Consider the following 57,671-nt stretch of genomic DNA (forward strand, 5'->3'; position numbering starts at 1 on the left):
CTACTCGCGCATGGCGGCAGCGGCGGGCAGGCGACCACACTGTCGCTGGGTGCCAACGAAACGCTGTCCTCGGCCACCTTCACCGTGGGAAAGTACAACGACCGCACCCGCCTGTTCTCACTGAGCCTGCGTACCAACAAAGGCCGCAGCGTGCAGGTGGGCAGCCCGACCAGCGAGAGCTACACGCTGAGCGCTCCCAGCGGCTGGCACATCGCCGGTTTCACTGGCCGCGCGGGTGAGGAGATCGACAAGCTGGGGGTGGTGTATGCGAAGGACTAGGCGCTGACGCTGTTTTTCAGTGACAGCGGCAGGGCAGCGATGCGCGCCATGGATGGCTGCTGCACTGTAGGCTTGCCGGGCTACCAGTCACTCATATGACGGCGCCGATTCGTGCACGCGATCTGGATGCCGCAAGCGCAGGCGTGAGCGCAACCACGCGGCGCAGGCCGCTTCATCGAGTGAGCCATCGGCCAGGCCGATGTAGAAACCGTAGAGTTCCAGATCATCGGCGGCCAAGGTCGCTCCGTTGAGCACGATGAAGGTTTCGCAAGCGACGGCGGCAGTGCGCTTGTTGCCGTCGACAAACGGATGGTTGCGGCCCAATCCGTAGGCAAGACTGGCGGCAAGCGCAGCCAGGTCCGGTGGCGGCTCGCCGTAGGACAGCAGTTGCTTTGGTCTGGCAAGTGCCGAGTCGAGCAGGGCGTCGTCGCGCACGCCGCTGCCGCCGCCGTGTTCGGCCAGCTGGCGATCGTGGATGGCCAGGACAAGTGGCCGCTCGATCCAGACGATCATGGTCGAGCCTTATTGCGCCAGCTTGTGCAGCAACGCGCGGCGGTTGCGCATCACCTGCTCGGCCACATCCATCTGCGCGGCCAGGGTCGGGTCGAACGCGGTCAGCTTGATGCCGTCGGGCGTTTCCAGTGCATAGAGTTCGTCGCCCTTGCCCAGGCGCAGGCGGGCGAGCAGTTCCTTGGGCAGGATGACGCCAGCGGAATTGCCGATGGAGGTGATCTTGAGCTTCATGGTCGACGCCCTCGTTAGTACGTAAGTTATAACTCCGTCTCCAGCCGATCACAAGCCCGTCCTGGCTGAAGCGGCTCAGCAACCTGCATGGGCCGATCTCGCCTGCTGCGACCGACAGGTGTACAAATGTACACCTTGTCCCGGCCGGCCGTTGCACTCCCATGGAATCTCTCTCCCCCAAGCGTCAGGCGGTGCTGGCTTTCCTGCAGGAGCAGGCCCGTGCAGGGGTATCCCCCAGCCTGGCCGAGATTGCGCAGGCGTTCGGGTTCGCCTCGCGCAATGCCGCGCAAAAGCACGTGCAGGCGCTGGCCGAGGCCGGGTTGATCGAGCTGTTGCCCAATCAGAAGCGTGGCATCCGCATGCCGGGCGGGGCCGCGCGCGATGCCTTGCTGGCCTTGCCGGTGCTGGGCCGGGTGGCGGCCGGTGTGCCGATCGGGGCGGATATCGGCCTGGACCGGCAGTTGTGGCTGGACCGCACGCTGTTCTCCTTGCGCCCGGACTATCTGCTGCAGGTGCAAGGCGATTCGATGATCGACGACGGCATCCTGGACGGCGATCTGGTCGGCGTGCATCGCAGCAGCGAGGCGCGCGATGGGCAGATCGTGGTGGCGCGGGTGGATGGCGAAATCACCATCAAGCGGCTGGAGCGCGGTGCCGAACGCATCCGCCTGTTGCCGCGCAACCGCGCGCATGCGCCGATCGTGGTGGCGGCCGATGCCGACTTCGCGATCGAAGGACTGTACTGCGGTCTGATCCGGCAGGGTTGAGATGAGCCAGGAGCCCGCGCGCATCAGGCAGGACGGCAACGCGGCAGTCGCGCTGCCGCTGGACGCCCTGCTGGCCGCGCGCACGGTGTGGCGAGCGGGTCGTGGCACCGCCATCGCCCATGGCGGTGAATCCACCGGGCATGCGGCGCTGGATGCGCTGCTACCCGATGGCGGCTGGCCGCGGCGGGCACTGACCGAGTTGCTGCTGCCCGCGCACGGCGTGGGCGAAATCGCCTTGTTGCTGCCCACGCTGGCGCGCATGACTGGCGCCAGCAGCCGGGTGGTGCTGGTGGCGCCGCCGTTCATTCCCTATGCGCCGGCCTGGCAGGCGGGCGGGGTGGTGCTGGAACATCTGGAAGTGGTGCAGGCCGAGTCGCGCGATGCCTTGTGGGCGTTCGAGCAATGCCTGCGCAGTGGCGCATGCGCGGCAGTGCTGGGCTGGCCGCAGACCGGCGATGCACGCGCATTGCGGCGGCTGCAGGTCGCCGCCGACAGCGGCAACTGCTGCGCGTTCGCGTTGCGCGATCGCAAGCATGCGGTCAATGCATCGCCGGCGGCGTTACGGCTGGAATTCCTGCCCGAGCGCGATGCCTGGCAGGTACGCAAGTGCCGCGGCGGGCAGGTCCCGTCGCAGCCGTTGCGGCTGGCGCATTGAGGCGCGCGCATGTTGTGGGCCTGCATCTTGCTGCCGCAGCTGGCGCTGGACGCCGTCCTCCGGCGTCTGGAAGATCCGGACGCACCGCTGGCGTTGGTGGAAGGGCCGGCGCAGTTGCGCAGCCTGCACTCGGTCAATGCAGCGGCGTCCGCCGCCGGCCTGAAAGCCGGCATGCGGCTGTCGGCGGCGCATGCGCTGATGTCCCATGTACGCACCATCGATTACGAGGCCCAGGCTGAGGCGCGCACGCAGCGGTTTCTTGCGGCGTGGGCGTACCGGCACAGTTCGTTGGTGAGCCAGCAATGGTCGCGTGCCATCGTGCTGGAGGCCGGTGCCAGTTTTCGGTTGTTCGGTCCATGGCCGCGTTTCGAGCGCCGCCTGCGCGATGAACTGCAGGCCTTGGGCTTCCGGCACCGGCTTGCACTGGCACCTACGCCGCGCGCCGCGCGCGTGCTGGCCGGTTTGCGCGATGGCATGGTGGTGACCCAGTTGCCGGCCTTGCACGCCACGCTGGACAAGGTGCCGGTACGCCGCGCCGCGTTGCCGGGCGATGCCGGCGAGCGCCTGCAACACATGGGCGTGCGCACGCTGGCGGCGGTGCGCGCGTTGCCGCGCGATGGGCTGCGCCGGCGGTTCGGTGCGGGCCTGCTCGAGCATCTGGACCGCCTCTACGGCCAGGTCGACGACCCCCTGGAGTGCTACGCGCCACCGGACCACTTCGACCAGCGTGTGGAACTCGGCTACGAGGTGGAAATGCATCCGGCGCTGCTGTTCCCGCTGCGGCGCCTGATCGGCGACCTGTGCACCTACCTGTCCATCCGCGACGGCGGCGTGCAACGGTTCCTGCTGCGGCTGGAACACGAGGAAGGCGCCACCGATGTCGAGATCGGCCTGCTGACCCCGGAGCGTGCGCCGACGCTGTTGTTCGAGCTTGCGCGTAACCGGCTGGAGCGGGTGGAGATCCCACGCCCGGTGGTGGCGATGCGCCTGCTGGCGCGGCAGCTGCCACCGTTCGTGCCGGCCATGCGCGATCTGTTCGATCAACGTGCGCAGCAATCGGTGGAGTGGCCGCAGCTGCGCGAGCGCCTGCGCGCGCGTCTGGGCGATGAGGCGGTGTATCGCGTGCTGCCGGCCGACGACCCGCGCCCGGAACGTGCCTGGCGGCGCGCCATTGGCGATGCAGTGCGCGAAGCCCATGCACCGCCGCGTCCGCCGCGCCCGACCTGGCTGTTGCCGCAGCCAGTGCCCCTGCACGAAACGCAGCTGCGCATCATCTCCGGCCCGGAGCGGCTGGAAAGCGGCTGGTGGGACGACGACGAGGCGCGCCGCGATTACTACGTGGTGGAAACCGCGCGCGGCCGGCGTGGCTGGGCGTTCGCCGCTCCTGGCCGTGTCGATGGCTGGATGCTGCACGGGTGGTTCGCATGATCGGTTGCGTGCCCTTGCAGCATCAGAGCGTTGCCTGCGGGGCTGGTCATCGCAGCGGTGCCGCACGCGTCCGATGCACGGGACCGAAGAGGCAAACGCAGAGCGTCGATCTGCAGCGCATGTGTGGCGGCAGCGCGATGTCGAAGAGGTGCGCGCATGAGCTGGGATGACGCCGTCGACGGCGTGGACCGCGATACGCCCGGTGGGCGCATGCCGCGCGCCTGGACGGTCGCCGCGCGGTTGCGCGCGGCAAACGACGACATCGCCCATGCCATGGTCGCCGATGGGCTGCCTGCCTATGCCGAGCTGCACTGCCTGTCGGATTTTTCGTTCCTGCGCGGTGCCTCCAGCGCCGAACAATTGTTCATGCGCGCGCACCACTGCGGCTACAGCGCCCTGGCGATCACCGACGAGTGCTCGCTGGCCGGCATCGTGCGCGGCCTGGAAGCCTCGCGCGCCACCGGCGTGCGCCTGATCGTCGGCAGCGAATTCACCCTGGTCGATGGCACCCGCTTCGTGCTGCTGGTGGAAAACGCGCATGGCTATCCGCAGTTGTGCGCGCTGATCACCACCGCGCGGCGTGCGGCGGGCAAGGGTGCGTACCGGCTCGGGCGTGCCGAGGTGGAGGCGCAGTTTCGCGCGGTGGAACCGGGCGTGTTCGCGCTGTGGTTACCCGGGGCGCAGCCGCAGGCCGAGCAGGGCGCCTGGCTGCAGCAGGTGTTCGGCGAGCGTGCATTCCTGGCGGTGGAACTGCACCGCGAACAGGACGATGCGGCGCGGTTGCTCGCCCTGCAGCTGCTGGCGCAGCAACTGGGCATGACCGCTCTGGCCAGCGGCGATGTGCATATGGCGCAGCGGCGCGAGCGCATCGTGCAGGACACCCTGACCGCCATCCGCCACGGCTTGCCGTTGGCCGAGTGCGGCGCGCACCTGTTCCGCAACGGCGAGCGCCATCTGCGCACGCGGCGTGCCTTGGGCAACATCTATCCGGATGCGCTGTTGCAGGCCGCGGTGGACCTGGCGCAGCGCTGCAGCTTCGATATCTCCAGGCTTGAATACACCTATCCGCGCGAACTGGTGCCGCAAGGGCATACGCCGGCGAGTTATCTGCGACAGCTCACCGAAGAGGGGATGCGCGAGCGGTGGCCGGATGGAACGCCGGCAAAGGTACGCGCCGACATCGAGAAGGAACTGGCGCTGATCGCGCATAAGAGCTACGAGGCCTTCTTTCTCACCGTGCAGGACGTGGTGCGCTTCGCCCGCGAGCAGCACATTCTCTGTCAGGGCCGTGGCTCATCGGCCAACTCGGCGGTGTGTTATGCGTTGGGAATTACCGCGGTCAACCCGGATGAAACGCGTCTGTTGATGGCGCGCTTCCTGTCTGAAAAACGCGACGAGCCCCCGGACATCGACGTCGATTTTGAACACGAACGCCGCGAGGAGGTGCTGCAGTACGTCTACAACAAGTACGGCCGCGAACGCGCAGCATTGGCGGCGACGGTGATCTGCTATCGCGGCAAGAGCGCCGTGCGCGATGTGGCCAAGGCGTTCGGCCTGCCGCCGGACCAGATCGCGTTGCTGGCCAATTGCTATGGCTGGGGCAATGGCGAAACGCCGATGGAACAGCGCATCGAAGAGGCCGGGTTCGATCTGGCCAACCCGCTGATCAACAAGATTCTTGCGGTGACCGAGCAACTGCGCGATCACCCGCGCCATCTTTCGCAGCATGTCGGCGGTTTCGTCATCTCCGACGAACCCCTGTCGCTGCTGGTGCCGGTGGAAAACGCGGCCATGGCCGACCGCACCATCATCCAGTGGGACAAGGACGATCTGGAAACCATGAAGCTGCTCAAGGTCGATTGCCTGGCGCTGGGCATGCTGACCTGCATCCGCAAGACGCTGGAGCTGGTACGCGGCCACCGCGGGCGCGATTACAGCATTGCCACGCTGCCAGGCAATGACGAGCCGACCTACAAGATGATCCAGCGCGCCGACACGGTGGGCGTATTCCAGATCGAGTCGCGCGCGCAGATGGCGATGTTGCCGCGGCTCAAGCCTGCGGTGTTCTACGACCTGGTGATCGAAGTGGCGATCGTGCGCCCCGGCCCGATCCAGGGCGACATGGTGCACCCGTATCTGCGCCGGCGGCAGGGGCGCGAGGACGTGAACTACCCCTCGCCAGAGGTGGAGGACATTCTCAAGCCGACGCTTGGAGTTCCGCTATTCCAGGAACAGGTGATGGAGCTGCTGATGCACGCTGCCGATTACACCGAGAGCGAAGCGGACAATCTACGCCGCTCGATGGCCGCCTGGCGGCGCGGCGGCGACATGGAACAGCACCGCGCGCGGGTGCGCGAGCGCATGCAGGGCAAAGGCTACGCTTCCACCTTCATCGACCAGATCTTCGAGCAGATCAAGGGCTTTGGTTCCTACGGTTTCCCGCAGAGCCACGCCGCCTCGTTCGCCAAGCTTGTCTACGCCAGCTGCTGGCTCAAGCGCCACGAGCCGGCGGCCTTCGCCTGCGGGCTGCTCAACGCGCAGCCGATGGGCTTCTACTCGGCCAGCCAGATCGTGCAGGACGCGCGCCGTGGCAGTCCCGAGCGCGCGCGCGTGGAGGTGTTGCCGGTGGATGTGCTGCACAGCGTCTGGGACAACACGCTGGTCGGTGGCCGGCCCTGGCGCAGCGACCAAGACCCCGGCGAACAACCGGCGATCCGGCTGGGCATGCGTCAGATCGCCGGGTTATCGGAAGTGGTGGCCAACCGCATTGCCGCCGCACGCGCGCAGCGGGCCTTCGCCGATATCGGCGATCTGTGCCTGCGCGCCGCACTCGACGAAAAGGCGCGCCTGGCATTGGCCGAAGCCGGCGCCTTGCAGGGCATGGTGGGCAATCGCAATGCTGCGCGTTGGGCGATGGCTGGCGTGGAAGCGCGTCGGCCGTTATTACCGGGTAGCCCCGAAGAACGCACGGTGACGTTTGAAGCCCCGCGCGCAGGCGAAGAGATCCTGGCCGACTACCGGTCGGTGGGTCTTAGCCTGCGCCAGCATCCGATGGCGCTGCTGCGCCCGCAGATGCAGCAACGGCGCATCCTCGGCCTGCGCGACCTGCAGGGCCGCCGTCATGGCAGCGGCGTACACGTCGCCGGCCTGGTCACCCAGCGCCAGCGCCCGGCCACCGCCAAGGGCACCATCTTCGTCACCCTGGAAGACGAGCACGGCATGATCAACGTCATCGTCTGGTCGCATCTGGCGCTGCGCCGCCGCCGCGCACTGCTGGAATCGCGCCTGCTGGCAGTCCGCGGCCGCTGGGAACGCGTGGACGGCGTGGAGCATCTCATCGCCGGCGACCTGCACGACCTCAGTGACCTGCTCGGCGAGATGCAGCTGCCTTCGCGCGATTTTCATTGAAACTTTGTCTGGTCTGCGATTGCTGGTAAATTTCGCGCTCAGTTTGCACACGACATGGAGCAGTACGTGCGGAAAAGGATTTTCATTGCGGCCTTGGGGTTGCTGATGGCTGCCGGCAATGCCGCAGCGCAGGTGGATGTTGGCGCCTATATCAAAAAAGACAAGTTTGCCGATATCAAGCTATCGCCCAGCGGCGCGTTTTTCGCCGCTACCGTACCGATGGAAGACAAGACCGCCCTGGCGATCGTGCGGCGTTCGGACAACAGCATGGGCGCGACCTTTGTGCTGGAGAAGAACACGTATGTGAGCGACTTTGCCTGGGTCAGCGAGACGCGTGTGTTGATCTCCATCGCACAGAAATACGGTCTGCTCGACAAGCCGTTGCCGACCGGCGAGCTGTATGCCATCAATGCCGATGGCACTGGTGTCGAGTTGCTGGTGGGCTATCGTGCTCGAGGCACCGGGCTTGGCACCAATATCAAGGTCAAGAAAACCGAAGCAGTTGCCGCATTCCTCACCGATACCTTGCCCGACGACGATCGCAACGTGGTCGTCGGCATCTGGCCGTTGTCAGGGCAGGACCCGTACACGCGCGCAGAAAAGCTCGACGTCAACACAGGTCGGCGCCTTCCGCTGGCGCGTGCCCCGATTCAGCGCGCCAGCTTCACCACCGACCACCATGGCGAGGTGCGTTTTGCGCAGGGCGCAGGCTCGGACAATGTCAGCAAGCTGTATTACCGCGTTGGTGGTGGAACCGAGTGGACGCTGCTCAACGACGAACAGGCCAGCGGCCGCATCGAAACCCCACTGGGCTTTTCGCAGGACGAGCGCATTGCCTACCTGCGCGTGCAGGCTGCCGATGGCCCCGATGCGATCGTGGCTTGGGACATCCAGGCCAATCGCCGTGAACAGGTGCTGCGTGACGCAGTGGCCGATCCCCTGGGCGTCATCTATCGCAACGGCACCACGATCCCGGTGGGTGCCATTTTCATGGCTGACCGTCCGCGCAGCCGCTTTTTCGACGAGCAGGGCCCCGAGGCGCGGATGTATCACAGCCTGGAGGCCGCCTTCGCCGGCAACGCCGTGCGTATCACCTCCAGTACCAGCGATGGCCGCTACGTCATGTTGCAGGTCGATTCGGGCAGCAATCCCGGCGATTTCTATGTGTTCGACACGCAGGAGAAAAAAGCCCAGCACGTGATCAGCCGGCGCGACTGGTTCGATCCCGAGCGCACCGCGACCGTGCAGCCCATCGCGCTGCAGGCACGCGATGGCGTGCCGTTGCATGGCTACCTCACGTTGCCGCGCACCGGCGCGGCGAACAACCTGCCGATGGTGGTGATGCCGCATGGCGGCCCATTCGAAATATTCGACAGCTGGCAGTTCGACGACGACGCGCAGTTGCTGGCGCAGGCCGGCTACGCGGTGCTGCAGATCAATTTCCGTGGTTCCGGCAATTACGGCCGCGCTTTCCAGCATGCCGGCGCGCGCCAGTGGGGCGGCACCATGCAGGACGACGTCACCGACGCCACGCGCTGGGCGGTGACGCAGGGCTATGCAGATGCGCGCAAGATCTGCATCTTTGGTGCAAGTTATGGTGCGTATGCAGCCCTGATGGGGGCAGCCAAGGAACCTGGGTTGTATGCCTGCGCGGCCGGCTATGTCGGCGTCTACGACCTGCCGATGATGTTCACCAGCGGCGACATCCAGAAGCGCGGCTCAGGCGAAAACTATCTGAAACAATGGCTGGGCGATCCGGCAACCCTGGCCGCACGCTCGCCGGTCCATCTGGCCAAGCAGATCAAGGTTCCGGTGTTCCTGGCGGCCGGTGGCGAAGACGAGCGCGCGCCGATCCAGCACAGCAAGCGCATGGAGGCGGCATTGCGCCAGGCCGGAACGCCGGTGGAGACCTTGTACTACGACACCGAAGGCCACGGGTTCTATACCGAGCCGCATCGGCGTGCGTTCTATACGCAGTTGCTGGCGTTTCTGGCCAAGTCGCTGGGTGGTGCCAAAGCGAACTGACCGCGTCAACGCACGCATATCCGGATCTTGTCGACCGCGCCATCCATGATGGCCGTCGCTACGCGACCGGCGGGGCAGCCCGCCGCAAGGCGATGACGCAAAAGCGCGGGTGAATAGCGGCCGTGACGGGGCAGCGTCATCCGGCCGGTCTGTGCTACACCATGCACTCCGGCGCGGCCGCGCTGGCTTACCTTTCATCCACGAGGCGATCATGAAGTTGGAGGCGTTGTTCGACCAGTTGCACACCTTGCCCACCGTACCCGAGGTGGCGCAGGACCTGATTGCCCGGTTCGACGATCCGGCAACCAACATCGATGTGCTGGCGCACACCATCGAGCGCGATCCGGTGATCGCCGCCAAGGTGCTGCGGCTTGCCAATTCGGCGCGCTTCCACGGCCTGCGCGACTCCACCAGCGTGGAAGACGCGGCCATGCGGCTGGGCTTCAACACGCTGCGCACCCTGGTGCTGGCCTCGGCGATGACGGGTGCGTTCCGCGCCGGCCCGGGCTTCGATCTGAAGGCGTTCTGGCGGCACAGTTTCGAGGTGGCCGGCATCTGCCGTCTGCTGGCGCGCCAGCACGGCGTGGATCCGGAAACCGCGTTTACCTGCGGCATGATGCACAACATCGGCGAGCTGCTGATCCAGTCCGGCGCGCCGGATTACGCCAGCCGCATCAATCACGACAGCTCATCGGCCGGCCATGCCGCCGAAGAAACCCTGCAGCTGGGCTTTGGCTACCCGGAAGTCGGCGCCGAGCTGGTGCGTCGCTGGCAGCTGCCTGTCGTCATCCAGGAAGCGATCGCCTATCAGGTCCGCCCGGCCGCTGCCCCGGAAGGTGCGCGGATGCCGCTGCTGGTGGCCCAGGCGGTGCAGGTGTCCGACGCGCTGCGTGCACATGGTGGCGCCACGCCGGCGGCGTTGGAGGCGGTGCGCGGTCCGTTGATGGACACCGTGGATCTGGATGCCTTGTTCGCCGCGTTGCCGGACGTGATCGAGGCCGACCGCGCGTTTGCCGAACTGCTGCATTGATCGGACAGCCGCGCTGACGTCGCCAGCGTCGGCGCAGCCGCTGACGCACCATCGCGGGCAGCAGATCCCTGACGTGCAGGAAAAACGGCAACGCCCAGCAATCACGACGACAGCGATATACGGCAACGCGTGCCCGCCGCTGCAGCAGCAGACCAGTCGGCCCTTACGGGCGCGCGGCCTCATCCGCGACCCCTCATCAGCGCATTGTCCCGCCAGCACGGGCGGCAGGCGACCGCCGGTACGAGCGATGGGCGTGATGACGAGTCCATCGCTCGTTGTCACCTATCGGCCATGGCGCGCGTCGCTCATGGCGCCTCCGTCGGTCGACGAGCCGGAAGACCGCATCGCCGCACCCTGACGCCGTATGCCGCTGGTCTGCATGCCATGCAGCAGTGTCCGCCACCTCCACACCGTGCGACCTATGCGCTTGCAATCCGCATGCGCGATGCAGTCGCCGGCACACGCTGGTACACGCCGGTTGTCCCCGTCGCCACATCCCCGGGCATTCCAGCCGCCACAGCAGGCACAGTGTCACACCGCGGCGCAGCTGGACGGAACCCCGTGTAGGCGCTAGCGTGGTCCGGATTTTTTGCCACAGGGGAACTGCCCATGAGCCATGACGCGCAGCCGCGCCAGCTCACCTTCCGCGCCGTCGTGCTGGCCATCGTGCTGGCGGTGGTGCTTTCGGCCGCCAACGCCTATCTCGGCCTGTTTGCGGGCCTGACCATCGCCACCGCCATTCCGGCTGCGGTCGTCTCGATGGGCGTGCTGCGCCTGCTCGGCGGCGGCACCATTCTGGAAAACAACATCGTCCAGACCGGTGCCTCGGCTGGTTCATCGATCGCCGCCGGGGTGATCTTCACCATCCCCGCGTTGGTGATCATGGGCTATTGGCCTGACTTCAAATACTGGTGGGTGCTCGGCATCGCCGGTATGGGCGGCTTGCTCGGGGTGCTGTTCTCGGTGCCGTTGCGGCGCTCGATGATCGTCGAAGACCCGCTGCCGTTCCCCGAAGGCAAGGCGGCGGCCGAGGTGCTCAAGGCCGGTGAAAACCCCGGCCCGGGCCTGAAGATCCTGGCGATGTCCGGTGCGATCGGCGCGCTGGTCAAGCTGGGTGCGGCCAGCGGCCTGCGGGTGATCCCGGACACCTGGGCGCAGGCCACCTACCTGGGCAGCAGCCGGCTGGTCGGCTATCTGGGCACCAACCTGTCGCCGGCGCTGCTGGGCGTGGGCTACATCGTCGGCCTGAATGTCGGCATCGTGGTGCTGTCCGGGTCGATCCTGTCCTGGCATATCGCCATTCCGCTGTATCAGCAGTTCTTCATGGGCAGCGACCCGGCCCTGGCGCAGAGCCTGGTCGGCGCGCCGGCGGCCGACGCGGCATTCGGCATCTGGGGCGCGAAGATCCGTTACCTGGGTGTCGGCGCGATGCTGATCGGCGGCGTATGGACGCTGTTCTCGCTGCGCAAGTCGCTGTTGTCCGGCGTCAAGAGCGGCTTTGCCGCCGCGCGCAAGAGCGGTGGCGGTGTGGTCGCCGAGACCGAGCGCGACCTGCCGATGAAGTGGATGCTGGCGGCGCTGGTGCTGTGCACCTTGCCGCTGCTGGGCCTGTACCAGGCGATCGTGCAGCAGTGGCACGTGTCGATCCCGATGACCATCATCATGATCGTGGCCGGCTTTCTGTTCGTGTCGGTGTCCGGCTATCTGGCCGGCCTGATCGGTTCGTCCAACAACCCGGTCTCGGGAATCACCATTTCCACCATCCTGTTCGCCTCGGCGGTGCTGGTGCTGTTGCTCGGCAAGGATGGTCTGGTGCCGGTCGGCATCGGCGCGGCGCCGTTGGGTGCGGTGGCGGCGATCATGATCGGCGCGGTGGTGTGTTGCGCGGCAGCGGTGGGCGGCGACAACCTGCAGGATCTCAAGGCCGGCTATCTGGTCGGCGCCACGCCATGGAAGCAGCAACTGATGCTGGGCATCGGCGCGTTTTCCTGCGCACTGATCATGGCGCCGGTGTTGAACCTGCTGGCGCAGGCCTACGGCATTGGCCCGGCCACGCCGCAGCACCCCAACTCGCTCGCTGCACCGCAGGCCACGCTGATGGCCTCGGTCGCCAAGGGCCTGTTCGGCGGGCAGCTGCCGTGGTCGATGATTGCCATCGGTGCCGCAGTGGGCGCGGCGATCATCGCGCTGGACGAATGGCTGAAGAAGACCGGCAAGCGCTTCCGTGTGCCGGTGCTGGCGGCGGCGATCGGTATCTACCTGCCGCTGGAGCTGATGGTGCCGATCTTCCTCGGCGGCCTGATCGCGCACCTGGTGGAGCGCTTCCACAAGATCCGCGCCGACGACGAAGATGGCCGCGACCGTGTGCATCGCCCGGGCGTGCTGTTCGCCGCCGGCCTGATCACCGGCGAGGCGTTGATGGGGATCGCCATCGCGGTGCCGATCGTGCTGTCCAGCCGCGCCGATGTGCTGGCGTTGCCGGCCGGCCTGCAGCTCAACCAATGGTTCGGCCTGGCGATTCTCGCCCTGGTCGGCTGGCTGCTGTACCGCGTCGGCAAGCGCGGCGAACAGACCGCCTGAGGGTGACGCTTCACCAAGGCATGCGCCCGCGCGCTGCCTCTCGACGGACACGCATCGCTGGATGCGTGTCCGTTTTTCGTTGTGGCATTGAAACCGGATTGCCGCAGTTCTGATTGCCTTGCCGCAGACGCGGTTCGAATGCGGCCCTGCTGCCGAACGCGCAAGTGCAGCAGCATGCCGGCAAGGCATGGTGCACCGAATCGATGCCGTGACCGCACAGCGGCACATCCAGTTCAAACATTCCTGCATGCTCGTGCATTGCCACCGTGAGCGGACCTGCATTGCCGGTGCAGGGCAACGTCGTTGGCGCATCTGGTCAATCAGCTGACACGACGAGCGCAGCTGCACCGCGCCAACGCATCAAGCGTTTGCCGATCGCGCAATGCACGCACAACGCTCAGGCCATCGCGTCTGCACCACCGCAGCGCCTTTGCGCCGGCTTTACGCCCCACCCAGGCCTCGTGCATAGCGACTTTATGCGGCTGCTCCGTATCGTGCCGTCTCCCGCACCGATGGTGCACCACGGCGACCGCATGCCTCGATCGATCCCGGTGACGCGCCACGGCGCAGCTCATCGCACCGCCTGACCCCCATAAATGATGGGTGTGGAAAAGCGACTCACATCACGCTGTGCGACATCCGCACACTGTTGAGGCCGCTTTTGTCACCGACAGCGTTTTCGGACCTGCCGACGCCTATAAGATCGATTGGCAACACGCCGCCCTCCAGCGGCCATGCAGTCGTTCGACATCCACGCGCATTCCCCCTCCCACTGCTGGCCGTTCACGCGATCTGGCCAGCGTCTTGCCATGGAAACCACTGCAATGCTGACTGCTGCTATCTCCCACCGTTCCACCCGCGCACGCCGTGCCCCCGTGTTGAGTATCGCCCTGGCCGGTGTGCTGTGCAGCCTTGCGCTGCAGGTGCAGGCACAGGAGGCCACCGACGCGGCGCTGTGTACCGATCGCCCGACCAAGGCCAATTCCACCTGTACCGTGCCTACCGGCGCCTGGCAGCTGGAAACCGACATCGGCAGCTACACGCGCGACAGCCAGCCCGGCACGCGCGTCGAAACCTTGGTGTTCACCAACCCCACGCTCAAGTACGGCGTCAGCGACCGCATCGATCTGCAGCTCAACTGGGCGCCGCAGCTGCAGGTCAAGACCACCGACCGCGCCACCGGTGCGCGCAGCAGCCTGAGCGGCGGCGGCGACATCTATCTGCGCATGAAGGCGCGTTTCTACGAAAGCGACACCGCCACCGTCGCGGTGCTGCCGTTCGTCAAGGCGCCGACCGCGCGCACCGGTCTGGGCAACGACGAGTGGGAAGGCGGCGTCGCATTGCCGATCAATTTCGCGCTGCCCAACAGCTTCTCGCTGACCTTCGGGCCCGAGGTGGATTGGTTGGCCGACAGCGATGGCAGCGGCAAGCATGTTGCGCTGATCAACGCGATCAATCTGGCGCATCCGCTCACCTCGAAGTTGTCGATGGCGGTGGAAGTGTGGTCCTCGATCAACCGCGATCCGGCGCAGACCATCGAGCAGTATTCGGCCGACATCGCCGCTGCGTATCTGCTCAATCCGCTGCTGCAGCTGGATGTAGGCGCCAATTTCGGCCTCAACGACCGCACCCCGGACGCGCAGGTGTATGTGGGCATGTCGCACCGCTTCTGACGCGCGCAGCGCGCGCTGCGCACACAAAACGCCACTGCGGTCCGCGCCTGTGCGGACTGCAGTGTTCCGCAGGAAACCGCTTCAGATATGTAATAACTGCCCGGTGCGGTGCGACACTATGTCGTCAGTCTGCCGGGCATGCCGGTGCCGGTCTCGCCAGAGGTACGCGGGCCGGGGAGGGGAGTGACAGAAAGTGGGCAGTGATGCTGCCTCTACTGGCCGCCGTGCGGGCACCTTGCAGCATCCAGATCGGAATGCCGGGCGCAGTGCAGGGCGGAATCTCCTGATCGAGGTGTTGCAACGTGGAAACGAAATCGAAGTTGCCGGTCCCGGGCCGGGCATTGCTGCTGGTGCTGGGCATGCTGGTCGCGCTGGTGGGGCTGATCTTTCTGCTGGGTGGCGCGAGGTTGGCCAGCCTGGGCGGCAGCTGGTACTTCCTGCTGATGGGCCTGGCGACCGTCGTGGCCGGGGTCTTGATCGTGCTGCGTCGGCCGGCCGGTGCGCTGGTGTACGGCGTCGCCTTCGCGCTGACGCTGGTGTGGGCGCTGTGGGATGCGGGGCTGGAGTTCTGGCCGCTGGTCTCGCGGCTGATGCTGCCTGCGGGGTTCGCCGTGCTGGTGGCACTGGCCTGGCCAGCGCTGCGGCGCAGCCGGGCGTTGCCGAGCGGGCGCACGGCCTATGGTGTGGCGACGGTGCTGGCGCTGGCGGTAGTGGCCGGGATCGGCGGCATGTTCGTGCCGCATCCGCCGGTCGCAGGCAACGCGGGGCCGGGCATGACGGCGGTGCCGCCTGGAAGCGTGCAACAGAACTGGTCCGCCTACGGCAATACCGATGGCGGCAGCCGCTTCGCTGCGCTGGACCAGATCAACCGCAGCAACGTCGACCGGCTGCAGGTCGCCTGGACCTACCACACCGGCGAGATCGCCAACAGCGACGGCAACGGTGCCGAAGACCAGCTGACCCCGCTGCAGGTGGGCGAGAAGGTGTTCCTGTGCACACCGCACAACAATCTGATTGCGCTCGACGCCAGCACCGGCAAGCAGCTGTGGCGGCGCGAGATCAATGCGACCTCGTCGGTCTGGCAGCGCTGCCGTGGCCTGGGCTACTTCGACGCCGACGCGGCGTTGACGACGCCGAGCGTGGCCAATCCCTCGCCGATCGCCGCGGTAACCGTGGCGCAGGACGCCAACTGCCGTCGCCGCCTGTTCACCAACACCATCGATGGTCGCCTGATCGCGGTGGATGCGGACACCGGTGCGTTCTGCCAGGGCTTCGGCAGCAACGGTCAGGTCGATCTCAAGGCCGGCCTGGGCGCTGCGCCGGATCCGTTCTACCAGCTGACCTCGCCGCCACTGGTGGCCGGCACCACCGTAGTGGTGGGCGGACGCGTAGCCGACAACGTGCAGACCGACATGCCTGGTGGCGTGGTGCGCGGTTTCGATGTGGTCACCGGCGCGCAGCGCTGGGCCTTCGACCCGGGCAATCCGCACGACCGCCAGGCGCCGGCCGCCGGCAGCAGCTATGTGCGCAGCACGCCGAACGTGTGGGCACCGATGTCCTACGACGCGGCGATGAACACCGTGTTCCTGCCGCTGGGCGGGCCGTCGACCGATCTGTACGGCGCCGAGCGCACCGCGCTCGATCACCGTTACGGCGCCTCGGTGCTGGCGCTGGATGCCACCACCGGTGCGGAGAAGTGGGTCTACCAGACCGTGCACAACGATCTGTGGGATTTCGACCTGCCGATGCAGCCCAGCCTGATCGACTTCCCCAACCCGGACGGTAGCCACACCCCGGCGGTGGTCATCGGCACCAAGGCCGGGCAGATCTACGTGCTCGACCGCGCCACCGGTAAGCCGCTGACCGAGGTCAGGGAAGTACCGGTGAAAGGCTCGGATATTGCACACGAGCAGTACGCGCCGACCCAGCCGCTGTCGGTCGGCATGCCGCAGATCGGCACCAAGCACCTGACCGAATCGGACATGTGGGGCGCCACTGCGATCGACCAGATGCTGTGCCGCATCGCGTTCAAGCAGATGCGTTATGAAGGCCTGTACACCGCGCCGGGCACCGATGTCTCGCTGAGTTTTCCCGGCTCGCTGGGCGGCATGAACTGGGGAGGCCTGTCGACCGACCCGGTGCATGACGTCATCTTCGCCAACGACATGCGCCTGGGCTTGTGGGTGCAGATGATTCCCGCCGACACCCGCAAGGCCGAGGCGGCCGGTGGTGGCGAGGCCGTCAATACCGGCATGGGCGCCGTGCCGCTGAAGGGCACGCCGTATGCGGTCAACAAGAACCGCTTCCTGTCGGCGCTGGGTATCCCGTGCCAGGCGCCGCCGTACGGCACGCTCAGCGCGATCGACCTCAAGACGCGCAGCATCGCCTGGCAGGTGCCGGTGGGGACGGTGCAGGACACCGGCCCGTTCGGCATCAAGATGCATCTGCCGATCCCGATCGGCATGCCGACGCTGGGCGGCACGCTGTCCACCCAGGGCGGGCTCGTGTTCATCGCCGGCACCCAGGACTACTATCTGCGCGCGTTCGACAGTGCCACCGGCAAGGAACTCTGGAAGGGCCGCTTGCCGGTCGGCAGTCAGGGCGGGCCGATGACCTACGTCTCGCACAAGACCGGCAAGCAGTACGTGGTGATCAGTGCCGGCGGTGCGCGGCAGTCGCCCGATCGGGGCGATGACGTGATCGCCTACAGCTTGCCTGACGCGCACTGACACCGCCCACTTTTGACCACGTCGCCAGCTGCGTCGGCGTGGTCATGGAGCGGCCGACAAACCTCGCGCGTGCCCGGCTGACCGCTGCGCACTCGCGTCAGCCGCTGTTGGCTGCAACCCGACGGCCGGGTGTCTCGCACATCCCGGCCAACGTTACCGTTACCGCAGCGGCGCTTTGGCACACCGCCATGCATCGCCACCGCTGGCCGTGCACGCTGCCCCGATCAGAGAACCACGATGCATCGTCTGTCTTTCCTCCCGCGCCGCAGTGCGCTGGGCTACGCCTTGTTGCTGGCACTGCCGGCCACCGCAGTCGCTGCGGGCGATACCACGCTGACCGGCGACTGGGGTGGGCGCCGGTCCGCCTGGGCCGAGCAAGGCGTGAGCGTCCGCGGCGACTACGTGTCCGAGACGTTTGGCGTGGTGGATGGCGGCTACGAAAACACCAGCGCGCGCTATGCGCAGCAATTGCGGGTGGGCGTGGATCTGGACATGGCCAAGCTCGCCGGCTGGGGCGGTGGCAGCCTGCACGTCACCATCAACGACCGCCGCGGCCGCAGTACCTCCGCCGACCTGGTCGGCAATCGCTTCCCCATCCAGGAAGTGTACGGAGGCCAGTACACCCGCCTGAGCGAGTTCAGCTACGACCGCAGCTTCAACCAGGGCAGGACGTATCTGAAACTGGGCTTCTATGCGATGGGCAACCAGTTCGCCTCGCATACGTTGCTGGTGAACTTCGTCAATGCTGCGTTCTGCGCGCATCCGCTGGCGTTTTCGGCCAATAGCGGCTGGTACAACTATCCGGCCGCGCGCTGGGGCATCGAAGGCGCGCAGCAGCTGACCCCGCAGCTCAACCTGCATGCCGGCTGGTTTCAGGTCAACCCGAATCTGGGCTTCGGTGCCCGCGACACCTACGCGTTCGAGCCGTTCGCCAGCGGCACCACCGGTGCGATCTTCCCGCTCGAATTTACCTGGAAGCCGGCCACCGCACGCTACCCGGGCGTGTACAAGTTCGGTGGCTACTACGACTCCTCGTCGGTACCCAGGCATGGGCTGGATACCAGCCGCAGCACCGGCCGCGACGGCGCCTATCTGCTGGTCGAACAGAAACTGTTCACCCCGGGAGCGGACCCCGGCATCGGCCTGACCGGATTCGCCCAGTACATGGCCAGCGATCACGACAGTGCGCTGATGACACGGTGGTATTCGGTTGGCGGGGTGTACCAGGGCATCGGCACGCGCACGCAGGACCGCATCGCACTCGGCTATGTGGCCGGCAGGATCAATCATCGGCTGCTCGATGCACGCCGCGCAGAACTGATCGATGCCGGCGTGGCGGCCGATTCGCCACTGGTCGGGCTGAGCGCTGCCGAAGAGCTCTACGAGCTCGCCTACAGCGCGCAGATCACGCCGTGGCTGATGTTGCGCCCGGACCTGCAATACATCGTCAACCCCGGGACCTACGCCTATACCCACACGCGCAACGCAGTGGTGGTCGGGCTGCAGGCCAAACTCACGTTCTGAGTGCGTGCCCACAGCGTGGCGCGCCGTTGCCGCACGGCGCACCACGCGCTGTGCGCATTCGGCGCCTTGCAGGGCGGCCACGTGCGGCGCGCGCATGACCTTGTGCCTTTGCGCGTGCGCCGCAGCAACGCCTACCATCGACGTTTTGCCGTTGCAGGAACTCTCGATGAAGCTTCGTTACGCCGTGCTGCCCCTGTGTCTGTTGACCGCCTTGCCAAGTCTTGCCGCTGCGCGCGGATTCGATGTGCGCGACATGGTCGCGCTGGACCGGGTGTCTTCGCCCACGCTCAGCCCCGACGGCAGCGTGCTGGTGTTCGCCAAGCGGCAGGCCAAGAGCAGCAACGGCAAGCCGGCCACCGGCCTGTGGACGCGCAATCTGCGTACCCGCGATGCCGCGCCGCCCAGGCGGCTCACTCCCGACGGCTGGAACGTCAACAGCCCGGCGCTGTCGCCGGACGGCAAGACGGTGTACTTCCTCAGCAGTAAATCCGGTACGCAGCAGCTGTACGCGCAGCCGCTGGCCGGCGGCGCTCCGCAGCAGTTGACCGGCTTTGCGGTGGATGTGGACAGCTACAAGCTCTCGCCCGACGGCAAGCGCATCGCCTTCAGTGCCGGCGTGTTCCAGGACTGCGGCTCGGACCTGGGTTGCACCAAGAGCAAGCTCGCCAACCTCAAGAGCGCCAAGGCCAGCGGCGTGGTCTACGACCAGTTGTTCGTGCGGCATTGGGATACCTGGAACGATGGCCGACGCAACACCTTGTTCGTCGCCGACCTGCCGGCTGCCGGCGGCAAGGCCGTGGCCGGTGCCTCGGCGATCAGCGCCACGCTGGCCGGCGATGCGCCCTCCAAGCCGTTCGGCGGCAACGACGATTACGCCTGGTCGCCCGACGGCGGCAGTGTGGTGGCCAGCGTGCGCGTGCCGCAGCCGCATGGACCGGAAACCGGCAAGAAGGCAAGCGCCGGCGCCAAGCCCACCGGCAACGACGAGCCGTGGCAGACCAACTTCGACCTGTACCGCCTGGATGCGGCCGGCAAGGCCGCGCCGGTCAATCTGACCGCGTCCAACCCGGCCTGGGATGCCGGCCCGGTGTTCAGCAGCGACGGCAAGACGCTGTACTACCGCGCGATGAAACGCCCCGGTTTCGAAGCCGACCGCTTCGGCCTGATGGCGATGGACGTGGCCAGCGGCAAGAGCCGCGAGATCGCCCCCAAGTGGGACCGCTCGGCCGGCGAGATCGTCTTGAGCGCCGATGGCGCCAGCCTCTACACCAGCGCCGATGACCTCGGCGAGCATCCGTTGTTCAAGATCGACATCGCCAGCGGCCAGGCGACCAAGCTGGTGGGCGAGGGCAGCGTGCATGCGCCGACCCTGGCCGGCAACACGCTGGCGTTCACCCGCAACTCGCTCAAGAGCGGCGACCAGGTCTTTGTCAGCGATGTGCAGGGCCAGGGTCTGCGTGCGATCACCCAGAGCGCCGGCGAGTTGCTGCCGGAGGTGCAGTTCGGCGATTACGAGCAGTTCCAGTTCAAGGGCTGGAACAACGACACCGTGCACGGCTACGTGGTCAAGCCGTACAACTACCAGGAAGGCAAGACCTACCCGGTGGCATTCCTGATCCACGGCGGGCCGCAGGGCAGCTTCGGCAACGGCTGGAGCAACCGCTGGAATCCGCAGACCTACGCCGGCCAGGGCTATGCGGTGGTGATGATCGACTTCCACGGCTCCACCGGCTACGGCCAGGAATTCACCGATGCGATCAGCCAGCATTGGGGCGACCGCCCGCTGGAAGACCTGCAGAAGGGCTGGACCGCCGCGCAGAAGCAGTACGGCTTCCTCAATGGCGACAAGGCCTGCGCGCTGGGTGCCAGCTATGGCGGCTACATGGTCTATTGGATGGCTGGCAACTGGAATCAGCCGTGGAAGTGCCTGGTCGACCACGACGGCGTGTTCGACAACCGCACCATGGGCTACGCCACCGAGGAACTGTGGTTCAGCGAATGGGAAAACGGCGGCACGCCGTGGCAGAACCCGGCCGGCTACGAGAAGTTCAACCCGGTGCTGCACGTGGACAAGTGGAAGGTGCCGATGCTGGTCATCCACGGCCAGCAGGATTTCCGCATCCCGGTCGAGCAGGGCCTGGCCGCGTTCACCGCGCTGCAGCGCAAGGGTATCGATTCCAAGTTCCTGTACTTCCCGGACGAGAATCACTGGGTACTCAAGCCGGACAACAGCGTGCTGTGGCATGACACCGTCAACAGCTGGCTGAAGCAGCATATTGGCCAGTGAGGTCGCGACCGGCACGCCGCCTGGAGCGGCGTGCCGGTTGGTGCGGCGATGACGCGTGAGACCTCGGCCTTTGATGCGGGTCGCAGGGTGGTTCGGTTTGCTCAGTTCGGCAGCTGATCGCGTTTGGCCAACTGGCCTTCGACGATCTGCAGGATCTCCGCCACCGCGATGCCGAACGAGCCGGCATTGCCGGCATCGAAGGCGGCCTTCCATTCTGCATAACCCGGCAGGTAATCCTGATTGGGCGCGGCAGTGCCGACGTGTTCGGCAGCGCTGCGCTCCAGGGTCTGCGCGATCACCGGGATGTGCGGCAGCGCGTCCAGGATCCCAGCGGGCAATCCTGCGTGACGTACCTGGATGTCGCTGATGCTCACGTGCAGGATCTGGCCGCCGTGGGGATGCACATCGATCTGGTTGATCAGCAGCAGCGGGGTCTCGGTTGCGGTGCGCCCACGGCAGCGCCAGAGCTGGCCGACCGCATAGGCGGGAGAGGTGGTGTCGGACATCGGGTACTCCACGATCAAACCGCAATGATGCAACGCGCTTGCGGAGATGGCGACTCTGCCGGCATGCCGGGGTTGGTCCGGCGTTCGACCCGAGGTCTGCGCAATCGCGCTTCGCCCGTCAGACGATGTTCGGAAGTGGCGCATTGAACTCGATTACGCTTTTTCAGGATGAGTCCGCTTGTAGCGGACCGAGATGGCCTGATCACCGCATCTGGCTGAATGCCAGCGTGAGCCAGCAGTGCCGCAGTACACGCAAGCCATGTCAAAATAGCGATTCTTTAACTTCCTCAACTCCCTGCCAGGATCGCAAGGACCGTTTGCATGCGCACCTTGTTCCGCCCCTCATTGTGGGCGCTCGCCCTCGTCTGTAGTCCTGCCCTGAATGCCGCATCGCGGCCCGCCGCCGTGCCTGCGCGCGCGCCCGTGTCTGCGACTGCCGCGGTTGGCACCGATGCGGTGGCCAGCGATCCGGGCGTGCCACTGCCGGCCACGCTGAAGCCCGGCATGGGCTACCGCGCGTTTGCGCAGGCGGTGATGGAGCAGGGCTGGCAGCTGGTGGATCCGCTCGCCGCCGACAGCTGCATGGCCGCCGGCGATTGCGCTGTCGAGTTCATCGCACCCGGCGGCAGTGCACGCCTGCAGGTGCAGGTTGGCTCGCAGTCCGGCGCGGCGGTGGTCAGTGGCTGGCGCGCGCAGCAGGTGCCGCTGGATCGCATCGGCAACCCCACCGCTGCGGCGGTGGACAGCAAGGCTGCGCCGGCCGCGTCCAAGGTGGCCGACAACCCGCGCTGAGCCAGTGCGCCGGCGTCTGGGGCGCGCGGCGTATCATGGCGCTGCATGCGCTGCGGCCTGCATCGGTGGCGCGCGTCAGCGCCAGCTGCGTCTTTCCTGATCCCGAGTCCAGTCCCGCATGACCTCCATGAAGAGCATCGATCCTGCCGATCTGGAAGCGTTGTTCGATGCGGTGCCGGACGTGCTGTTCTTCGTCAAGGATCGCGAGGGCCGCTATACCCACGTCAACCAGACCATGCTGCGGCGCCTGGGCCTGAAATCGCGCAAGGAATTGATCGGCAAGCGCGTTGCCGAGGTCTATCCCAGCGGGCTGGGCGCCAACTACGCCAATCAGGACGAGCAGGTGCTGGCCGGTGAAGTGATCGACAACCTTCTGGAACTGCATCTGTTCGCCAACCGCGAACCGGGCTGGTGCCTGACCTGCAAACGTCCGCTGCTGGTCGACGGCAAGGTGCAGGGCATCATCGGCATCTCGCGCGATCTGGGGCCGCAGGACGGGCACGAATCGCAGTACGAAAAACTGCGGCTCGCGCTGGCGTACCTCAACGCCAACTACGCGCAGAACGTGCGCATGCAGGCGCTGGTGGAGATCACCGGGTTTTCGATGTCCAAGCTGCAACGCTCGTTCCGCAAGGTGTTCCAACTCACCCCGCAACAGGTGCTGGCCAAGCTACGCCTGCAGATGGCCATGCATCTGCTGCACGGAAACAAGAGCCTCACCGAAATCGGGCATGCCTGCGGTTTCAGCGATCAGAGCGCCTTCGCACGGCAGTTCAAGCTGGCGGTCGGCATGACGCCACGCGAGTACCGCGCGCTGGCGAACGCGGCGCAGTTTCCTGCCGAACCGGCTTAGCGCATCCGACAAGACGACTGCTCAGCTGCTGAATTAGCCGAGCACGGCTCCTCTGTAATGTTTGCGGGGAACTGCGTGAATCCATCGAGATTCGGGGTTGCAGTTTCGTTTGGTAGATGCAGTCGAAAGCCTGGTTCGTCGAGTGTGCGGCGCCCTCACCGCTTGCGGGACACGCCGTGAATCCGTCCATGGAGGCTCGGTGGCGGCATCCATGCCGCCACACGGTCCCGCAAGCGGCGAGGGCACCGCACCAGATAGTTGGTCGGCTGTTTTCCTGAAAGCTTGTTGCCCAGCCTGGCAGATGAAAGGTTGAGAGGTCACGTGTTGAAAGCGTGTCGGCTACTCCGCTTGCAACGAGAAGGCGGTGAGAAGCCAGTTGGCCCCAGAGTGATCCACACAGCGCACCTCATGCTCTTGCTTGCAAACGTGCACACCGACCCTCTCGACTGGTCCTTGCCCGCCCACCGTCGCGGGACCTTACGCGGCATGGATGCCGCGTAAGAGCCTACAGGGACGTACTTGCGGCGTGTCCTGCGACGGTGGGCGGGCAAGGGCCTCGCAGCCAAACCGCAGCCCGCCGCTCTACTGCCGACCTGGTCGCGCGCGCCCACACCCCAAAGACACAACCGCGCAACGACATAAAGACAGCCAGGATTCCAAGTCGCAGCATTGTTTAGTAGACGCGGCCAAAAGAATGGCTGAAGGCCGGCCGTTGCACAGGACGCGTTGATCTACTGCTGAAGATGAGTTGCTACCCGCATAAAAACGACTTGGGCGCGAACGACGTAGAAGTCGTTCGCGCCCAAGCCTGTGCAGCTCATGCGGATGCGGTTACGCCAACATGCGCACCTTCGGTTCGCGTGCCCACTGGCGGGTCTTGGCGGCAGTGATGAATGCCTTGGTATCTGCCGCCGCGATCACACCCGCGTCCTTGCCGACATTGCCGGCCTTCAGCAGCAGCTGCGCGCCATCGTCGAAGGCGATTGCCTTCAGATGCGCCCACGCATTGCTGACAAAATCCAGAGCCGCCGATTCGCGTGTCAGCGCCTTGGCAGCTTCCGACGACAACACCACCGCCACCGCATCGAACACCACCGAGGGTGTGCCAGCCAATTGACCGTCGGCAGCCAGTTGCTTGCCGTCGCTGAGCTTTGCGCCGCCCAGTTTTGGCGCAACGATCTTGACCGTGGCACCGGCGGCTTCGGCAGCCTTGCGCACCGCCTTGATCGTCGCTGCATCGGAGCCGTCGTGAATCAGGATGCCGACCGTGCGGCCCTGCAAGGTGTCCTTCATCTTGCCGATCAGCTGCAAGGCGGGCGACAGCGGCATGTCGGTCGGTGCGACCGCAGCCGGCGGTGCCGGCGGCAACGTGGTCATGCCCATGCCATCGGCCACACGCTGTGCCAGCGTCGGGTCGATGTGACGCAGGTGACCGACGATGGCTTCACGCACGTGCGCGGTCTCCACCTTGGACAACTCGAACACCAGCGCCGATGCCATATGCGCCTGTTCCGGTGCGGTCTGGCTGCGGAAGAACATGCGTGCCTGGCTGTAGTGATCGGCAAAACTTGCTGCGCGTACGCGGCCCTTGGCGCCGTCTTCGGCCGGTGTCGCATGGCTGGGGAATCCACGCAGCGCCTCACGCGGTGCATCGGCCTGCAACGAGCTGGGTTCGTAGGCGACACGGCCCTTGGGGACGCCCATCTGCATATGGCCGTCGCGCTGGTTGTTGGCGAACGGGCACTTGGGCGCGTTGACCGGGATCTGGTGGAAGTTCGGTCCACCCAGGCGGCTCAGTTGCGTATCCAGATACGAGAACAGGCGGCCCTGCAGCAGCGGATCGTTGCTGAAGTCGATGCCGGGCACGATGTTGGCCGGGCAGTACGCCACCTGCTCGGTCTCCGCGAAGAAGTTGTCCGGCCAGCGGTCCAGCACCATGCGGCCCACGATCTGCAGCGGCACCAGTTCTTCCGGAATGACCTTGGTCGAATCCAGGTGATCGAACGGGAATGCATCGGCTTCCGCCTCGGTGAACAGCTGCACGCCCAGCTCCCACTCGGGGAAGTCGCCGCTCTGGATCGATTCGAACAGATCGCGACGATGGAAGTCCTGGTCGGCGCCGGCAATCTTCACCGCCTCGTCCCAGATCGTGGACTGCAGGCCGAGCTTGGGGCGCCAATGGAACTTGACGAAGGTGCTGTCGCCCTTTTCATTGAGGAAACGGAAGCTGTGGATGCCGAAGCCTTCGATCATGCGCAGCGAGCGCGGAATGGTGCGGTCGCTCATCGCCCACATGATCATGTGCATCGATTCAGGGCTCAGCGAGATGAAGTCCCAGAAGGTGTCGTGCGCACTGGCAGCCTGCGGGAAACCGCGGTCCGGCTCCATCTTCACCGCGTGGATCAGGTCCGGGAACTTCATCGAATCCTGGATGAAGAACACCGGGATGTTGTTGCCCACCAGATCCCAGTTGCCTTCCTTGGTATAGAACTTCACCGCAAACCCGCGCACGTCGCGCGGCGTGTCCACCGAGCCGGCGCCACCGGCGACGGTGGAAAAACGCGTGAACAACGGCGTCTTTTCGCCGACTTCCGTGAAGATCTTGGCAGTGGTGTACTGGCTCAACGACTTGGTCAGCTCGAAATAGCCATGCGCCGCGCTACCGCGTGCGTGCACGATGCGCTCGGGAATGCGCTCGTGATCGAAGTGGGTGATCTTCTCGCGCAGGATGAAGTCTTCCAGCAACGTCGGCCCGCGCGGCGTTGCGCGCAGCGAGTTCTGGTTGTCGCCAACCGGAATGCCCTGGTTGGTGGTCAGCTGCGGATGGGTGCCGCCGGCCTTCTGATGCAATTCATCGCCCGTGCCGCGCAACGTTTCGGGAGTTGCGCTGACAGCAGCGGTGGACGGAAGTTGCGCGGACTTGCTGGGGGACTTGGGCATGGGACTCCACTCTGGCGGGCTTGAGATGCGGGCTGATCCACTGAGCCTGGGAGTGGCGCTGTTAAGTGCACGTGTCTGCATGCGAACGAATACTCACATGCAGCTAAAAGCTTGCGCTGGATCGCAGCAGCCTGATGCGTCTGTCACGCAATACACCGATGCATTGTCTCAAGCGCATGCAGCGAACGCGACCGTTGCAAGCGACTACAGAAGGTCCAGCGGCTGCTTGCGCGTCGGTGGCGGGAACGCACGGTCCAGTTCGGCAAGGTCCTGCGCGTCCAGTTGCAGCGTGCACGCCGCTGCATTCGCGCGCACATGCGCGGGCGTTCCCGATTCGGGAATGGCAATGACCTGGCCACTGCGGATCGCCCATGCCAGCGCTACCGCAGTTGCGGCCACGCCGCGTCGCTCGCCGATCGCGTGCAGTGCCGGGTGATCCAGCAATGCGCGGCTGCCAAGCGGCGAATACGCCATCACCGTCACCTCGTGCTGTGCACACCATGGCAGCAGGTCGAACTCGATGCCGCGGCTACCGGCGTGATACAGCACCTGATTGACCAGGCAATGCTGCCCGCCCTCGATCTCCCACAGGTCCTGCATGTCCTCCACATCGAAATTCGATACGCCCCAGTCGCGGATCTTGCCGGCATCGCGCAAGGCCTCGAAGGCATCGACCACTTCGCGCAGCTCGCTGCCACCGCGCCAGTGCAGCAGATACAGATCCAGCGTGCGCACGCCAAGCCGCTGCAGGCTGGCCTCGCAGGCACGCGCGATGCCGCGCGCGCTGGCATTGCTCGGCAGCACCTTCGACACCAGATAAGGCCGCTGCGCGCTGTCCATGGCCTGGCCGATCAATTGCTCCGACCGTCCATTGCCATACATCTCGGCGGTGTCGATCAGGCGCATGCCCAATTGCTGGCCTGTCTGCAGCGCATCGATCTCCTGCTGCGGCGGGTGTCGTCCCTGGCCCAGGTTCCACGAGCCGAGCCCGAGTGCCGGCACGCTGCGTCCGTTGCGCAGGCGCACCGTGGGGCAGGGGGATGAGGTGGAAACGGACATGGGTGGCTCCTGATGATGCGATCAATGCGAGGGTGACTGTGCCGGCGTTGCGATCGCGTGCGGTGGCGTCAGCGTTGCCTGTGCATCCCAGAACGTGCAGCGATGCCGTTGCGCGAAGTCGGGCGTTGCGCCGATCCTGCCGGGCGACAGCGTCAACGGAGTGTCGCCATCGAAGCGCGGCCATTGCGGACGGCCAGCCCCGTTCGGATCGCCGGTGCGCGCAAACGCGCCCCAGTAATCCTGCAGCGTATTGGCGAAGGCCTGCTGCGCCGGCGTGAACGCCGGCGCGCCACTGAGTACCCACGGACGCTGGAACAGGTACACCAGCTCGGACGCGTGATATGCACCCAACGGCTGCGAGAACGGCAGGCGCAACAGGCCGTAAGGCGCCTGCGGGTCGTCGAATTCGTACGCATACACCGGCGCGCGGGTGTGCAAGGCCTGGCCCAGCCTACGTGTCGGGCAGGCGAATCCGCCATCGGTGACGATGTCGGCAAATGCATCCCAGCGCGATTGCGCGGCAACGTCCGCGTAGCGCGCCATGATCGCGCTAGGGTCGGCATGCATGCGCTTGAGGCGTGCCTCATAACCGCTGCGCAGGTTGAGCTTGCCGATGTAGGACAGCAACTGCGCAAACAGCCGCCCTTCGTTGCGGTTGGTGCCGATCAGCACCGGCACCTGCGCATGTTGCAGGTTGGCGATCGCCTTGGCGGGCGGCAACGGCAACACCTCGCCGCCGGACATCGGCGCCCACGCATCGCTGCCGGTCAGGCCACGTCGCTGCGGTTTTGCGTCGGCCACGCTGTCGGCAGGCAATGCGCGCAGGCACGCGGCAACATCGCCTGAGCGCTCGCAGCCAAGCGTCTGCGCCATGCGCACACCGCCGCGCTCGGCTTCGGCACGCGGCAGGCTGGAATCGCTGGCCAGGCAACTGCCGCTCTGCAGGATTGCGCGTTGGAACAGGCCGGCCGCGCCCGGTGCGGCCAGTTGATAGCAGATGCTCCAGGCACCGGCCGATTCGCCGAAGACGGTGACGTTGTGCGCATCGCCGCCGAAGGCGGCGATGTTGCGCCTGACCCAACGCAACGCAGCCTGTTGATCGAGCAATCCGTATGCGCCTTCGCCTTCACCACGCAGCGCTGGATGCGCAAAGAAACCGAACACCCCCAGCCGGTAATTGGGCGCCACCACGATGACGTTCTGCCGCGCCGCCAATGCACTCAGGTCGTAGTCGACATTGCTGCCCAGCTCCAGCGCGCCACCGTAGATCCACACCATCACTGCGCGCGGATGCGCCGGCGCAGGGCCGGGTGGCGCATAGACGTTGAGGGTGAGGCAATCCTCGGACACCTGCTTCTGCCCGAAGCGATAACGCGGCAGGCACGCCGGGCCGGCCTGGGTGGCATCGCGGACTCCCTTCCAGGCTGTCGCCGCTTGCGGCGCGCGAAAGCGCAATGCGCCCACCGGCGGCGCGGCGAACGGCACGCCCAAGAACACCCGCCCCTGCGCGCCGGCAACACCGCGGACTGCGCCGGCATCGGTCTGCACCACCTCGGCCTGCGCATCGGCCGCGTGCACCAGCGCCGGCACCTCGCCAGGGCGGCGTGGCGCACACGCGGCCAGCGTGCAGGCCACCAGCAGGAGGATGCCGAAGTGTTTCAGCTGAAGCATGCGCAGGTCTGCCGTGTGCGTGAGGACGTCCGCCATCATCTCCACCGCACGTGTAGGGCAGGCAAACGTGTGGTTGGTAGGGCTCCGGCACGAGATGGCCGGGTACACGTGTTGCTGGGGAGTGAGCGGGTATCGCTGCCTGCGGCGCATGTGTACCTACTCGCGCAGTCGTCCTGCACGAAGTGTCGATGCATCCGCCTGCGACGGGCAGATGGCATCGCTGTCGCCTGGTCGAGTGCGGTGCGATGAGCGCAGCACGCGCCGGAGGGCAATCTTTCATCGCTGCCCATGAAGAGCCGGCTATCGCCCTGGCTGTGACAAACGCAAAACCTGTGGTGGCGGCAGCGCCTGCCTGTCCCGGCACGGCAACAAAAAACCCAGCCGTGTGACCGGCTGGGTTTCGCATTTTTACCTGGTGGTGGCGCTTACGCCTCCACGTCGTCCTTGTACGCATCCACCGGGATGCAGGCGCACATCACGTTCTTGTCGCCGTAGACGTTGTCCACGCGCGCCACCGGCGGCCAGTACTTCTGCTGCTTGAGGCTGGGCAGCGGGAAGGCGGCCAGTTCGCGCGGGTAGGCGTGGGTCCATTCGCTGGCCGACACCTGGGTGGCGGTGTGCGGGGCGTGCTTGAGCGGGTTGTCGTCGCGGTCCAGGCGGCCGTCTTCGATGGCGCGGATCTCTTCGCGGATCTGGATCATCGCGTCGATGAAGCGGTCCAGTTCGTGCTGCGATTCGCTTTCGGTCGGCTCCACCATCAAGGTGCCGGCGACCGGGAAGCTCAGCGTCGGCGCGTGGAAGCCGAAGTCGATCAGGCGCTTGGCGATATCTTCGGCACCGATACCGCTGGTCTTTTCCAGCGGGCGGATGTCGAGGATGCACTCGTGCGCCACCAGGCCGTTGCGGCCGGTGTACAGCGTCTTGTAGTGCGGCGCCAAGCGCTTGGCGATGTAGTTGGCATTGAGCAGGGCCACCTGGGTTGCCTTGCGCAGGCCGCCGCTACCCATCATGGTCACGTACATCCAGCTGATCGGCAGGATCGAGGCCGAGCCGTAGGCCGCCGCGCTGACCATGCCGCCGATGCGCGAGGAGTGTCCACTCCCGCTTTCGGAGTTGAGTCCGCCGCCATGGATGCCGGCACGAGGCAGGTATGGCGCCAGATGCGACTTCACCGCGCACGGGCCCACACCCGGGCCGCCGCCGCCATGCGGAATGCAGAAGGTCTTGTGCAGGTTCAGGTGCGACACGTCCGAGCCCCACTTGCCGGGCTTGGCCACGCCGACCAGGGCATTCATGTTGGCGCCGTCGGTGTAGACCTGGCCGCCATGCGCATGCACGGCTTCGCAGATCGCCACCACGTCCTCTTCGAACACGCCGTGCGTGGACGGGTAGGTGATCATCAACGCGGCCAGGCGCTCGGAGTACTTTTCCGCCTTGGCGCGGATGTCGTCGACATCGACATTACCGTTGGCATCGCACTTGGTCACGACCACGGTCATGCCGCACATCTGCGCCGAGGCCGGGTTGGTGCCGTGGGCGGATTCGGGAATCAGGCAGATGTCGCGATGCGCTTCACCGCGCGCGCGGTGATAGGCACGGATCGCCAGCAGGCCAGCGTACTCGCCCTGCGCGCCGGAGTTGGGCTGCAGGCTGACCGCGTCGTAGCCGGTGCATTCGACCAGCATCGCTTCCAGCTCCTCGATCAGCTGCGCGTAGCCGGCCGACTGCTCGGCCGGGGCCAGCGGATGGATCGCGCCGAACTCGGGCCAGGTCACCGGGATCATTTCGGCAGTGGCGTTGAGCTTCATCGTGCAGCTGCCCAGCGGGATCATGGTGCGATCCATCGCCAGGTCCTTGTCGGCCAGCGAGCGCATGTAGCGCAGCAGTTCGTGCTCGCTGTGGTGGGTGTTGAACACCGGGTGTGTCAGGAACGCGCTGCTGCGCCGCAGGCCGTGCGGCAATGCGTCGGCGGTGGCGGCATCGAGCGCGTCCACATCCGCCTGCGCACCGAACAACGCGGCCAGCGCGACCACATCGGCGCGCGTGCTGGTTTCATCCAGGCTGATGCCGACCGCTTTGCTGTCGATCGCGCGCAGGTTGATGCCGGCGGCGCGGGCCTTGGCGTGGATGGCGTCGGCATCGATCGCCTTGACGTGCAGGGTGTCGAAGAACTGCTCGCCCACGGTGACACCGGCGCCGCGCAGGGCGGCGGCCAGGATCGCGGCAAGGCGATGCGTGCGCCGCGCGATGCGGGTCAGGCCCTCGGGGCCGTGGTAGACCGCGTACATCGAGGCCATCACGGCCAGCAGCACCTGCGCGGTGCAGATGTTGGAGGTGGCCTTCTCGCGGCGGATATGTTGCTCGCGCGTCTGCAGGGTGAGGCGGTAGGCCGGGTTGCCGGCGGCATCGATCGACACGCCGATCAGGCGGCCCGGCATCGAGCGCTTGTAGGCATCGCGGCAGGCCATGAACGCGGCATGCGGGCCGCCGAAGCCGAACGGCACGCCGAAGCGCTGCGAATTGCCGACCACGATATCGGCGCCCCATTCGCCGGGTGCGGCGATCAGGGTCAGCGCCAGCAGGTCGGTGGCCACCGCGACCAAGCCGCCCTGTGCGTGCACCGCATCGGCCAGTGCGGCGTGATCGCCGATGTGCCCGAAGCTGTCCGGGTACTGCAGCAGCACGCCGAAGCACTCGGCCTGCAAGGCCTCTTCCGGCGTGCCGACGCGCAGCACGATGCCCAGCGGCTCGGCGCGGGTGCGCAGCAGTTCCAGCGTCTGCGGGTGCACCGCGTCGTGCACGAAGAAGGTGTCCGACTTCGACTTGGCCGAACGCTTGGCCAGCGTCATCGCCTCGGCCGCGGCAGTGGCTTCGTCCAGCAGCGAGGCGTTGGCGATCTGCATGCCGGTGAGGTCGGCGCACAGGGTCTGGAAGTTGATCAGCGCTTCCATGCGGCCCTGCGAAATCTCGGCCTGGTAGGGCGTGTAGGCGGTGTACCAGGCCGGGTTTTCCAGGATGTTGCGCAGGATCACCTTGGGCGTATGGGTGCCGTAATAGCCCTGGCCGATAAAGCTGCGCTGCACCTGGTTCTTGCTGGCGATGGCGCGGATCTTGGCCAGCGCCTCTTCTTCGGTGATCGCCTCGGGCAGCGCCAGCGCCGCTGGCGACTTGATGTTGCCGGGCACGATCGCATCGGTCATCGCATCCAGCGAGGCGTGGCCAACCACCTCCAGCATCTGTGCGATTTCTGCGTCGTTGGGGCCGATATGGCGTTCGACGAACGCACTGTGGTGTTCGAGGTCGCGCAAGGAAGACGTGGTCTGGGACATGGCGGGCATCCGGGGCAGGGGGCAGACGAATGGTCGACGGCCACCGGACCGGCGTGACACGCGCAGCGCATCACCTCCTGTCGCAGCGACAGTCTTCCTCGCGCCCCTCTGTCCTTTTGCCTGAGAGTTTAAGAACGCGGCATGGCGCTGGGCCTGCCTGCGTTCCGTGCCCCTTCGGCGCCGGCATCGGCCGGTCTCTCCAGAGTTGTACTGCGGATGGTATCGGGCCTGAGCGATTACGGGCTGTTGCGCCTTCGGCAGCGGCAGTGCCGCTTCTCCCACCGTGTTGCCGGCCGATTATAGCCTGCGTGCGCACGCGCCGGAGCGCACGCGGCAGGCCATGCGCTCGGGTTTGCTTAACCTTGCAACGGCCAGCGCCTATCATCAACGCCCTTGTGCTCATCCCGACGCCGCCCCCAGGGCGGCGCCGGCGTGCGTCCCCCCGATGCACCACGTTTCGGATCCCTGCATGACCCCCACCACGCCTTCCACCCGTCGCATGGCGCTGCTGCTCGCCGGGTTGGCGATGTTCGGCCCGTTTTCCATCGACACCATCTTCCCGGCGTTCTCGCGGCTCAGCCGCAGCCTAGCGGTGGACGAGGTGGCGATCCAGCAGACCATCAGCGTCTATCTGCTCGCCTACGGGCTGATGAGCATCGCGCACGGCCCGCTGTCCGATGCCTGGGGCCGCAAGCGGGTGATCCTGGGCGGGCTGGTGCTGTTCATCGCCGGCTCGGTGGGCTGCGCGCTGTCGCAGGACCTGCCCACCCTGCTGGCGTTCCGCGCGCTGCAGGGGCTGTCGGCCGGGGTGGGCATGATCGTCGGGCGGGCGGTGATCCGCGACCTGTTCCAGGGGGCGGACGCGCAACGGCTGATGAGCCAGGTGTCGATGATCTTCGGCATCGCCCCGGCGATCGCGCCGATCATCGGCGGCTGGATCCTGCTCAGCGGTGCCGGCTGGCCGCTGATCTTCTGGTTCCTGGTGGCGTTCGGGCTGGTGCTGCTGGTGGCCACGCTGACCTGGCTGCCGGAGACCCACCCGCCGGAGGCGCGCACGCCGCTGCAGCTGCGCCGCCTGATGCACGACTACGTGCGGATCGGCTTCAACCCGCGTTTTCAGCGGCTGGCGGCGGCCGGTGCGTTCAACTTCGCCGGCATCTTTTTGTACATCGCCTCGGCGCCGGTGCTGATCATGCGCCACCTGCACCTGGGCGAGGGCGACTTCGCCTGGCTGTTCATTCCCACCATCGGCGGCATGACGCTGGGCTCGTTCCTGTCCGGGCGCATGGCCGGCAGCATGGACCCGGTGCGGCAGATCCGCATCGGCTTCATCTGCTGCGGCGTGGCGGCGTTGGCGAACCTGGGCTACACCATGACGGCGGCGCAGATCGCGCTGCCCTGGGCGGTGCTGCCGATCTTCCTGGCTGGCGTGGGCATGGCGCTGATCTTCCCGATCCTGGCGCTGGCCGTGCTGGACATGTACCCGCACCAGCGCGGCCTGGCCTCCTCGCTGCAGGCCTTCACCCAGCTGATGACCAATACGCTGGTGGCCGGGGTGCTGTCGCCGCTGCTGAGTGAACACCCGCGCCATCTGGCGATCGGCATGACCGGTTTTTTCCTGCTGGGCTGGCTATTCTGGCGTTGGGAACGCCGCAGCGGCCGCCGTCTGCGCCGCCGCCAGGCCGAGGAGGCAGTGCCTCTGGAGCCGGCCGACCATCTCTGACCTCACAGGAGCCTGCATGTCCACCGATTCCAAGCTGCGCCGCGATGCCCGCAAGCGCGCCGCCGAGCGCCAGCGCAACCAGGCCGCCGCCAATCCCGCGCCGGTTTCGCCGATCGAGCCGCATGCCGAACTGCGCGACCAGCAACGCACGCTACTGGCCGGCATCGTCCGCCGCGACGGCGAATGGGTGCTGGGCATGGACGGCCGCATTGCCGGCGAAAGCACCAGCGCCGCCCAGGTGCTGGCCCTGATCATGCGCGCGGCCGAGCTGCACGAATGCCAGGGCACGCCGGTGCGGCTGACCTATTCGGACGCGCTCAAGGACGCGGCGCATGCCGAGGCGGCCGCCGATGGCAGGGATTTCGAGGCGTTCCGGATCGAGTTCGCGCAGAAGCTGGTGCCTGCGCGCACCAACTGAGGTCATAACGCAGCGGTGTCGGCGAGACCGGCTCCGGACATGGCCCATTCCGCGTCAGCGGGCAGTGTTCGGTGCTGACCTGCGCCAGCGCTTGGCTGCGGATCAGCCAGCGCGCTGAATCAGCGCGCCGGTGCCTGTCGCTGGACGTCCTGCTGCTGCGCCTGTTCCTGCGCTGCGGCGTTGCGATCCTGCTCGGCGCCCACTGCCTGCGCGCGCTGCAGGCTGTGGTCCACCGGCGTCTGCTGCGCGGCCTGGGCATCGAAGGGTCCGCGCAGGTGCGCCGGCGAATCCAGCGCTCCCTGGACCACGAAGCCCTGTGCCGGGTCGCGGCCGAGCACCACGTGGTCGACGCGCTGCAGCCCGTGCTCGCGTGCGGCCACCAGCGCGCCGGCTGCCAGGCGCTCGCTGTCCGCATCGGGTACGCGGCCGCGCGCGGCCTCCAACTGCTCCACCGCTGCGGTGCATTGGCTCAGCAGCGCATGGTCCGGACTGGCCGGATTGCGCGGATCCGCCGCCGCGGTTTCCGCAGCCGCCTGGCGCGGAAGCGCCTCGGCATCGATGCGCTGCAACCGGCCGTCGTATGTCCCATCGGCGCCGTCGGCGATGCGCTGCAGCCGCTCGACGAACGGATACGGCTCGCCGCCCACATTGCGCGCCATCGCGATCGCGAAGCGTTCGGGTGACTGCGGTGCGGCGTTGCGGTCGCCGACCAGCGCCGTCAGCGAGCTGCCGCCGATCCTGCCGGCTTCGACGCTGGCCTGGGTCTGCTGCATTAGCGCCTGCATCTGCGCCTCGCTGAAGGCCAGCGTGGTCTTCTGCCCTGCCGCAATCGCACCGGTGCCCGCCATGTCGCCGCTCAGCGCGCTGTTGAGATTCTGTGCAATCGCCTTCTCCTCGCTGGCCTCGTTGCGCCCGCCCAGGCGTTGCAGCAGCCCCGGCGCGGCGACATCACCATCGATCTCGAAGCGGTAGCTGCGTTCCTGCACGCGTTCGGTGTCGTTGCCGTCGTACTGGCGCACGATCGTCAGCGGCACGTTGCCGCCGTATTGCAGCTGCTGCACCACGGTGTAGCCGTCCTGGCCCGGTGTGCTGATGCGCACCTGGCTGCCCTGATTCCGGTTGCCGGCCACATCGGCGCTGAGCGGGCCCAATTCCAGCTGCAGACGCTGCTGCGAGCTGAAACTGATCCGCTCCACCGTCTGTAGCTCATCGACGCCGGGCACACCCGGTGCCATCTTGCCCTCGCGTATGAACGCGCCCATGGCTGCACGCGCACGCGGATCGGCCAGGTCGAATTGCGCGCTCTCCACACGCGACTGGCCCAGGGCGTCGGCGCGCCCGAGCAGGGCCTGCGCCGGTCCCACCTTCAGGCCAACGGCGTTGACTGCCTCGATGGCTGCGTTGGGTCCGGTCACCACACGCACGTGGCGCTCGTCCACGCGCTCGATCAGGTAGCTGCGGCCGCTGGCTTCGGTGATCTCGCTTTGCATGGTGAGGTGTTGCAGGCTCGCCGAGGCATCGCGCTGGGTGTAGGTCTGCGCGTCCATCACCGCGCGCGCGCCGATCGGCAGGCTCTCCGGCTGCAGCGGATTGACGCGGGTGGCCGCCTCTGCAGGCTGGTCGGCACCGGGCAGCGTCAGTGCGTAACGCATGCGCTGCCCGGCACTGGTGCTGGTCTCGATGCTCAGCTTGCTGTCGCCGAGCTTGGTCTGCAGGCGTTGCTGCTGGCCGGTGTTGGCGTCGGCCTCGAGGTTGAAGGTGGTGGTCTTCGCCTCGGCGTCGCTGAGCTTGCCCAGGCCGAGCGAGCGGCTGCTGCGCAGGCTGTTCTCGCCTAGCGGCTGCGTCGGACTGCCGCTGCTCTGCTCGCTGGTATGGGAATACTTGACCGTCTGATCTTCGGGGCTGAGCTCGATGTTGCTGCCGCCCACTTCCAGCGCGTAGTCGCTGCTCTTGCTGCTGTAGATCGGGTCGAATGCGCGGTCGTTTGCGTCGTCGATGAACTGCTTGTTACGGTCCGCGTCGCGCGGGTCCGGGCCGGTGGAGGTGTTGTTCACTGGATGCATCCTGCATGCTGCGCCGGTGCAGCGGGCGCGCAGTATATCGCCGGCGTTTTGTGCGTTTATCAAATCAACGTTATGCGGCGGCCAGGGTGAGGGCCGCCGCATACTGCGAGAAGCGCGTGCGTCAGTGCGTTGCGGCAGGCACAGGCGTCGTGCTGGCGGCCGCGGGTGCGTTCGCCTGCCAGCCGCACAATTTCCCCTGGTTCTGCTGCTTCAGCCACTCGTTCATCGGCGCGAAATATTCCAGCATCGGGCCGGCATCCAGGCGGTCGTTGCCAGTGAGTTCCTTCAGCGTGGTCTGCCAGGGTTGGCTGGAACCCCGTTGCAGCATCGACCAGAACTTCTGCCCGGCGTCCTTGTTGCCGTAGAAACTGCACTCGTACAACGGGCCTTGATGGCCGGCGGCTTCGCACAGGCCCTTGTAGAACTGGAACTGCAGGATGTGCGCAAGAAAATACCGGGTGTACGGCGTGTTGCCGGGCACATGGTACTTGGCGCCGGCATCGAAGAACTCTTCGCCGCGTGGGCTCGCCGGTGCAACGCCCTGGTACCTGGCTTTCAGTTCCCACCAGGCCTGGTTGTAACGCTCGGGGGGGATCGAGCCGTCGAACACGCCCCAGCGCCAGCGGTCGATCATCAGCCCGAACGGCAGGAAGGCAACCTTGCTCAGCGCCATGCGCATCTGCGAATTGAGCAGCGCCTCGCGGCTGGTTTGCTGTTCGCCGACCATGCCGATCGACTGCAGATACCTGGGCGTCATCGCCAGCACGATGGTGTCGCCGATCGCTTCGTGGAAACCGTCGTTGGCGCCGTTCTGGAACAGTGGCGGCAGCGGGTTGTAGGCCAGGTCGTAATAGATGTGCCCAAGCTCGTGATAGATGGTGGTGAAATCTTCTTCGGTCGGCTTGATGCACATCTTGGTGCGCACGTCCGCACCGATGTTCTGCGTCGCTTCGCCGCCCATGTTCATGTCCCATGCGCTGGCATGGCAGACCACGTCGCGGTCCAGCGGTTTGATGAACTGCGAACGTTGCCAATAGGTGTCGGGAAGCTTGGGCATGCCGAGCGAGGTGTAGAAATCCTGCGCACGTTCGGTCATCTGTCTTGCGGTGCGCAGCTGCGCTTCGCGCTCGGCCTGGAAGCGTGCACCGCTGCCGCCTTCGGTGCCGGTGGTGCGTGCCAGCACCGCACTCAGGTTGCCCTGGTACTGTTTTTCCAGCGCAGCGGTGATGTCCAGGTCGCCGGCACCCGGGTATGGCTGCAGCAGGTCCCACAGATTGCTCCAGTCCTGCTGCCACATATTGCCCATCAGATGCGCCGGCAACATGCCGCCGGCGAGCTCGCCCTTGTCCTTGCCGTACTGCGTATCGAGCTTGCCGCGCGCATAGCACTGCAGTTGTGCGTATAGCGGCTTGACCTGTTCCCATAGACGGTCGGTCTCGCTGGCCAGTTGCGCTGGCGGCATGTCGTAACCGCTGCGCCACAGCACGCCGACATCGGCAAAGCCCAGCCCGCGCGCGCCCTCGTTGGCGAGCTCGACAAAGCGCTGGTAGTCCTTGCGCATCGGGACTGCAGTGCCATGCCAGCCCTGCCAGGCATCCAGCTGTTCGGCGTAATCACGGCTGCTGGCCAGCACCTGTTCCAGCTCGCCAAGCTGGCGGCAGCGGCGTTGTTCGCCATCGCCCACGCAATAACTGGCCGCACCATAATCGCCTTCCATCTTGGCGGCGATCCGGGTGAGCTCTGCCAGCTTGGCCGGGTCGCGTGGGGCGGGCAGGGCGCTCATCAATTTCAGCAGTTGCAATGCACGCGCGCTGTCGGCCGACATCGGGGTGCCTGCATACTGCTTGGATTGTTCGATCCAGCGGTCCAGTTGCGCCAGCGAGCGTTCGTTGGCCTTGGCGGCCAGCAGCTGCGAGTCGCCGTTGATGTAGGTCGAGGACAACCATTGCGCGGCGGTGAGTTCCGGGTAAGCGGCCTTGTACTCGGCGCTGATGCGCGCGACGAACTGGTCGGCGCTTTCGTCCGGCGCGGTTTTGGTGGCAGCGGGCTTGGCGGGTGCTGCCGCGTCCTGACGGCAGGCCGACAACGACACGGTGCCGGCGGCCACGCCCAGCGCCAGCCACAACAAACGAGGATTCACGGGTGGTCCTTGCGGTGAAGTCCGACGCAGGCTAGAGCGCGTCGGGGTTCACCGCAAGCGCTGTCACGGTGTACGCGACTTGGGTGGGCTGCAAATCCATCTGTGCTCGTCAGAGCAAGTGCCACATTGGCGTGCTCACCGCAGGCGGCCACGGCCGTTACCTGATGCGGCATGGAGTGCTAGGGCACGCCGGTTGAAAGTGCGTCGTCACTACCTGCCTGCTGATTTGCTCGCGCCGTACTGTCAGCTGCTTCAAGACTGGGGGGCCGGCTGCATCGGGTTGATGGAACCGTGCGGATGTATCGGTCGTAGGGCAGGCGATCTGCGGCTTGGCTGCAGGGCCCTTGCCCGCCCACCATCGCGGGACACGCCGCAAGTACGTCCCTGTAGGCTCTTACGCGGCATCCATGCCGCGTAAGGTCCCGCGACGGTAGGCGGGCAAGGACCAGTGGAGATGGTCGGTGTGCACGGTAAGAGCAGTGCGTCATGCGCGTTGTCCGATACTCGACGTCCGACACACGCGCGACAAGCAGCTTTTCACGAGATTGCTTTTGGTGTCGTGCTCCAAAGGACTGGACGACGCCGATGTATCAGCTGCAGAGCGGTTGATCTGCCGCTTGGCTGCGGGGCCCTTGCCCGCCCACCCTCGCAGGACACGCCGCAAGTACGTCCATGTAGGCTCTTACGCGGCATCCATGCCGCGTAAGGTCCCGCGAGGGTGGGCGGGCAAGGACCAGTCGAGATGGTCTGTGTGCACGGTAAGAGCAGTGCGTAATGCGCGTTGTTAGATGCTCGAAGTCCGACACACGCGCGACAAGCAGCTTGTCACGCGTTGTTTTGGGTGTCGTGCTCCAAAGGTCTGGACAGCGCGGATAGATCGGCTACAGAGCGGATGATCTGCGGCTGGGTTGCAGGGCCCTTGCCCGCCCACCCTCGCAGGACACGCCGCAAGTACGTCCATGTAGGCGCTTACGCGGCATCCATGCCGCGTAAGGTCCCGCGACGGTGGGCGGGCAAGGACCCGTCGAGATAGTCGGTGTGCACGGTAAGAGCAGTGCCTGATGCGCGTTGTTCGGAGCGTCGTGCGTCCGAAAATCTTTCCATCGCAAGCCGCGCAGCAAGTCTTCAAAAAAGAAGCCGACCAACTTACTGGCGCGGTGTCCTCGCCGGCATGGATGCCGCCAAGGAACCTCCACGGGAGGATTCACGGCGTATCGCGCGAGCGGCTAGGGCACCGTGCCTTCGATAAGCCATGCTTGAAGAAATTCAGTCGCGTCTATCCCGTGCATTGCGCGAACAGATCGCGCTCGCGTGCATAGGCGCTGGTCTTGACCTGCATCAGACCGAGCACCGACGGAAACAGCGCGTCCTGATCGGTGTACTGGCCGGCACGGTGGCGCAGGCAGGTTTCGTCCAGGCCGCGGTCACGTGCGAACTCCGGCGAGAACCACATCACCATCGGCACGTGGGTCTGTTCCTTGGGCGCGATCGCGTAGGGCACGCCATGCAGGTAGAGGCCTTTTTCGCCCAGCGATTCGCCGTGATCGGAGAGGTAGATCATCGCGGTGTCGTAGTCCTGCAGCCCGCGCAGCGTGTGGATGGCCTGGTTGAGGAAGTGATCGGTATAGGTGATGGAATTGTCGTAGGCGTTGACGATGTTCTGGCGGCTGCAACTGCCCAGGTCGGCGGTCTTGCACACCGGTTTGAAGCGCTCGAACTGTGCCGGGTAGCGTTCGAAGTAACTCGGTCCGTGGCTGCCGAGTTGATGCAGCACCACCACGCGGTCGCCGGGCTTTGCGCGCACTTGCGCAGCCAGGTCGCTCAGCAGGATCTCGTCCATGCAACGGCCATCGGCGCACAGCCCTGGCGTGGTGGCATCGTCCAGCTTCTGGATGTCCAGGCCATCGCAGACGCCCTTGCAGCCGGACTGGTTGTCGCGCCACAGCGTGGAAATGCCGGCGTGTTCGAGCACATGCAGCAGCGACTGGTGGCCGCGGATCGTGTCCTCGTTGTAATCGCGGCGGCCGAACGGCGAAAACATGCACGGCACCGAGACCTCGGTGCTGGTGCCGCAGGAATGCATGTCGGGGAAATTGATCACCCCGGCCTGGGCCAGCTCGGGCGTGGTCTGGCGCGCATAGCCGTTGAGGCCCCAGTTCTGCGCACGTGCGGTTTCGCCCAGCACCACCAGCAGCAGGCGCGGACGGCTTCCCGGTGCACGTGGTGTGGCCATGGCATCGTGTTCGACCGGTTGCTTGGGCGCATGCTTGATCGGCGAATCGGATTTGAGGTTCTGCCGCAGCGCCACGATGTAGTTGATCGGCGTGGCCAGGTAGCGCACCTCGCGGTGATTGCGCATCAATGCCGAGACGTCCTGCGACGACAGCATCGCGCCGGCCGCGCCGACCACTGCCACCACCAGCAAGAAGCCGGCGCGGATTGCCAGTGATCTGCCGATGCTGCGTGCCTGCAGGCGCGTGCGCCACAACAGCGTGGCCGGAATCAGGAAGTAGCACAGCAGCGGCAGGATCAAGCCGGGCGTGAGCAGTTCGCGCGATTCCTTGTGGTCGGTATGCAGCACATTGCGCAGCATGTCCGCATCCAGGTAGACGTTGTAGCTGTCCATGTAGTGCGCAGCCAGCGCGGTGGTGAACAGCAGCAGCGTCAACAGCGGCTTGGCGTTCCAGCGCCACACCAGCAGGCCCAGCAATAACGCATGCACGGCCACCAGCAAGGCCATCAACGAGATGGCAAACCCGAGACTGCCCGGATGCGTGGCCATGGCCGTGTGCCAGAACAGCTGGTTGCACACCAGTGCGAAGAACAGACTCGACAACAACACCAAGGTTTCGGTCGAGACCGTCGGTCGCGTCGTCCAGCTCAGTGCGCGCAGGCGCTTGAGCCCACGCGATTGCGGTAGATAGGTACTCATGCTGCATCCCCCGATTGCAACACCACATCATTGGCGCGATGCGGTCGAGCCAGCATCACGCAGTACAGTGCAAGTGCAGTTCCCCAACACACCGCCAGCGACCACAGGTCGTGCGACAGAAAATGCGCGCCGCGTAATTGCTGCGCAATCCCGAATAACAAGCCTGCCGCGATGCCCAGCCACAATGCAGGAACACGCCACGCAGGACGCAGTGCTAGCGCACAGAAATACAAAGCCACCCACGCATAACCGGCACTGGCGTGGCCTGCAGGGAAACAACCGGACGCAGCAATGCCGTTGCGCGATTCGAATAGCCCGATCATTGGATGGGTGCCGCCATAACGGCTTAAATCCCATGGGCAATCCATCGCCGTCCACGACTTGAGCAAGGAAACAAGCGACGTCGACAAGGCGATTGAGGTCGCGAGATATGTCAATGGCCAGCGCATTGCGCGCAGACGTTGGTTGCACCAAGCAAGCACAGCCAGCACCAATACACCGATGGCTGTAGCCGTGCTCAACCACTTTCCAATGCGATGGACGAGGTCGCTGGTAAACCAGTGGTCTTTCAGTAGCCAGTGTCCGCCTTCCAGTCGATACAGCGCATCGGCAATCCATTGGTCACCGCCGAGGTTCATCAATAGCGCACTGAGCAGTGCCACGCATGCCAGCGGAAGCCACAGGTGCAGAGCAAGAAATCGCGTCTGCAGCAATGCGAAAGAGCGCGCTGATCTCGGCGCGTAAATGGGAAGCGTGGTCATCGAAGAATCGGGCTGGTCGTCATTACCCTGCATCTTCGAAAGCGGCATGTCGGAAAGTGGTCGGACCCGAGTTGCGCGAACGTTAACGTTTATCGGGTATATCAATCCGCGTCGGAATCCGCACTTATCTCCTTTTCATCGGATATTCGTGAGATGCAGTCGACATGCCATGCCGTGCCGTGTATTAACTGCCATTGATTGCGGTTGGACTCGCCAATATCGATCCGTTGCGCCGGATCGATGCACGCCGGTACCGCCTGCTTGAGGACGAACAGCCAACGACGCTCAGGTGCGTGTGCAAGCCATGGACCGGCCTTGGCCCACTGCTGCTGCCAACTCGCCTTGAAGCCGAAGTCGGTGACCGGTCGATCCGCCTGCAGCATGTTCTGCTCGCGCCAGGCCAGCATGCCGAGCTCGGCCTCCGGGCCGATGCGCTGTCCCACGCGCTGCATCAAGCGGGCGGCAGAACTGTAAGGGTCCAGTGCCGGCATCAAGCCCAGGCCGTACACGCTCCATAGTGCGGCGGTCACCACCACCACCGCGGTACCGGTGCGCTTGCCACGCGACCATGCAATTGTCGCCAGGCCGACCACGCCCAGCCCGATCAACCAGAGACCCACCGATCGCAGCGAGGCCAACTCCATCCCGCGCTGCAGGGCGGTGTTTTCCGCCCAGTGCAGATGCAGTGCGATACCGCTGCCCAATGCAAGAGCGGCCAGCGCAAGCAGCAGCAGGTAGCCGGTCAGCAACACGCGGACGCCACGTTTGCGCAGCAGCCCGGCCAGAAGCGGTGCAGCGGCGATGCACAGGGCCGGCAGCATCGGAAAGATATAGACCTCGCGCTTGCCCGGGCTGGCGCTGAAGAACACCAGCACCAACACGCTCCAGGCAAGCAGCAACAGATAGCGCTGGTCGCCGCGTCGCAGCCGTCGCCACCAGGCCGGCAGCAACCAGGGCAACAGCAGGCAGCCGGGCAACCACAGCGTGGCGATCACCTGCAGGTAGTACCAGGCCGGCTTGACATGATGCCAGGCGTGCGCATAACGGGTACCGGTCTGCTTGAACAACAACTCGTGCGCGTAGGCATGCAGCGCCGGGTCGTTGCTCTGCCACAACGCGATACCCAGCGGACCGAGCCATACCGCGGTCCCCGCCAGGAACGCGGGCAGCACCAGCAACCAGCTGCGCCCGGCCTGTGCGCGTGCCGGCAGCACGCGCCAGTGCCTGCGCGGCAGCGCCATCCACGGCAGCAACAGCAGCAAGGGCAGAAAGCCCACGCCCTTGGTCACCGTGCCCACGCCGGCGGCGAACAATCCCAGCGTCCATGCGCGCCAGTCCGGCCCGCGCAGCAGATGCCGCAGCATCCCCCACAACGACAGCGTGGTCAGCGCCACCAGCACCATGTCGATCTGCGCACGCTTGGCCATCAGGCCGAACTGCAGCACCGCAAACAACGCAAGTACCGCATGCCGCGCCACGCGTCGGTTCCATAATCGCCGCGCGATGTCCCAGGTCAGCCATAACGTGGCGAGCGCAGCCAGCAGCGAAGGCAGCAGGAACGCGACCGACCAGTGCGGCACCAGCTCGTAGCTGGCTGCCTGCAACCACATGAAGACCGGCGGCTTTTCGGCGTACAGCTCGCTGCCCCGGTGCGGCAATAGCCACTGACCGGTCGCGACCATGCTGCGTGCGGCCAGCACAAAGCGCGGCTCGTCCGGCGGGTTGGGCTGGCGCAGGCCCAGCCCGGCCAGCAGGCTGACGATGATCAGCAACACGGCGGCGAGCAGTGCACGCTGGCGGGAAGTGGCGGCGGAGATGGCAGGCGACACGCGCACGCCCCGATCGGTGGGGCGCCACACTATCCGGCAAGCAGGTCGGAATTTTGTCGGAACCATCCAGAGCGGCTGTGTTCGGCCAGGCTCGGTTAGGATGCGCACATCGTCCCTGTCGGGCCGCCCTGGAAACGCGCTCATGCGGTTGCTGGTCATCGAAGACAACCGCAACATGGTTGCCAACCTGTTCGACTATTTCGAAGCGCGCGGGCACACCCTGGACGCAGCGCCCGACGGCATCACCGGCCTGCATCTGGCCACCACCCAGCAGTACGACGTGCTGGTGCTGGATTGGATGATGCCGCGCATGGACGGCCCGGAAGTGCTGCGCCGCCTGCGCGAGCAGCACCAGTCCGAGCTGCCGGTGATCATGCTCACCGCCCGCGACGAGCTGCCCGACAAGATCGCCGGCTTCCGGGCCGGTGCCGACGACTATCTGACCAAGCCGTTCGCGCTGCCGGAACTGGAGGTCCGCATCGAGGCCCTGCTTGCGCGTGCGCATGGGCGCCGACGCGGCAAGTTGCTGCAGGTGGCCGATCTGCGTCTGGACCTGTCCACGCTGGAAGCCACCCGCGCCGGCCAGGTGCTGCACCTGTATCCGGCCTGCCGCAAGCTGCTGGAAGTGCTGATGCAGGCCAGCCCCGCCGCGGTCACCCGCCAGCGGCTGGAGCAATCGCTATGGGGCGACGATCCACCCGATGGCGACATGCTGCGCTCGCATATCTATGAGTTGCGTCGCAGCGTGGATGGCCCGTTCGCGCAGAAACTGATCCACACCCTGCCGCGGTTGGGCTATCGCCTGGCGCCGCTGGAAGGTGCCGGCGATCCGGCCGCGGGCGAGTGCAGCGATGCTTAGGCAGCGCCCGTTGGGCCGCCGCGTGCTGGTGTGGTTGTTCGGCTACACGCTGCTGATGGTGCTGGCGGTGTTCGGCACCGCGCAGTATCTGCACGAACGCGCAGAACACGGCGTGTGGCGCTCGTTGTTGAATTCGGAGCTGGACAGCATCCTGGATCGCAGTGCGCAGAATCCGGATTACCGCTGGCAGGACTCGGACACCCTGCGGCTGTATCGCGTCGACGGCAGCGCGGCAGTGCCGCCGGTCCTGCGCACGCTGCATCCCGGCCTGCACGACGAGCTGGAAATCGCCGGCCGCCAGAGCGCGGTGATGGTGCGCGACACGCCGCATGCCGGGCGCCTGGCGCTGGTGCTGGACATCACCGATTTCGAAGCGCTTGAGCAGTTCATCACCCGCTGGATGCTGGCTGCAGGCGTCGCGCTGATCGGCATCACCTTGCTGATGGGGACTTATGCGATGGCGCGGCTGGTGCGCCCGCTGGTGGAGCTGGCGCGCGACATCGGCGCGCTGCGTCCGGAGCGGCGTGCGCAACGCATTGCTGTTGGCCCGCAGGGCAGCGCCGAGCTGTACGTGATTGCCGACGCGCTCAACGACTATCTCGATCGCAACGGCCAGTTCGTCGAACGCGAACGCGCCTTCATCGACAGTGCCAGCCACGAGTTGCGCACCCCGCTGGCGGTGATCGGCAACGCCGCTGAACTGGCGCTGGAGCAAGCCGGCACACCACCGGCGGTGCGCCACCAGCTGGAGCGCATCGCCCAGACCAGCGCCGCGGTGGAGCAGTTGATCACCTTGTTGCTGGTGCTGGCCAAGGACCCCGGCCGGCTGACGCGCACCAGCGATACGCTGCGTCTGGACCAGTTGCTGCCGGAGATCGTCGCCGACCACGCGCATCTGCTCGCCGACAAGGACCTGCAGGTACTCACCGATCCGCTTCCGCCATGCAGCCTCACCGCACCGGTGGCGATCGTGCAGACCGCCATCGGCAACCTGTTGCGCAACGCGATCGAGAACAGCGACCGCGGCATCATCCGCGTCTCGCTATCGGCACCAGGTGTGGTGCGCATTGCCGACCCGGGCCACGGAATGACGCCGGAGGAGATCAGCGCGATCTACGCGCGCCTGGCGCGCGGCAACGCACGCCAGGGCAACGGCATCGGGCTGGAACTGATCGGACGGCTCTGCGAGCATCTGGGCTGGCATCTGAACCTGGATTCCAATGCCGGGCAGGGCACGGTGGCGACGCTGGACCTGTCCGGGGCATTGGCCGCGACAGCGAAGGGATGATGGGGCAGTCACGCAGGCGGTGACATCGCACGTGGTCGCGCACACGCCGCGTGTGCGGCATCTGCCAGCGCCCGACGGCTGTTTACTACTTCGTGGCAGCCACTGCGTTGAGTGGACGCATCGACTGATCTCGAGAGCCGCATCCAGCGCAACGCCCCTCGACCACGGCGCGGGCACTCAGGCCGGCAGCAAACCGCGCGCGCTCAACCAGCTGCGCGCATTTTCCGCGTCCTGCTCGAACCAGGCACGCGTGGATCCCAGCCGGTAGGTGTAGCCCCAGGTGTCCATGTCGGTCATCAGGCGCGCGCTGCCCACGCCCGGCAATTGCTCGGCCAGCAGGATCTGCAGATAACAGGTGGCGTCTTCCTCATCCACCGAATCGGTGGCGTCGGTATGCACAGCCGCGCGTTTGTCGGCCGGCAGGACGATCAGGTGCCCGGCCTCGTGCAACAGCGAATGCACCGGCGTGTCGTCACGCACATAGACATCGCAGCCGATGATGCCGGCTTCCGGTTCGCCCCAGAAACTGCCGGGGATCGGCGCGCCGGCTTCCACGCGATGCAGGCGCAGGCCATAGCGGGCGAGCAGCGCGGCCGGCGCGTCCAGGCCGATATCGCCCACGCACAACACGCTGGCTGGCTCGGGGCTGGGAGAGGAATCGATGGTCACACGCAAGGGCTCGCGGTCGGTTCGGGCCGTCAAGGCGGCACCGTGCAAACACGGTGCCGCAGGGAACGCTTACTTGTCGCCGTCTTCGGGCAAGGCAACCGAAATATCGAGCACGTCATGCTCGCCATCCTTGACCAGATCAACCCGCACCGCATCGGCGTCGATGTTGACGTACTTCTTGATCACTTCCAGCAATTCGCGCTGCAGCAGCGGCAGGTAATCCGGCCCGCCGCGGTGGTTGCGCTCCTGCGCAATGATGATCTGCAGGCGGTTCTTGGCCGTCTCGGCGGTGTTCTTCTTGCTCTTGAGAAAATCGAGCAGGCCCATGCTTACCCTCCGAACAGCTTGCTGAAGAAGCCTTTCTTCTCCACGGATGTGAATCGCATCGGGCGCTCTTCGCCCATGATGCGGGCGACCGCGTCGTCGTAGGCCTGGCCGGCCGGGGACTCGGCATCCAGGATCACCGGCTCGCCCTTGTTGGAGGCGTTGAGCACATCGCCGGATTCGGGAATCACGCCGATGGCCTTCAGCCCCAGCACTTCCTCCACGTCGGTGATGCTGAGCATCTCGCCGCCTTCCACGCGGCCCGGGCTGTAGCGGGTCAGCAGCAGGAAGGCCGGCACGGTCTTGCCTTGCTCTGCCTTGCGGGTCTTGGAATCGAGCAGGCCGATGATGCGGTCCGAGTCGCGGACCGAGGAAACTTCCGGATTGACCACCACCACCGCACGGTCGGCGAAATACATCGCCAGGAACGCGCCTTTCTCGATGCCGGCCGGCGAATCGCAGACGATGTAGTCGAAGCCGTCGGCGGCCAGGTCCTTGAGCACCTTCTCCACGCCTTCCTGGGTCAGCGCGTCCTTGTCGCGGGTCTGCGAGGCAGCCAGCACGTACAGGTTGTCGAAGCGCTTGTCCTTGATCAGCGACTGCTTGAGCGTGGCTTCGCCATGCACGACGTTGACGAAGTCGTACACCACGCGCCGCTCGCAGCCCATGATCAGGTCCAGGTTGCGCAGACCGACGTCGAAGTCGATGACGGCGACCTTCTTGCCGCGCCGTGCCAGCCCGCAGGCCAGGCTCGCGCTGGTGGTGGTCTTGCCAACGCCGCCCTTGCCGGAGGTGACTACGATGATTTCAGCCAAAGGATTTCTCCGAATATTTCTGTGGTTGGGCTGCGTCAGTCCAGCGCAGCGATCTTGATCTGATCCTGCTCCAGCCAGACCTGGACGGCCTTGCCACGCAGGTCCATGGGAACATCGTCCAGCACCTTGTAGTGGCCAGCGATGGCAACCAGTTCGGCGTGGAAGTCGCGGCAGAAGATGCGCGCGTCAGGGTTGCCCTGGGCGCCGGCCAACGCGCGGCCACGCAGGGTACCGTAGATATGGATGCTGCCGTCGGCGATGACCTCCGCCCCGGCACCGACCGTACTGAGCACAGTCAGGTCGCAGTTCTCCGCATACAGCTGCTGGCCCGAGCGCACCGCGTTGCGTTGCATGCGTCCAGGCGCCGGCCGCGCCGCGGGCGCTGCGGGTTCGGCACGCGCCGGTGGTGGCGGCGGCGGCGGGCTCACCGCGGTCGGCTCGTATTGCGCACGGAACTTGGCCAACAGCGGCACGCCGAGCTGCTGCGAGAGCAGGTCGATCTCGCTGGTGCCGTAGGCCAGTGCCACCGGCAACACGCCGGCATCGCGCAGGCCGTCCAGCAGCGCCTTGGCCGTAGCCAGGTCCGGTACCTGCGACAAGCCGCCGAAATCCAGGATCACCGCCGCGCGTCCGAACAACTTCGGCGCGCGGGTCACGCGCTCGCGCATCTCGCGCACCAGGCGCGGCACGTCCAGCGTGCGCACGCGCAGGTTGGCAATGCCCACCTGGCCGATCTTCAGTTCGCCGGCCTGTTCAAAATCCACATTCACGCTCGCCACGCCTCAGCTCCCCGTCGACGGGTTGTCGGTGGCGGCGGCATGACGCGGCCGGCCGACCCACGGCAGGTGGTCGGGCAACTTGCCGGCATAGGTCTCCTTGACCCACGGATAGCTGCACATGTCTTTCATCAGCATGCTGGCGCGCACCTCGACATCGGCCATGGTGTTCTGGCCGACCTCGCGGAAGCCGAAGCTGCCATGGAACAGCAGCGCCGCATCGGCGCCATGGTCCAGGAACACCTCGCAGGCCAGTTGCGGGTAGCGCAACTCGGTGTAGCTCTGCACATCGGCGTAGAACGCACGCCCGACGCCACCGCCGCGACGGCGGCTGGCGACCACGATGCGGTCGATATAGAAGAATTCCGGGTAACGGTCCCGGAACCAGGCGAAATTGCTGCTGTCATGCGCACTGCCGCTGCCGAACCCGACCAGGAACCCGGCCAGGTTGCCGTCGCGCTCGGCGACGCGGAAATATTCGGCCTGCTCGTAGAAACGTTGCAGCTTGGTTGAATCCAGCGGCAGGATTGCCAGTCCGGCATTGTTGTTCAGGGCCAGGACGGAATCGAGCTCGTGCTCGCGCACGTCGCGGATAACGATCGACATTGGGACTCCGTGGGGTAACGCTCTCGACCCGAAATCGGATCTGCGTCGGATTATTGCATGCGTGGCCTGAAGCGGCGACCCGCCGTGTGCTGCCAGCCAGGCATGAGAACCGACTGCAGCATGCCAATGCCGGCAGCTCCTGCTGCCAGGCCCGGCGCGCCATGCCACACGCATGCATGACTTCCGGCAAGAGGGCAGCCGCCCGGCGAGCGCCTAAGATGCCTGCATGTTGGGATACCTCAGTCATACGCGCGTCCTGCGCTTCGCCGGCCTGTTCACCTGGGCAATGATCGCCATGCCCTTGGTGTACACCTACTGGCCGGCGGCCGAAGAGGGCGACCACCGCAGCGTGGCCGAAGGCCTGCTGATGTCGGCGTTCTTCGTCGGCTTCGGCGCCAGCTACTTCTGGCTGACCCGCGGCCTGAGCAGCGGCGGCCATGCGCATTGGTACGACCGGCTGATCCTGCTGCTGCTGACCATCTTCGCGCTGGCGGTCAGCTATCTGAGCGGGACCGGGCTGGGCAGCATCCTGATGATGGTGGCGGCCGGGGTGATCCCCTGGCTGCTGCCGCTGCGCATCGGCGTGGCCTGGCTGGTGCTCAGCCAGCTGGCGGTGCTGCCGGTGTTCTATTACCTGCGCCCGGACTTCACCCTGTTCGCCGCGCTGATGCAGTCGCTGCTGTACGGCGGCTTTTCGATGTTCATCTTCGTGACCAGCCTGGTCGCGCGCCAGCAGACCGATGCCCGCGAAGAACAGCGCCGGCTCAATGCCGAGCTGCGCGCCACCCGCGCGCTGCTGGCCGAAAGCGCCCGCGTCAACGAGCGCACCCGCATCTCGCGCGAGCTGCACGACCTGCTCGGCCACCACCTCACCGCGCTGAGCCTGAACCTGGAAGTGGCCGGCCACATCACCGACGGCCAGGCCCAGGAGCACGTGCGCCAGGCGCATACGCTGGCCAAGCTGCTGCTCACCGACGTGCGCGAAGCGGTCAGCCACCTGCGCGACAGCGGCGCGATCGATCTGGAAGCGGCCCTGCGCCCGCTGGTGACCCAGGTGCCGTCACTGGACATCCACCTGGACATCGCCCAGCCGCTGACCCTGGACGACCCCGAGCGCGCCCACGTGCTGCTGCGCTGTACCCAGGAAATCATCACCAATGCGGTGCGCCATGCCGGTGCGCGCAATCTGTGGATCCAGGTGCGGCGCGATGCCGACACCGTGTTGATCGACGCGCGCGACGATGGCCATGGCGCCGACACGGTGGCGCCCGGCAACGGGCTGCGCGGCATGCGCGAGCGGCTGAACCAGTATGGTGGCCAGCTCGAGATTCAAACCCGGCGGGGTGACGGCTTCGGCCTGCGCATCTCCGTCCCAGGCGCGCCGGCACTGATGCCTGCGGCCGTGACTCAAGGAGTGTTCTGATGATCCGTGTGTGCCTGGTCGACGACCAAACCCTGGTACGCCAGGGCATCCGCTCGCTGCTGGCGCTGGATAACGGCATCGAGGTGGTGGCCGAGGCCTCGGACGGCAAGCAGGCGGTCGAGCAGATCCCGCAGGTCCAGCCCGACGTGGTGCTGATGGACATGCGCATGCCGGTGATGTCCGGCCTGGAGGCGCTGCAGATGCTCTCGCGCAACGGCACGCTGCCGCCGACCATCATCCTGACCACCTTCGACGACGACCAGCTGGTGCTGGCCGGGCTCAAGGCCGGCGCCAAGGGCTACCTGCTCAAGGACGTCTCGCTGGAACAACTGGTCGGCGCGATCCGCACCGTGGCCGACGGCGGCTCGCTGGTGCAGCCGGCGGTGACCCAGCGCCTGCTGTCGGGCCTGGAGCACATGCGCAACGAGTTCGTCAGCCTGGACCGGCCCGATCCGCTGACCGACCGCGAGACCGAGATCCTGCGGCTGATGGCCAGCGGCTTCTCCAACAAGGAGATCGCCAACTCGCTGGGCGTGGCAGAGGGCACCATCAAGAATCACGTCTCCAACATCCTGTCCAAGCTCGGCGTGCGTGACCGCACCCGCGCGGTGCTGAAGGCCTTCGAGCTGCAATTGGTCTGATAGGCAGCGCAGGCGGCGCGGCGTGCGGCATGGCGGCCACGCGTGCGCGACGCTGCGCGTACGCCAGGGCACCGGGCGGGGTGGTCTGGTCGTTTCCAACCTGATCACGCACGCGGCCGGGAGGCAGAACGTGGCGCCGGCGGCAATCGCATCACACACAGGCATCGCGCGATGTGCATGATAGCTGCGCGCAATCTGACCAAACCCTTGTGCAGGTTGGGGTTGCGCAGTCATGGGCTGCGCGGTTGCGCGGTGGATGACACCGCAAGACCGCGCTACCCGTCGCACAACTGAACATCTTTCTCGAAGCCTGCTAGGATGGCGGCTTCGCTTCACTCAACCCGGCCGTGGGATCGGCCCCGGAGACCTCCTGAATGACCCGTATTATCGAGTTCCTGATCGCCTTGGGGATCGTGGCTGGCTTGTTTGTCGTGGTGGGCTTGGTGTTGCCCTCGGAGCGGCAGATGTCCGAGAGTGTTGAGACCAACCGCAGGATGACGATTGTTTACGACACCGTGAACAGCTTCCGTCGTTTCAAGGATTGGAACCCGCTTGTGCTGCGCGACCCCAAGATCCAGCTGAAGCTGGTCGGCCCGAACGAGGGCAAGGGTGCACGCGTCGAATACAGCTCCACCGAAGGCTACATCGGCGACGGTAGCTGGGAGATCACCAACAGCGTCAAGAACGAGCGTGTTGAGATTTCGATCGACGATCCCACCAAGGGCTACGACAAAGTCACCAATTTCACCCTTGCGCCAACCGGCAAGAACAACAAGAACGTCAAGATCACCCAGGACTACAGCGTCAAGTACGGCTGGAACCTGTTCGGTCGTTATGCCGGCCTGTATGTCAGCCGCCACGTGGGCGACGACCTGAAGCTGGGTCTGTCGCGTCTGGCGACCGCACTGGCGACCGTGCCGAATTTCGACTACCGCGCCCAGCTCGACGGCAAGCCGGTGTTGAGCGATCTCAAGCTCGTCGATGTGCCGGCCGAGGACCTGCTGGTCGTCAACGCGGGCAACATCGATCGTGACAACGAGACGATCAAGAAGTCGATCAAGGACAACCAGGAGTGGATCAAGCGCGTGATGGACGCCAACGGCCTCGAGGCTGCTGGTCCGGTCCGCATCGTGACCACCGACTTCGCTAGCGACAAGTACGCGTTCGACGTCGTGCAGCCGGTCCGCAAGCGTGCCGGTGGCGCGCCGAAGACCGATGCCAAGGCCGACACCGCCAAGGCCGATGCCAAGAAGGATGACGCCGCGGCTGCCGCACCTGTGGATGCAACCCCGGTTGCTGCAGCGGGCGAGGAGTTGAAGGTCAACATCCCTTCGGAAGCACCGGTCAAGTACGAGCGCACCAAGGCACACCGTTCCGCGTTTGCGACCTACGCAGGCCACATGGCCGGCCTGGACGCAGTGCGCAGCTCCCTGCGTGCCTGGGCTGCCACCAACGGCAACGACGTGACCGAGCGTCCGTACGAGTCGTGGAAGGGCGGCGTGGACAAGTCGTTCACGCAGGACGGTACCTACGACGTCTACTGGGCCATCAAGTAATCGTCTCACCACGATGATCTGATCCAGACGAAAACGCGCCGCAGTCCTGCGGCGCGTTTTTTTTTGCGCCACGGCGCTGCAATGGAATCGCCTTTATGTCACTGCTCGAACGTCGCAAGAAACATCCGTCGCTGCTGGCGTTTTGCGGCGCCTTGCTGGCCGCCAGCGCGGTGGGCCTGTCGGCCTATGCCTCGCACGGGGTAGCCGATGCGCTGGTGCAATCGCGGCTGCAACTGGCAGCGCTGTATGCCTTTGGCCACGGTGCCGTGCTGACGGTACTCGGCGCCACCGAAACGCGCGCGCTTGGCCGGCTCGGCCTGTATCTGCTGTTGCTCGGCACGCTGCTGTTTGCCGGCAGCCTGGTCGGCGGCGCGCTGCTGCACTGGCCCACCAGCCTTGCACCGGTGGGCGGCGTCAGCCTGATGCTGGGCTGGGCGGTGCTGGCGATCGGCGCGTTGAGGCGCTGAGCATGCCGCGCCATGCCCGCGGATTCGATGTGGAGGCCGCCTTCGCGCACCTGACCCGGCGCGATCGCGCGCTGGGCGCGTGGATGAAGCGCATCGGCCCGATCGCCGCGCAGCCGGGTTGGCGCAAGCCGTTCGATCCGGTGGACGCGTTGGCGCGCGCGATCCTGTTCCAGCAACTCAGCGGCAAGGCCGCATCGACGATCGTGGCGCGGGTGGAGGCGGCCATCGGTGCGCCGCGCCTGCATGCAGACACGCTCGGTCGCATCGACGACGCGGCACTGCGTGCGTGTGGCGTGTCCGGCAACAAGTCGCTGGCGCTGCGCGATCTGGCGCGCCGCGAGCGCGATGGCGAGATTCCCTCCCTGCGCAGGCTCGCCTTCATGGACGAGGAAGCGATCGTGCAGGCGCTGATCCCGGTGCGCGGCATCGGCCGCTGGACGGTGGAGATGATGCTGATGTTCCGCCTGGGGCGCCCGGATCTGCTGCCCGTCGATGACCTGGGCGTGCGCAAGGGCGCCCAGCGCGTGGACAGGCAGGAACAGATGCCCACGCCGAAGGAACTGGCCATCCGCGGCGAACGCTGGGCCCCGTACCGCAGCTACGCCGCGTTTTATCTATGGAAGATCGCCGACTTCAGCGTGGCAGCCAAAGTGCCGACGCCGCGCTCGCAGGAGTAGGGCGTTGCAGTGCGGTGCGTGCGGCTTGCCGCGCGCATTACGCCGGCGACCAACGCCAATGCCAGGGCTCGTAGATGATGCCGTAGGGATTGTCGCGCGGATAACTCAGCCGGTAGCCAAAGCGATCCGCGTTGTCGCGCAGCCACGCGAAGGCCGGCGTGGTCTCGAAGGATTCTTCCACCGGCGGCTCGCCGGGCGTGCCGATATCCAGTGCATCGCCGCTGTGGTGTTCGCTGAAGCCGGGCGCGGTGTTGACCGCCAGGATTTGCGGCACCGTCAGGCCGCGCGCCAGCTTGCGTTCGAAGATCGCCAGTTGGTAATCGTGGCTGCGATACCCGGACAACGCATCCAGCAGCACGCCAGCGCGTGCAGCGTCGGCCTGCATCTGCCGCCATGCACGGCTTGCGCCGGCGCTGAGCCACAACGGCCGTGCAAAACGATCGCGTCCGGCAAAGTGCAGGGCAGCAGGTTCGGCCACCAGGCTCAGCCCGGTCTGCCGTGGATACGCCTCCACGTCGATTTCCAGTTGCGCCAGCCGCTGCTGCACGCCGCTGACCGGCAACAGCGTGTTCGTACGGTCCGATGCACGCCCGCCTGGCAGTTCCAGCAGCGCCAGTGCCTCGTCCAGCCCCGGCTCGTACGCCAGTCGCGGGATCAACGGCATCACGCCCTGCGGCAGATGCGCGGCCAGGTAGCGTCCGTCGCGCTTGCGCCGCAGCAGCCAGTCGGCCTGCGCCAGCACGCGTGCATCCGCATTGCCGCGCGCACGCAGCAGGTCTGCCGGCCACAGTTCGATGTCGGAGGTGTTGAGCAGAAAGCGTGGGGAGTTGCGCATCGCCGCAGCTTAGCGGGTGCTACGTGAGGGCTGCCAGTCCGGAGCGGGGCGAACGCTTGCCTGCAGCGATAAAGATGCTCCGTTGAGCGGCGGCGGGGCGGATGCATGCGAGTGGAAGCTGATCCGTTCTGACGATCACTCACGCCTGTGCTTGTTCTCAACCGGGCTTACTTTCAAGCATCGGCGTCCTTGTCGCCCTGCGGCTTCGGCAGGCGCCCGGCCTTGCGCAGCGCATCGCGCAGCACGTATTCGATCTGCGCGTTGAGGCTGCGCAGTTCGTCGTCGGCCCAGCGCTGCGCGGCGGCCAGCACGTCGGCGTTGATGCGCAGCGGATAGGCCTTCTTCTCGCTCACTCGCGCTCCTGGCGGCCGCTATGGCGGCGCAGGTGCATCACCATCGACACGATCAAGACATTCACGCCGACGAGCATGCCGATCACCACCGCGTAGATGCCGGCGCGGTTGTCGCCGGCCCAGTACAGGCAGGCAGCACCGATCAGGATGACCAGGATCAAGGCCCAGCGCAGCCCCAGGCCGCGCGCGCGGTCGTCGTCGTCCGCACCGATGGAGGCGGCGATTGCCAACGCAGGCAAGCCGGAAAGCGCGACGACCAACGGCACCATGACATTCATTGCATCACCTCAATACAGCGAGCCGGCGTTGACCACCGGTTGGGTACCGCGATCAGAACACAACACGGTGAGCAGGTTGCTGACCATGTGCGCCTTGCGTTCTTCGTCCAGCTGCACAACGCCGTTTTTCTGCAGCTCGGCCAGCGCCATTTCGACCATGCCCACCGCACCGGCGACGATGCGCGTGCGTGCGGCGATCACCGCATTGGCCTGCTGGCGTTGCAGCATGGCCTGGGCGATTTCCGGCGCGTAGGCGAGGTGGCTGATGCGTGCTTCGATCACGTCCACGCCGGCCTGGGTCAGGCGCTCGTCCAGATGGCGCTTGAGTTGTTCGCTGATTTCGGCCGGATGGCTGCGCAGCGAGATCTGATCGTCTTCGTGCTGGTCGTACGGGTAGCTGGTGGCCATCGCGCGCAGCGCCGCTTCGGACTGGATATGCACGAAGCTTTCGTAATCGTCGACGTTGTAGACCGCCTCGGAAGCGTCCAGCACCTGCCACACGATGACCGCGGCGATCTCGATCGGGCTGCCGTCCAGTTCGTTGACCTTGAGCCGGCCGCTCTCGAAGTTGCGCACGCGCTGGCTGACCCGGCGCTTGGCATAGAAGGGGCTGTTCCAGCGCAGGCCCGGGTCCTTGACCGTGCCGACGTACTTGCCGAACAGGCTCAGCACCGCCGCCTGGTTCGGCTCCAGCGTGTACAGGCCGGCCAGCATGAAGATGCCCGCCGCCACCACCAACAGCGCAATCAGGAACCCGGCTGGAGTCGGGCTGCCGGCCGCCAGGGTCGTGAGAATGAACCAGGCGGCGCCCGCGAACGCGGCGCCAGCGGCGAGGATGACCGGAATGCCCGGCAGTGAGCTGATCGGCTTCTCTTTCATGAGGTGGGTGTCCTTGGGGATTGGAAAAAAGATATCAAAGTGATATCAGTTTATGCAAGTCGTGCGGTCGGCGGCCGTGGTGACGGCCCGTTAGAATGGCGGCCCCCTCCCGATCTGGACTGCGCTCATGACTACTCTCGGCACGCCGTTGTCGCCTTCCGCCACCCGCGTGTTGTTGCTGGGCTCGGGCGAGCTGGGCAAGGAAGTGGCGATCGAATTGCAGCGCTTCGGGGTGGAAGTGATCGCCGCCGATCGCTATGCCGACGCGCCGGCGATGCAGGTGGCGCACCGTTCGCACGTGCTGGATATGCTCGATCCCCAGGCGCTGCGCGCGCTGATCGCCCGGGAGCAGCCGCATCTGATCGTGCCGGAGATCGAGGCGATCCATACCGAGACGCTGCTCGCGCTGGAACGCGAGCAGGGCCAGCGGGTCATCCCGACCGCGCGCGCCGCACGCCTGACCATGGACCGCGAGGGCATCCGTCGCCTGGCTGCCGAAACGCTGGGCCTGCCGACCTCGCCGTATCGCTTCGTCGACACGGCTGCCGAGTATCGCGAGGCGATCGTCGCGGTGGGTCTGCCGTGCGTGGTCAAGCCGGTGATGTCGTCCTCGGGCAAGGGCCAGAGCACCCTGCGTAGCGCGGCGGACATCGAGGCGGCCTGGGATTACGCGCAGACCGGTGGTCGTGCCGGTGCCGGCCGCTGCATCGTTGAGGGCTTCATCGACTTCGATTACGAGATCACCTTGTTGACCGTGCGGCATGCCGGCGGCACCTCGTTCTGCGACCCGATCGGGCATTGGCAGAAGGACGGCGACTACCGCGAGAGCTGGCAGCCGCAGCCGATGTCAGCGGCCGCCTTGCAGCGCTCGCAGCAGATCGCGCAGGCCATCACCGACGACCTGGGTGGTCTGGGCCTGTTCGGCGTGGAATTGTTCGTCAAGGGCGACGAGGTGTGGTTCAGCGAGGTCTCGCCACGCCCGCACGACACCGGCCTGGTCACGCTGGTCTCGCAGGAGCTGAGCGAATTCGCCCTGCACGCGCGCGCGATTCTCGGCCTGCCGGTCGGTGCGGAAAACGG

General features: G+C 66.1%; 46 protein-coding genes and 1 riboswitch (2 of these 47 running past the window's edge). Of the genes, 24 read left to right on the forward strand and 22 right to left on the reverse strand.

The genetic code is table 11. The features are described 5' to 3' along the window. Nucleotides 1-279 carry the end of a jacalin-like lectin gene (locus ABQ039_RS05690; RefSeq protein WP_184611117.1) on the forward strand. 996 nt of this gene lie to the left of the window's left edge, so 279 of the gene's 1,275 nt are visible here — the last part of the coding sequence; the start codon falls outside the window, past its left edge; its stop codon occupies nt 277-279. Nucleotides 280-366: 87 nt separating this feature from the next. Here the strand turns inward: ABQ039_RS05690 and ABQ039_RS05695 are convergent, their stop codons facing one another. Beyond that, complete coding sequence (locus ABQ039_RS05695) at nt 367-792, reverse strand: type II toxin-antitoxin system death-on-curing family toxin (protein WP_065031903.1); 426 nt, start codon at nt 790-792, stop codon at nt 367-369. A 9-nt stretch (nt 793-801) separates the two neighbouring features. After that, nucleotides 802-1,023 carry an AbrB/MazE/SpoVT family DNA-binding domain-containing protein gene (locus tag ABQ039_RS05700; RefSeq protein ID WP_016903820.1) on the reverse strand — a complete coding sequence of 74 codons (222 nt, stop codon included), beginning with the start codon at nt 1,021-1,023 and terminating at the stop codon, nt 802-804. Between the two features lie 161 nt (nt 1,024-1,184). Between ABQ039_RS05700 and lexA the strand changes: the two genes are divergently transcribed. The 4 genes from lexA to ABQ039_RS05720 all read left to right on the forward strand — a co-directional run bounded on the left by lexA (nt 1,185) and on the right by ABQ039_RS05720 (nt 7,281). Then, nucleotides 1,185-1,790 (forward strand): transcriptional repressor LexA, encoded by a 606-nt coding sequence (lexA, locus tag ABQ039_RS05705; RefSeq protein ID WP_046341994.1) that lies wholly within the window; start codon nt 1,185-1,187, stop codon nt 1,788-1,790. A gap of 1 nt (nt 1,791) precedes the next feature. Next, nucleotides 1,792-2,445, forward strand: a complete 654-nt coding sequence (gene imuA, locus ABQ039_RS05710) for a translesion DNA synthesis-associated protein ImuA (RefSeq protein ID WP_184611115.1) — start codon at nt 1,792-1,794, stop codon at nt 2,443-2,445. A 9-nt stretch (nt 2,446-2,454) separates the two neighbouring features. Beyond that, nucleotides 2,455-3,873 carry a DNA polymerase Y family protein gene (locus ABQ039_RS05715; protein WP_184611113.1) on the forward strand — a complete coding sequence of 473 codons (1,419 nt, stop codon included), beginning with the start codon at nt 2,455-2,457 and terminating at the stop codon, nt 3,871-3,873. Between the two features lie 156 nt (nt 3,874-4,029). Continuing rightward, a complete protein-coding gene (locus tag ABQ039_RS05720) occupies nt 4,030-7,281 on the forward strand; it encodes an error-prone DNA polymerase (RefSeq protein WP_184611111.1) in 3,252 nt (1,083 codons plus the stop codon). 146 nt (nt 7,282-7,427) lie between these two features. Here the strand turns inward: ABQ039_RS05720 and ABQ039_RS05725 are convergent, their stop codons facing one another. Next, nucleotides 7,428-7,631 carry a hypothetical protein gene (locus tag ABQ039_RS05725; RefSeq protein WP_080715734.1) on the reverse strand — a complete coding sequence of 68 codons (204 nt, stop codon included), beginning with the start codon at nt 7,629-7,631 and terminating at the stop codon, nt 7,428-7,430. A gap of 82 nt (nt 7,632-7,713) precedes the next feature. On the opposite strand from ABQ039_RS05725, the gene ABQ039_RS05730 reads away from it, so the two are divergent. From ABQ039_RS05730 to ABQ039_RS05760, 7 genes are all read left to right on the forward strand, one after another. Next, nucleotides 7,714-9,306, forward strand: a complete 1,593-nt coding sequence (locus tag ABQ039_RS05730) for a S9 family peptidase (protein ID WP_349778574.1) — start codon at nt 7,714-7,716, stop codon at nt 9,304-9,306. Nucleotides 9,307-9,517: 211 nt separating this feature from the next. After that, complete coding sequence (locus ABQ039_RS05735; protein ID WP_104560795.1) at nt 9,518-10,336, forward strand: HDOD domain-containing protein; 819 nt, start codon at nt 9,518-9,520, stop codon at nt 10,334-10,336. 609 nt (nt 10,337-10,945) lie between these two features. Continuing rightward, the gene (locus tag ABQ039_RS05740) at nt 10,946-12,916 is read left to right on the forward strand and encodes an OPT family oligopeptide transporter (RefSeq protein WP_054590889.1); all 1,971 of its coding nucleotides are present in this window, start codon (nt 10,946-10,948) and stop codon (nt 12,914-12,916) included. A gap of 824 nt (nt 12,917-13,740) precedes the next feature. After that, nucleotides 13,741-14,589, forward strand: a complete 849-nt coding sequence (locus tag ABQ039_RS05745) for a transporter (protein WP_184611109.1) — start codon at nt 13,741-13,743, stop codon at nt 14,587-14,589. A 302-nt stretch (nt 14,590-14,891) separates the two neighbouring features. After that, the gene (locus ABQ039_RS05750) at nt 14,892-17,318 is read left to right on the forward strand and encodes a glucose/quinate/shikimate family membrane-bound PQQ-dependent dehydrogenase (RefSeq protein ID WP_311548422.1); all 2,427 of its coding nucleotides are present in this window, start codon (nt 14,892-14,894) and stop codon (nt 17,316-17,318) included. 237 nt (nt 17,319-17,555) lie between these two features. After that, nucleotides 17,556-18,842, forward strand: a complete 1,287-nt coding sequence (locus ABQ039_RS05755) for a carbohydrate porin (protein WP_184611107.1) — start codon at nt 17,556-17,558, stop codon at nt 18,840-18,842. A gap of 166 nt (nt 18,843-19,008) precedes the next feature. Continuing rightward, nucleotides 19,009-21,129, forward strand: a complete 2,121-nt coding sequence (locus ABQ039_RS05760) for a S9 family peptidase (RefSeq protein ID WP_184455291.1) — start codon at nt 19,009-19,011, stop codon at nt 21,127-21,129. 101 nt (nt 21,130-21,230) lie between these two features. On the opposite strand, the gene ABQ039_RS05765 is transcribed toward ABQ039_RS05760, so the two are convergent. Next, nucleotides 21,231-21,635, reverse strand: coding sequence for a hypothetical protein (locus ABQ039_RS05765; RefSeq protein ID WP_349778568.1), 405 nt, complete (start codon nt 21,633-21,635; stop codon nt 21,231-21,233). 321 nt (nt 21,636-21,956) lie between these two features. Between ABQ039_RS05765 and ABQ039_RS05770 the strand changes: the two genes are divergently transcribed. Further along, the gene (locus tag ABQ039_RS05770; RefSeq protein WP_054590892.1) at nt 21,957-22,427 is read left to right on the forward strand and encodes a hypothetical protein; all 471 of its coding nucleotides are present in this window, start codon (nt 21,957-21,959) and stop codon (nt 22,425-22,427) included. Between the two features lie 127 nt (nt 22,428-22,554). After that, complete coding sequence (locus ABQ039_RS05775) at nt 22,555-23,280, forward strand: AraC family transcriptional regulator (RefSeq protein ID WP_024939479.1); 726 nt, start codon at nt 22,555-22,557, stop codon at nt 23,278-23,280. Between the two features lie 831 nt (nt 23,281-24,111). Here the strand turns inward: ABQ039_RS05775 and ABQ039_RS05780 are convergent. From ABQ039_RS05780 to gcvP, 4 genes are all read right to left on the reverse strand, one after another. Beyond that, nucleotides 24,112-26,220, reverse strand: a complete 2,109-nt coding sequence (locus tag ABQ039_RS05780) for a catalase (RefSeq protein ID WP_039528594.1) — start codon at nt 26,218-26,220, stop codon at nt 24,112-24,114. A 204-nt stretch (nt 26,221-26,424) separates the two neighbouring features. Next, nucleotides 26,425-27,279, reverse strand: coding sequence for an aldo/keto reductase (locus ABQ039_RS05785; RefSeq protein ID WP_349778569.1), 855 nt, complete (start codon nt 27,277-27,279; stop codon nt 26,425-26,427). A 21-nt stretch (nt 27,280-27,300) separates the two neighbouring features. Further along, the gene (locus ABQ039_RS05790) at nt 27,301-28,950 is read right to left on the reverse strand and encodes a carboxylesterase/lipase family protein (RefSeq protein WP_349778570.1); all 1,650 of its coding nucleotides are present in this window, start codon (nt 28,948-28,950) and stop codon (nt 27,301-27,303) included. A 425-nt stretch (nt 28,951-29,375) separates the two neighbouring features. Next, nucleotides 29,376-32,279 (reverse strand): aminomethyl-transferring glycine dehydrogenase, encoded by a 2,904-nt coding sequence (gene gcvP / locus ABQ039_RS05795; protein WP_349778571.1) that lies wholly within the window; start codon nt 32,277-32,279, stop codon nt 29,376-29,378. A 98-nt stretch (nt 32,280-32,377) separates the two neighbouring features. Beyond that, nucleotides 32,378-32,492, reverse strand: a riboswitch (glycine riboswitch). Between the two features lie 256 nt (nt 32,493-32,748). Between gcvP and ABQ039_RS05800 the strand changes: the two genes are divergently transcribed. Both ABQ039_RS05800 and ABQ039_RS05805 read left to right on the forward strand, forming a co-directional pair. Beyond that, entirely contained in the window at nt 32,749-34,002 is a 1,254-nt protein-coding gene (locus ABQ039_RS05800) for a multidrug effflux MFS transporter (RefSeq protein ID WP_024939474.1), read from the forward strand. Nucleotides 34,003-34,018: 16 nt separating this feature from the next. After that, complete coding sequence (locus ABQ039_RS05805; RefSeq protein WP_349778572.1) at nt 34,019-34,420, forward strand: hypothetical protein; 402 nt, start codon at nt 34,019-34,021, stop codon at nt 34,418-34,420. Nucleotides 34,421-34,539: 119 nt separating this feature from the next. On the opposite strand, the gene ABQ039_RS05810 is transcribed toward ABQ039_RS05805, so the two are convergent. The 5 genes from ABQ039_RS05810 to ABQ039_RS05830 form a co-directional block, all read right to left on the reverse strand. Then, nucleotides 34,540-36,474 carry an XVIPCD domain-containing protein gene (locus ABQ039_RS05810; RefSeq protein WP_181097731.1) on the reverse strand — a complete coding sequence of 645 codons (1,935 nt, stop codon included), beginning with the start codon at nt 36,472-36,474 and terminating at the stop codon, nt 34,540-34,542. A gap of 130 nt (nt 36,475-36,604) precedes the next feature. Then, nucleotides 36,605-38,623, reverse strand: a complete 2,019-nt coding sequence (locus ABQ039_RS05815) for a M2 family metallopeptidase (RefSeq protein WP_349778573.1) — start codon at nt 38,621-38,623, stop codon at nt 36,605-36,607. A 1,276-nt stretch (nt 38,624-39,899) separates the two neighbouring features. Continuing rightward, a complete protein-coding gene (locus ABQ039_RS05820; protein WP_065049271.1) occupies nt 39,900-41,555 on the reverse strand; it encodes a phosphoethanolamine transferase in 1,656 nt (551 codons plus the stop codon). Continuing rightward, complete coding sequence (locus ABQ039_RS05825; RefSeq protein WP_184516510.1) at nt 41,552-42,316, reverse strand: phosphatase PAP2 family protein; 765 nt, start codon at nt 42,314-42,316, stop codon at nt 41,552-41,554. Before ABQ039_RS05825 ends, ABQ039_RS05820 begins: the two co-directional genes overlap by 4 nt. Before the next feature lie 101 nt (nt 42,317-42,417). Next, complete coding sequence (locus tag ABQ039_RS05830; protein ID WP_184615364.1) at nt 42,418-44,151, reverse strand: glycosyltransferase family 39 protein; 1,734 nt, start codon at nt 44,149-44,151, stop codon at nt 42,418-42,420. Between the two features lie 136 nt (nt 44,152-44,287). Here ABQ039_RS05830 and ABQ039_RS05835 point away from each other — a divergent pair, with 136 nt between their 5' ends. Then, the gene (locus tag ABQ039_RS05835; protein WP_016901685.1) at nt 44,288-45,004 is read left to right on the forward strand and encodes a response regulator transcription factor; all 717 of its coding nucleotides are present in this window, start codon (nt 44,288-44,290) and stop codon (nt 45,002-45,004) included. Continuing rightward, the gene (locus ABQ039_RS05840; RefSeq protein ID WP_184516516.1) at nt 44,997-46,292 is read left to right on the forward strand and encodes a HAMP domain-containing sensor histidine kinase; all 1,296 of its coding nucleotides are present in this window, start codon (nt 44,997-44,999) and stop codon (nt 46,290-46,292) included. Before ABQ039_RS05835 ends, ABQ039_RS05840 begins: the two co-directional genes overlap by 8 nt. Before the next feature lie 177 nt (nt 46,293-46,469). Here the strand turns inward: ABQ039_RS05840 and ABQ039_RS05845 are convergent, their stop codons facing one another. The 5 genes from ABQ039_RS05845 to ABQ039_RS05865 all read right to left on the reverse strand — a co-directional run bounded on the left by ABQ039_RS05845 (nt 46,470) and on the right by ABQ039_RS05865 (nt 49,482). Then, nucleotides 46,470-46,961, reverse strand: coding sequence for a hypothetical protein (locus ABQ039_RS05845; protein WP_102252572.1), 492 nt, complete (start codon nt 46,959-46,961; stop codon nt 46,470-46,472). Nucleotides 46,962-47,030: 69 nt separating this feature from the next. Continuing rightward, a complete protein-coding gene (gene minE / locus ABQ039_RS05850) occupies nt 47,031-47,288 on the reverse strand; it encodes a cell division topological specificity factor MinE (RefSeq protein ID WP_005994583.1) in 258 nt (85 codons plus the stop codon). Nucleotides 47,289-47,290: 2 nt separating this feature from the next. Next, nucleotides 47,291-48,100, reverse strand: coding sequence for a septum site-determining protein MinD (gene minD / locus ABQ039_RS05855; protein ID WP_349778525.1), 810 nt, complete (start codon nt 48,098-48,100; stop codon nt 47,291-47,293). Between the two features lie 35 nt (nt 48,101-48,135). Then, the gene (gene minC, locus ABQ039_RS05860; protein ID WP_046342009.1) at nt 48,136-48,879 is read right to left on the reverse strand and encodes a septum site-determining protein MinC; all 744 of its coding nucleotides are present in this window, start codon (nt 48,877-48,879) and stop codon (nt 48,136-48,138) included. A 3-nt stretch (nt 48,880-48,882) separates the two neighbouring features. Continuing rightward, a complete protein-coding gene (locus tag ABQ039_RS05865) occupies nt 48,883-49,482 on the reverse strand; it encodes a GNAT family N-acetyltransferase (RefSeq protein ID WP_024939465.1) in 600 nt (199 codons plus the stop codon). Nucleotides 49,483-49,708: 226 nt separating this feature from the next. On the opposite strand from ABQ039_RS05865, the gene ABQ039_RS05870 reads away from it, so the two are divergent. The 5 genes from ABQ039_RS05870 to ABQ039_RS05890 all read left to right on the forward strand — a co-directional run bounded on the left by ABQ039_RS05870 (nt 49,709) and on the right by ABQ039_RS05890 (nt 54,246). Continuing rightward, nucleotides 49,709-50,905, forward strand: coding sequence for a sensor histidine kinase (locus ABQ039_RS05870; RefSeq protein ID WP_016901692.1), 1,197 nt, complete (start codon nt 49,709-49,711; stop codon nt 50,903-50,905). Next, nucleotides 50,905-51,546, forward strand: coding sequence for a response regulator transcription factor (locus ABQ039_RS05875; RefSeq protein WP_016901693.1), 642 nt, complete (start codon nt 50,905-50,907; stop codon nt 51,544-51,546). The genes ABQ039_RS05870 and ABQ039_RS05875 overlap by 1 nt, the downstream gene beginning before the upstream one ends. Before the next feature lie 374 nt (nt 51,547-51,920). Further along, nucleotides 51,921-53,102 carry an SRPBCC family protein gene (locus ABQ039_RS05880; RefSeq protein ID WP_024939464.1) on the forward strand — a complete coding sequence of 394 codons (1,182 nt, stop codon included), beginning with the start codon at nt 51,921-51,923 and terminating at the stop codon, nt 53,100-53,102. A 95-nt stretch (nt 53,103-53,197) separates the two neighbouring features. Further along, nucleotides 53,198-53,569 carry a DUF423 domain-containing protein gene (locus ABQ039_RS05885; RefSeq protein WP_039815377.1) on the forward strand — a complete coding sequence of 124 codons (372 nt, stop codon included), beginning with the start codon at nt 53,198-53,200 and terminating at the stop codon, nt 53,567-53,569. Between the two features lie 2 nt (nt 53,570-53,571). Continuing rightward, the gene (locus ABQ039_RS05890) at nt 53,572-54,246 is read left to right on the forward strand and encodes a DNA-3-methyladenine glycosylase (RefSeq protein WP_154831633.1); all 675 of its coding nucleotides are present in this window, start codon (nt 53,572-53,574) and stop codon (nt 54,244-54,246) included. 37 nt (nt 54,247-54,283) lie between these two features. Here the strand turns inward: ABQ039_RS05890 and ABQ039_RS05895 are convergent, their stop codons facing one another. The 4 genes from ABQ039_RS05895 to ABQ039_RS05910 all read right to left on the reverse strand — a co-directional run bounded on the left by ABQ039_RS05895 (nt 54,284) and on the right by ABQ039_RS05910 (nt 56,591). Then, complete coding sequence (locus tag ABQ039_RS05895) at nt 54,284-55,081, reverse strand: M15 family metallopeptidase (RefSeq protein WP_349778526.1); 798 nt, start codon at nt 55,079-55,081, stop codon at nt 54,284-54,286. A 173-nt stretch (nt 55,082-55,254) separates the two neighbouring features. Continuing rightward, the gene (locus tag ABQ039_RS05900; protein WP_024939461.1) at nt 55,255-55,434 is read right to left on the reverse strand and encodes a hypothetical protein; all 180 of its coding nucleotides are present in this window, start codon (nt 55,432-55,434) and stop codon (nt 55,255-55,257) included. Then, the gene (locus ABQ039_RS05905; RefSeq protein ID WP_349778527.1) at nt 55,431-55,712 is read right to left on the reverse strand and encodes a hypothetical protein; all 282 of its coding nucleotides are present in this window, start codon (nt 55,710-55,712) and stop codon (nt 55,431-55,433) included. The genes ABQ039_RS05900 and ABQ039_RS05905 overlap by 4 nt, the downstream gene beginning before the upstream one ends. Nucleotides 55,713-55,721: 9 nt before the next feature. After that, nucleotides 55,722-56,591 (reverse strand): SPFH domain-containing protein, encoded by an 870-nt coding sequence (locus ABQ039_RS05910; protein ID WP_016901700.1) that lies wholly within the window; start codon nt 56,589-56,591, stop codon nt 55,722-55,724. Between the two features lie 127 nt (nt 56,592-56,718). On the opposite strand from ABQ039_RS05910, the gene purT reads away from it, so the two are divergent. After that, nucleotides 56,719-57,671 carry the 5' portion of a formate-dependent phosphoribosylglycinamide formyltransferase gene (gene purT / locus ABQ039_RS05915; RefSeq protein ID WP_349778528.1) on the forward strand. The gene runs 247 nt beyond the window's last position, so 953 of the gene's 1,200 nt are visible here — the first part of the coding sequence; its start codon is at nt 56,719-56,721; the stop codon falls past the right edge of the window.

Source organism: Xanthomonas sp. WHRI 6108, from assembly GCF_040202385.2.
Classification (GTDB): Bacteria; Pseudomonadota; Gammaproteobacteria; order Xanthomonadales; family Xanthomonadaceae; genus Xanthomonas; species Xanthomonas arboricola.

What these genes read in the sequence shown, in the direction of transcription:
- ABQ039_RS05695 (WP_065031903.1), bottom strand. Translation starts at nt 792, where the DNA reads ATGATCGTCTGGATCGAGCGGCCACTTGTCCTGGCCATCCACGATCGC.
- ABQ039_RS05700 (WP_016903820.1), bottom strand. Translation starts at nt 1,023, where the DNA reads ATGAAGCTCAAGATCACCTCCATCGGCAATTCCGCTGGCGTCATCCTG.
- lexA (WP_046341994.1), top strand. Translation starts at nt 1,185, where the DNA reads ATGGAATCTCTCTCCCCCAAGCGTCAGGCGGTGCTGGCTTTCCTGCAG.
- imuA (WP_184611115.1), top strand. Translation starts at nt 1,792, where the DNA reads ATGAGCCAGGAGCCCGCGCGCATCAGGCAGGACGGCAACGCGGCAGTC.
- ABQ039_RS05715 (WP_184611113.1), top strand. Translation starts at nt 2,455, where the DNA reads ATGTTGTGGGCCTGCATCTTGCTGCCGCAGCTGGCGCTGGACGCCGTC.
- ABQ039_RS05720 (WP_184611111.1), top strand. Translation starts at nt 4,030, where the DNA reads ATGAGCTGGGATGACGCCGTCGACGGCGTGGACCGCGATACGCCCGGT.
- ABQ039_RS05725 (WP_080715734.1), bottom strand. Translation starts at nt 7,631, where the DNA reads ATGGAGATCAACACACGCGTCTCGCTGACCCAGGCAAAGTCGCTCACA.
- ABQ039_RS05735 (WP_104560795.1), top strand. Translation starts at nt 9,518, where the DNA reads ATGAAGTTGGAGGCGTTGTTCGACCAGTTGCACACCTTGCCCACCGTA.
- ABQ039_RS05740 (WP_054590889.1), top strand. Translation starts at nt 10,946, where the DNA reads ATGAGCCATGACGCGCAGCCGCGCCAGCTCACCTTCCGCGCCGTCGTG.
- ABQ039_RS05745 (WP_184611109.1), top strand. Translation starts at nt 13,741, where the DNA reads ATGCTGACTGCTGCTATCTCCCACCGTTCCACCCGCGCACGCCGTGCC.
- ABQ039_RS05755 (WP_184611107.1), top strand. Translation starts at nt 17,556, where the DNA reads ATGCATCGTCTGTCTTTCCTCCCGCGCCGCAGTGCGCTGGGCTACGCC.
- ABQ039_RS05760 (WP_184455291.1), top strand. Translation starts at nt 19,009, where the DNA reads ATGAAGCTTCGTTACGCCGTGCTGCCCCTGTGTCTGTTGACCGCCTTG.
- ABQ039_RS05765 (WP_349778568.1), bottom strand. Translation starts at nt 21,635, where the DNA reads ATGTCCGACACCACCTCTCCCGCCTATGCGGTCGGCCAGCTCTGGCGC.
- ABQ039_RS05770 (WP_054590892.1), top strand. Translation starts at nt 21,957, where the DNA reads ATGCGCACCTTGTTCCGCCCCTCATTGTGGGCGCTCGCCCTCGTCTGT.
- ABQ039_RS05775 (WP_024939479.1), top strand. Translation starts at nt 22,555, where the DNA reads ATGAAGAGCATCGATCCTGCCGATCTGGAAGCGTTGTTCGATGCGGTG.
- ABQ039_RS05780 (WP_039528594.1), bottom strand. Translation starts at nt 26,220, where the DNA reads ATGCCCAAGTCCCCCAGCAAGTCCGCGCAACTTCCGTCCACCGCTGCT.
- ABQ039_RS05785 (WP_349778569.1), bottom strand. Translation starts at nt 27,279, where the DNA reads ATGTCCGTTTCCACCTCATCCCCCTGCCCCACGGTGCGCCTGCGCAAC.
- ABQ039_RS05790 (WP_349778570.1), bottom strand. Translation starts at nt 28,950, where the DNA reads ATGCTTCAGCTGAAACACTTCGGCATCCTCCTGCTGGTGGCCTGCACG.
- gcvP (WP_349778571.1), bottom strand. Translation starts at nt 32,279, where the DNA reads ATGTCCCAGACCACGTCTTCCTTGCGCGACCTCGAACACCACAGTGCG.
- ABQ039_RS05800 (WP_024939474.1), top strand. Translation starts at nt 32,749, where the DNA reads ATGACCCCCACCACGCCTTCCACCCGTCGCATGGCGCTGCTGCTCGCC.
- ABQ039_RS05805 (WP_349778572.1), top strand. Translation starts at nt 34,019, where the DNA reads ATGTCCACCGATTCCAAGCTGCGCCGCGATGCCCGCAAGCGCGCCGCC.
- ABQ039_RS05820 (WP_065049271.1), bottom strand. Translation starts at nt 41,555, where the DNA reads ATGAGTACCTATCTACCGCAATCGCGTGGGCTCAAGCGCCTGCGCGCA.
- ABQ039_RS05825 (WP_184516510.1), bottom strand. Translation starts at nt 42,316, where the DNA reads ATGACCACGCTTCCCATTTACGCGCCGAGATCAGCGCGCTCTTTCGCA.
- ABQ039_RS05835 (WP_016901685.1), top strand. Translation starts at nt 44,288, where the DNA reads ATGCGGTTGCTGGTCATCGAAGACAACCGCAACATGGTTGCCAACCTG.
- ABQ039_RS05840 (WP_184516516.1), top strand. Translation starts at nt 44,997, where the DNA reads ATGCTTAGGCAGCGCCCGTTGGGCCGCCGCGTGCTGGTGTGGTTGTTC.
- minE (WP_005994583.1), bottom strand. Translation starts at nt 47,288, where the DNA reads ATGGGCCTGCTCGATTTTCTCAAGAGCAAGAAGAACACCGCCGAGACG.
- ABQ039_RS05865 (WP_024939465.1), bottom strand. Translation starts at nt 49,482, where the DNA reads ATGTCGATCGTTATCCGCGACGTGCGCGAGCACGAGCTCGATTCCGTC.
- ABQ039_RS05870 (WP_016901692.1), top strand. Translation starts at nt 49,709, where the DNA reads ATGTTGGGATACCTCAGTCATACGCGCGTCCTGCGCTTCGCCGGCCTG.
- ABQ039_RS05875 (WP_016901693.1), top strand. Translation starts at nt 50,905, where the DNA reads ATGATCCGTGTGTGCCTGGTCGACGACCAAACCCTGGTACGCCAGGGC.
- ABQ039_RS05880 (WP_024939464.1), top strand. Translation starts at nt 51,921, where the DNA reads ATGACCCGTATTATCGAGTTCCTGATCGCCTTGGGGATCGTGGCTGGC.
- ABQ039_RS05885 (WP_039815377.1), top strand. Translation starts at nt 53,198, where the DNA reads ATGTCACTGCTCGAACGTCGCAAGAAACATCCGTCGCTGCTGGCGTTT.
- ABQ039_RS05890 (WP_154831633.1), top strand. Translation starts at nt 53,572, where the DNA reads ATGCCGCGCCATGCCCGCGGATTCGATGTGGAGGCCGCCTTCGCGCAC.
- ABQ039_RS05895 (WP_349778526.1), bottom strand. Translation starts at nt 55,081, where the DNA reads ATGCGCAACTCCCCACGCTTTCTGCTCAACACCTCCGACATCGAACTG.
- ABQ039_RS05905 (WP_349778527.1), bottom strand. Translation starts at nt 55,712, where the DNA reads ATGAATGTCATGGTGCCGTTGGTCGTCGCGCTTTCCGGCTTGCCTGCG.
- ABQ039_RS05910 (WP_016901700.1), bottom strand. Translation starts at nt 56,591, where the DNA reads ATGAAAGAGAAGCCGATCAGCTCACTGCCGGGCATTCCGGTCATCCTC.